At 72.2% G+C, this 56,621-nt stretch carries 50 protein-coding genes and 1 riboswitch (2 of these 51 only partly in view); of the genes, 31 read left to right on the top strand and 19 right to left on the bottom strand.

Annotation, left to right across the window (positions count from 1 at the left end; genetic code table 11):
- The 3 genes from ABZ899_RS17480 to ABZ899_RS17490 form a co-directional block, all read left to right on the top strand.
- Positions 1-2,018, top strand: partial view of a DNA topoisomerase IV subunit B gene (locus tag ABZ899_RS17480; RefSeq protein WP_361346446.1) — the 3' portion only. The gene continues 106 nt to the left of window position 1, outside the view; 2,018 of the gene's 2,124 nt are visible here — the last part of the coding sequence; its start codon lies off the left edge, out of view; its stop codon occupies positions 2,016-2,018.
- A 203-nt stretch (positions 2,019-2,221) separates the two neighbouring features.
- Entirely contained in the window at positions 2,222-2,683 is a 462-nt protein-coding gene (locus tag ABZ899_RS17485) for a DUF485 domain-containing protein (RefSeq protein ID WP_361346447.1), read from the top strand.
- Entirely contained in the window at positions 2,680-4,272 is a 1,593-nt protein-coding gene (locus ABZ899_RS17490) for a cation acetate symporter (RefSeq protein ID WP_361346449.1), read from the top strand. Before ABZ899_RS17485 ends, ABZ899_RS17490 begins: the two co-directional genes overlap by 4 nt.
- Before the next feature lie 93 nt (positions 4,273-4,365).
- Here ABZ899_RS17490 and ABZ899_RS17495 read toward each other — a convergent pair whose 3' ends face one another.
- From ABZ899_RS17495 to ABZ899_RS17510, 4 genes are all read right to left on the bottom strand, one after another.
- A complete protein-coding gene (locus tag ABZ899_RS17495) occupies positions 4,366-5,046 on the bottom strand; it encodes a response regulator (RefSeq protein WP_361346450.1) in 681 nt (226 codons plus the stop codon).
- Positions 5,043-6,713 (bottom strand): sensor histidine kinase, encoded by a 1,671-nt coding sequence (locus ABZ899_RS17500; RefSeq protein ID WP_361346452.1) that lies wholly within the window; start codon positions 6,711-6,713, stop codon positions 5,043-5,045. Before ABZ899_RS17500 ends, ABZ899_RS17495 begins: the two co-directional genes overlap by 4 nt.
- A gap of 82 nt (positions 6,714-6,795) precedes the next feature.
- Positions 6,796-7,743, bottom strand: coding sequence for a sucrase ferredoxin (locus ABZ899_RS17505; RefSeq protein WP_361346454.1), 948 nt, complete (start codon positions 7,741-7,743; stop codon positions 6,796-6,798).
- 76 nt (positions 7,744-7,819) lie between these two features.
- Complete coding sequence (locus ABZ899_RS17510) at positions 7,820-9,070, bottom strand: citrate synthase (RefSeq protein WP_361346456.1); 1,251 nt, start codon at positions 9,068-9,070, stop codon at positions 7,820-7,822.
- A 109-nt stretch (positions 9,071-9,179) separates the two neighbouring features.
- Between ABZ899_RS17510 and ABZ899_RS17515 the strand changes: the two genes are divergently transcribed.
- Positions 9,180-10,346, top strand: a complete 1,167-nt coding sequence (locus ABZ899_RS17515) for a citrate synthase/methylcitrate synthase (protein ID WP_361346457.1) — start codon at positions 9,180-9,182, stop codon at positions 10,344-10,346.
- A gap of 85 nt (positions 10,347-10,431) precedes the next feature.
- Here the strand turns inward: ABZ899_RS17515 and ABZ899_RS17520 are convergent, their stop codons facing one another.
- The 3 genes from ABZ899_RS17520 to ABZ899_RS17530 form a co-directional block, all read right to left on the bottom strand.
- Complete coding sequence (locus ABZ899_RS17520) at positions 10,432-10,659, bottom strand: hypothetical protein (RefSeq protein ID WP_361346459.1); 228 nt, start codon at positions 10,657-10,659, stop codon at positions 10,432-10,434.
- Between the two features lie 305 nt (positions 10,660-10,964).
- Positions 10,965-11,201, bottom strand: a complete 237-nt coding sequence (locus ABZ899_RS17525) for a hypothetical protein (protein WP_361346461.1) — start codon at positions 11,199-11,201, stop codon at positions 10,965-10,967.
- Positions 11,202-11,337: 136 nt separating this feature from the next.
- Positions 11,338-11,892 (bottom strand): DUF6082 family protein, encoded by a 555-nt coding sequence (locus ABZ899_RS17530; RefSeq protein WP_361346463.1) that lies wholly within the window; start codon positions 11,890-11,892, stop codon positions 11,338-11,340.
- A 323-nt stretch (positions 11,893-12,215) separates the two neighbouring features.
- Here ABZ899_RS17530 and ABZ899_RS17535 point away from each other — a divergent pair, with 323 nt between their 5' ends.
- Complete coding sequence (locus ABZ899_RS17535; protein WP_361346465.1) at positions 12,216-13,274, top strand: GTP-binding protein; 1,059 nt, start codon at positions 12,216-12,218, stop codon at positions 13,272-13,274.
- Between the two features lie 31 nt (positions 13,275-13,305).
- Here the strand turns inward: ABZ899_RS17535 and ABZ899_RS17540 are convergent, their stop codons facing one another.
- Entirely contained in the window at positions 13,306-15,762 is a 2,457-nt protein-coding gene (locus tag ABZ899_RS17540; protein WP_361346466.1) for a DNA topoisomerase IV subunit A, read from the bottom strand.
- A gap of 516 nt (positions 15,763-16,278) precedes the next feature.
- Here ABZ899_RS17540 and ABZ899_RS17545 point away from each other — a divergent pair.
- The 4 genes from ABZ899_RS17545 to ABZ899_RS17560 all read left to right on the top strand — a co-directional run bounded on the left by ABZ899_RS17545 (position 16,279) and on the right by ABZ899_RS17560 (position 21,074).
- Positions 16,279-17,634: a pitrilysin family protein gene (locus ABZ899_RS17545; RefSeq protein WP_361346468.1), complete on the top strand. Its 1,356-nt coding sequence runs from the start codon at positions 16,279-16,281 to the stop codon at positions 17,632-17,634.
- Positions 17,631-19,019: a pitrilysin family protein gene (locus ABZ899_RS17550; RefSeq protein WP_361346470.1), complete on the top strand. Its 1,389-nt coding sequence runs from the start codon at positions 17,631-17,633 to the stop codon at positions 19,017-19,019. Before ABZ899_RS17545 ends, ABZ899_RS17550 begins: the two co-directional genes overlap by 4 nt.
- A 213-nt stretch (positions 19,020-19,232) precedes the next feature.
- Positions 19,233-19,396: riboswitch (cyclic di-AMP (ydaO/yuaA leader) on the top strand.
- Between the two features lie 12 nt (positions 19,397-19,408).
- Positions 19,409-20,194, top strand: a complete 786-nt coding sequence (locus tag ABZ899_RS17555) for a M23 family metallopeptidase (RefSeq protein ID WP_361346472.1) — start codon at positions 19,409-19,411, stop codon at positions 20,192-20,194.
- Between the two features lie 184 nt (positions 20,195-20,378).
- Positions 20,379-21,074, top strand: coding sequence for a GntR family transcriptional regulator (locus ABZ899_RS17560; protein WP_361346474.1), 696 nt, complete (start codon positions 20,379-20,381; stop codon positions 21,072-21,074).
- A 189-nt stretch (positions 21,075-21,263) separates the two neighbouring features.
- Here ABZ899_RS17560 and ABZ899_RS17565 read toward each other — a convergent pair whose 3' ends face one another.
- Positions 21,264-21,545, bottom strand: coding sequence for an HPr family phosphocarrier protein (locus ABZ899_RS17565; protein WP_029382363.1), 282 nt, complete (start codon positions 21,543-21,545; stop codon positions 21,264-21,266).
- Between the two features lie 166 nt (positions 21,546-21,711).
- Between ABZ899_RS17565 and ABZ899_RS17570 the strand changes: the two genes are divergently transcribed.
- From ABZ899_RS17570 to ABZ899_RS17590, 5 genes are all read left to right on the top strand, one after another.
- Entirely contained in the window at positions 21,712-24,558 is a 2,847-nt protein-coding gene (locus ABZ899_RS17570) for a GNAT family N-acetyltransferase (protein ID WP_361346476.1), read from the top strand.
- Between the two features lie 51 nt (positions 24,559-24,609).
- Positions 24,610-25,197 carry a DUF5998 family protein gene (locus tag ABZ899_RS17575; RefSeq protein WP_055622092.1) on the top strand — a complete coding sequence of 196 codons (588 nt, stop codon included), beginning with the start codon at positions 24,610-24,612 and terminating at the stop codon, positions 25,195-25,197.
- The gene (locus tag ABZ899_RS17580) at positions 25,197-26,390 is read left to right on the top strand and encodes a nucleotide pyrophosphatase/phosphodiesterase family protein (protein ID WP_361346479.1); all 1,194 of its coding nucleotides are present in this window, start codon (positions 25,197-25,199) and stop codon (positions 26,388-26,390) included. The genes ABZ899_RS17575 and ABZ899_RS17580 overlap by 1 nt, the downstream gene beginning before the upstream one ends.
- Positions 26,391-26,452: 62 nt before the next feature.
- Positions 26,453-27,100, top strand: a complete 648-nt coding sequence (locus ABZ899_RS17585) for a thymidine kinase (protein WP_361346481.1) — start codon at positions 26,453-26,455, stop codon at positions 27,098-27,100.
- A 268-nt stretch (positions 27,101-27,368) separates the two neighbouring features.
- A complete protein-coding gene (locus tag ABZ899_RS17590) occupies positions 27,369-27,824 on the top strand; it encodes a VOC family protein (protein WP_361346484.1) in 456 nt (151 codons plus the stop codon).
- 147 nt (positions 27,825-27,971) lie between these two features.
- Here the strand turns inward: ABZ899_RS17590 and ABZ899_RS17595 are convergent, their stop codons facing one another.
- Positions 27,972-28,775, bottom strand: coding sequence for a VOC family protein (locus tag ABZ899_RS17595; RefSeq protein WP_361346487.1), 804 nt, complete (start codon positions 28,773-28,775; stop codon positions 27,972-27,974).
- 294 nt (positions 28,776-29,069) lie between these two features.
- On the opposite strand from ABZ899_RS17595, the gene ABZ899_RS17600 reads away from it, so the two are divergent.
- Positions 29,070-29,921 (top strand): sulfurtransferase, encoded by an 852-nt coding sequence (locus ABZ899_RS17600; protein WP_361346490.1) that lies wholly within the window; start codon positions 29,070-29,072, stop codon positions 29,919-29,921.
- Positions 29,922-30,009: 88 nt separating this feature from the next.
- On the opposite strand, the gene sepH is transcribed toward ABZ899_RS17600, so the two are convergent.
- The 3 genes from sepH to ABZ899_RS17615 all read right to left on the bottom strand — a co-directional run bounded on the left by sepH (position 30,010) and on the right by ABZ899_RS17615 (position 33,993).
- Positions 30,010-31,050 carry a septation protein SepH gene (gene sepH / locus ABZ899_RS17605; protein WP_361346493.1) on the bottom strand — a complete coding sequence of 347 codons (1,041 nt, stop codon included), beginning with the start codon at positions 31,048-31,050 and terminating at the stop codon, positions 30,010-30,012.
- 425 nt (positions 31,051-31,475) lie between these two features.
- Positions 31,476-32,795, bottom strand: coding sequence for a D-arabinono-1,4-lactone oxidase (locus tag ABZ899_RS17610; RefSeq protein ID WP_361346496.1), 1,320 nt, complete (start codon positions 32,793-32,795; stop codon positions 31,476-31,478).
- On the bottom strand, positions 32,755-33,993 hold the full coding sequence (locus tag ABZ899_RS17615; protein WP_361346499.1) for an MFS transporter: 1,239 nt from the start codon (positions 33,991-33,993) through the stop codon (positions 32,755-32,757). The genes ABZ899_RS17610 and ABZ899_RS17615 overlap by 41 nt, the downstream gene beginning before the upstream one ends.
- 177 nt (positions 33,994-34,170) lie before the next feature.
- On the opposite strand from ABZ899_RS17615, the gene ABZ899_RS17620 reads away from it, so the two are divergent.
- Complete coding sequence (locus tag ABZ899_RS17620) at positions 34,171-35,298, top strand: ferrochelatase (RefSeq protein WP_361346501.1); 1,128 nt, start codon at positions 34,171-34,173, stop codon at positions 35,296-35,298.
- Between the two features lie 8 nt (positions 35,299-35,306).
- Positions 35,307-36,122 carry an inositol monophosphatase family protein gene (locus tag ABZ899_RS17625; RefSeq protein ID WP_361346503.1) on the top strand — a complete coding sequence of 272 codons (816 nt, stop codon included), beginning with the start codon at positions 35,307-35,309 and terminating at the stop codon, positions 36,120-36,122.
- A 70-nt stretch (positions 36,123-36,192) separates the two neighbouring features.
- On the opposite strand, the gene ABZ899_RS17630 is transcribed toward ABZ899_RS17625, so the two are convergent.
- The gene (locus ABZ899_RS17630) at positions 36,193-36,366 is read right to left on the bottom strand and encodes a hypothetical protein (protein WP_164492381.1); all 174 of its coding nucleotides are present in this window, start codon (positions 36,364-36,366) and stop codon (positions 36,193-36,195) included.
- A 436-nt stretch (positions 36,367-36,802) separates the two neighbouring features.
- Here ABZ899_RS17630 and ABZ899_RS17635 point away from each other — a divergent pair, with 436 nt between their 5' ends.
- From ABZ899_RS17635 to ABZ899_RS17650, 4 genes are all read left to right on the top strand, one after another.
- Positions 36,803-37,456, top strand: a complete 654-nt coding sequence (locus tag ABZ899_RS17635; protein ID WP_003993508.1) for a response regulator transcription factor — start codon at positions 36,803-36,805, stop codon at positions 37,454-37,456.
- A gap of 6 nt (positions 37,457-37,462) precedes the next feature.
- Positions 37,463-38,710: a HAMP domain-containing sensor histidine kinase gene (locus ABZ899_RS17640; protein WP_361346508.1), complete on the top strand. Its 1,248-nt coding sequence runs from the start codon at positions 37,463-37,465 to the stop codon at positions 38,708-38,710.
- Positions 38,711-39,123: 413 nt separating this feature from the next.
- Positions 39,124-39,420, top strand: coding sequence for a DUF4193 domain-containing protein (locus ABZ899_RS17645; protein WP_005481602.1), 297 nt, complete (start codon positions 39,124-39,126; stop codon positions 39,418-39,420).
- 13 nt (positions 39,421-39,433) lie between these two features.
- Complete coding sequence (locus ABZ899_RS17650; protein ID WP_361346511.1) at positions 39,434-40,351, top strand: hypothetical protein; 918 nt, start codon at positions 39,434-39,436, stop codon at positions 40,349-40,351.
- Between the two features lie 61 nt (positions 40,352-40,412).
- Here the strand turns inward: ABZ899_RS17650 and ABZ899_RS17655 are convergent, their stop codons facing one another.
- Entirely contained in the window at positions 40,413-40,874 is a 462-nt protein-coding gene (locus ABZ899_RS17655) for a DUF3093 domain-containing protein (protein WP_361346513.1), read from the bottom strand.
- A gap of 58 nt (positions 40,875-40,932) precedes the next feature.
- Between ABZ899_RS17655 and ABZ899_RS17660 the strand changes: the two genes are divergently transcribed.
- From ABZ899_RS17660 to ABZ899_RS17695, 8 genes are all read left to right on the top strand, one after another.
- Positions 40,933-41,517: a PaaI family thioesterase gene (locus ABZ899_RS17660; RefSeq protein ID WP_361346516.1), complete on the top strand. Its 585-nt coding sequence runs from the start codon at positions 40,933-40,935 to the stop codon at positions 41,515-41,517.
- A complete protein-coding gene (dut, locus tag ABZ899_RS17665) occupies positions 41,514-42,074 on the top strand; it encodes a dUTP diphosphatase (RefSeq protein WP_086865838.1) in 561 nt (186 codons plus the stop codon). The genes ABZ899_RS17660 and dut overlap by 4 nt, the downstream gene beginning before the upstream one ends.
- Before the next feature lies 1 nt (position 42,075).
- Positions 42,076-42,834 carry a DUF3710 domain-containing protein gene (locus tag ABZ899_RS17670; protein ID WP_115504844.1) on the top strand — a complete coding sequence of 253 codons (759 nt, stop codon included), beginning with the start codon at positions 42,076-42,078 and terminating at the stop codon, positions 42,832-42,834.
- A gap of 158 nt (positions 42,835-42,992) precedes the next feature.
- The gene (locus ABZ899_RS17675) at positions 42,993-44,159 is read left to right on the top strand and encodes an alginate lyase family protein (RefSeq protein WP_361346520.1); all 1,167 of its coding nucleotides are present in this window, start codon (positions 42,993-42,995) and stop codon (positions 44,157-44,159) included.
- A gap of 137 nt (positions 44,160-44,296) precedes the next feature.
- Positions 44,297-46,849: a sensor histidine kinase KdpD gene (locus ABZ899_RS17680; RefSeq protein WP_361346523.1), complete on the top strand. Its 2,553-nt coding sequence runs from the start codon at positions 44,297-44,299 to the stop codon at positions 46,847-46,849.
- Positions 46,846-47,529 (top strand): response regulator, encoded by a 684-nt coding sequence (locus ABZ899_RS17685; RefSeq protein ID WP_361346525.1) that lies wholly within the window; start codon positions 46,846-46,848, stop codon positions 47,527-47,529. The genes ABZ899_RS17680 and ABZ899_RS17685 overlap by 4 nt, the downstream gene beginning before the upstream one ends.
- Before the next feature lie 20 nt (positions 47,530-47,549).
- Positions 47,550-47,948 carry an OB-fold nucleic acid binding domain-containing protein gene (locus ABZ899_RS17690; protein ID WP_361346528.1) on the top strand — a complete coding sequence of 133 codons (399 nt, stop codon included), beginning with the start codon at positions 47,550-47,552 and terminating at the stop codon, positions 47,946-47,948.
- Positions 47,949-47,951: 3 nt separating this feature from the next.
- Positions 47,952-48,728, top strand: coding sequence for a DUF3159 domain-containing protein (locus tag ABZ899_RS17695; protein ID WP_361346531.1), 777 nt, complete (start codon positions 47,952-47,954; stop codon positions 48,726-48,728).
- Positions 48,729-48,801: 73 nt separating this feature from the next.
- Here ABZ899_RS17695 and ABZ899_RS17700 read toward each other — a convergent pair whose 3' ends face one another.
- Entirely contained in the window at positions 48,802-49,479 is a 678-nt protein-coding gene (locus ABZ899_RS17700; RefSeq protein WP_361346533.1) for a TrkA family potassium uptake protein, read from the bottom strand.
- Positions 49,479-50,150 (bottom strand): TrkA family potassium uptake protein, encoded by a 672-nt coding sequence (locus ABZ899_RS17705; RefSeq protein WP_361346536.1) that lies wholly within the window; start codon positions 50,148-50,150, stop codon positions 49,479-49,481. The genes ABZ899_RS17700 and ABZ899_RS17705 overlap by 1 nt, the downstream gene beginning before the upstream one ends.
- Positions 50,151-50,478: 328 nt before the next feature.
- On the opposite strand from ABZ899_RS17705, the gene ABZ899_RS17710 reads away from it, so the two are divergent.
- Positions 50,479-52,527, top strand: coding sequence for an APC family permease (locus ABZ899_RS17710; protein ID WP_361346538.1), 2,049 nt, complete (start codon positions 50,479-50,481; stop codon positions 52,525-52,527).
- Between the two features lie 111 nt (positions 52,528-52,638).
- Positions 52,639-53,967 (top strand): class I SAM-dependent RNA methyltransferase, encoded by a 1,329-nt coding sequence (locus ABZ899_RS17715; protein WP_361346541.1) that lies wholly within the window; start codon positions 52,639-52,641, stop codon positions 53,965-53,967.
- Here ABZ899_RS17715 and ABZ899_RS17720 read toward each other — a convergent pair whose 3' ends face one another.
- Both ABZ899_RS17720 and ABZ899_RS17725 read right to left on the bottom strand, forming a co-directional pair.
- The gene (locus ABZ899_RS17720) at positions 53,968-56,010 is read right to left on the bottom strand and encodes a cupin domain-containing protein (protein WP_361346544.1); all 2,043 of its coding nucleotides are present in this window, start codon (positions 56,008-56,010) and stop codon (positions 53,968-53,970) included. It abuts the gene before it with no gap.
- A protein-coding gene (locus tag ABZ899_RS17725) for a metallopeptidase TldD-related protein (protein ID WP_361346547.1) crosses the window boundary here: on the bottom strand, positions 56,007-56,621 show its 3' portion. Its footprint extends 345 nt past the window's final position; 615 of the gene's 960 nt are visible here — the last part of the coding sequence; its start codon lies off the right edge, out of view — the gene reads right to left on this strand; it ends in the stop codon at positions 56,007-56,009. Before ABZ899_RS17725 ends, ABZ899_RS17720 begins: the two co-directional genes overlap by 4 nt.

Below are 56,621 nucleotides of genomic sequence, written 5' to 3' on the forward strand. Positions count from 1 at the left end.
CCGTGCGCAAGCGCCCCGGCATGTACATCGGGTCGACCGACAGCCGCGGTCTGATGCACTGCCTCTGGGAGATCATCGACAACTCCGTGGACGAGGCCCTCGGCGGGTACTGCGACCACATCGAGGTGATCCTCCACGACGACGGCTCCGTCGAGGTGCGGGACAACGGCCGGGGCATCCCGGTCGACGTCGAGCCCAAGACCGGCCTCTCCGGCGTCGAGGTCGTCATGACCAAGCTGCACGCCGGCGGGAAGTTCGGCGGCGGCTCCTACGCCGCCTCCGGTGGTCTGCACGGTGTCGGCGCCTCCGTGGTGAACGCCCTGTCCGCCCGCCTGGACGTCGAGGTCGACCGGGGCGGCCACACCCACGCGATCAGCTTCCGGCGCGGTGTGCCCGGTGCCTTCGCCGCGGACGGCCAGACGGCGAAGTTCGAGGCCAAGAGCGGCCTGCGCAGGACGAAGAAGATCCCCAAGACGCGTGAGGGCACGCGCGTGCGGTACTGGGCCGACCGCCAGATCTTCCTCAAGGACGCCAAGCTCGACCTGGAGACGCTGCACCAGCGCGCCCGCCAGACCGCCTTCCTGGTGCCCGGCCTGACCATCGTCGTCCGCGACGAGGTCGGTCTCGGCGCGGGCGGGAGCAAGGGCGAGGAGTCCTTCCGCTTCGACGGCGGCATCAGTGAGTTCTGCGAGTACTTGGCGGCCGACAAGCCGGTCTGCGACGTCCTGCGCTTCACCGGACAGGGCAGCTTCAGGGAGACGGTCCCGGTCCTGGACGAGCACGGCCAGATGACCCCCACCCAGGTCACCCGCGAACTCGGTGTCGACGTCGCCCTGCGCTGGGGCACCGGCTACGACACCACCCTGAAGTCGTTCGTGAACATCATCGCCACCCCCAAGGGCGGCACCCATGTCGCGGGCTTCGAGACCGCCGTGGCCAGCACCATGAACGAGGTGCTGCGCGCCAAGAAGATGCTCCGCGTCGCCGAGGACGACATCGTCAAGGACGATGCCCTGGAGGGCCTGACCGCGGTCGTCACCGTCCGCCTCGCCGAGCCGCAGTTCGAGGGGCAGACCAAGGAGGTCCTCGGCACCTCGGCGGCCCGCCGCATCGTCAACGGCGTGATCGCCAAGGAGCTCAAGGCGTTCCTGACGTCCCCCAAGCGGGACGCGGCGGCACAGGCGCGCGTGGTCCTCGAGAAGGCCCTCGCCGCCGCCCGGACCCGCATCGCGGCCCGCCAGCACAAGGACGCGCAGCGCCGCAAGACGGCCCTGGAGTCCTCCTCGCTGCCCGCGAAGCTCGCGGACTGCCGCAGCGACGACGTCGACCGCAGCGAGCTCTTCATCGTCGAGGGCGACTCCGCGCTGGGCACCGCCAAGCTCGCCCGGAACTCCGAGTTCCAGGCGCTGCTGCCCATCCGGGGCAAGATCCTCAACGTTCAGAAGTCGTCCGTGACCGACATGCTCAAGAACGCCGAGTGCGGGGCGATCATCCAGGTCATAGGGGCGGGGTCGGGCCGGACCTTCGACATCGACGCGGCCCGCTACGGCAAGATCATCATGATGACCGACGCCGATGTCGACGGCTCCCACATCCGCACGCTGCTGCTGACGCTCTTCCAGCGGTACATGCGCCCGATGATCGAGGCGGGCCGGGTGTTCGCCGCGGTGCCCCCGCTGCACCGGATCGAGCTCGTCCAGCCCAAGAAGGGCCAGGACAAGTACGTGTACACCTACTCGGACCGCGAGCTGCGCGACAAGCTCATGGAGTTCGAGAGCAAGGGCGTGCGCTACAAGGACTCCATCCAGCGCTACAAGGGCCTCGGTGAGATGGACGCCGACCAGCTCGCGGAGACGACCATGGACCCGCGCCACCGCACCCTGCGGCGGATCAGCCTCACCGACCTCGAGTCGGCCGAGCGGGTCTTCGACCTGCTGATGGGCAACGACGTGGCGCCGCGCAAGGAGTTCATCTCCAGCTCGGCCGCGACGCTCGACCGGTCGCGCATCGACACGTAGGACCAGCACGCGGGACCAGACCGCCGTACGGACCGGCCGGGGTGCGCGCCCCGGCCGGTTCCGTCGTTCCGGGCCCTCGTGCCGCGCAACGCGCCTCTTGTGGCGCGTGCCTGGTATGCGGCTTTGCCTGCTGAATCACCTGATGGGGTGAAACGCTCCGAGAAGCCCGGTCGGCGCTCTTTCCGTTCTGTCCATGCTTGGGCATGTGCTCAAGCGACGGCCGACCCCGCGACGCCAGAACCCCCCGGTACGACGATCCCTGGTACGACGCCCTCGCCTCCGGATGGGGCGAGTCGGATGTCACGGAGGCCCCTGACGCAGCCCCGCCGGCCGCCGCCGACGTGTACCTCGAGGTGCAGCGCAGCGCCGCCTTCCAGGAAGTGCGCAGCCGCTACCGGAGGTTCGCGCTGCCGGCGGCCGCCGGGTTCCTGTCCTGGTACGTCGCCTACGTCGTGACCGCCACCACCGCGCCCGGCCTGATGGCGCGGCCCGTGGCGGGAGCCGTGAACGTCGCGATGCTCGCGGGGCTCGGGCAGTTCCTCACCACGTTCCTGCTCACCTGGGCCTACACCCGCCACGCGCGTCTGCGCCGCGACCGGGCGGCGCTCGAACTGCGCTGGGACACCCAGGAGCTGACGCGGGGCGCCAAGGGGGGCGTGGCATGACGCAGGATCACCGCACCCTGGCACTGCTGCTGTTCAGCGTGTTCGTCGCGGTCACCCTGGCGATCACGACCTGGGCGGGCCGCAACCGCCGCGGTTCGGCGGAGGAGTTCTACGCCGGCGGCCGGCTCTTCTCGCCCATGGAGAATGGTTTTGCCATCGCGGGTGACTACATGTCGGCCGCGTCCTTCCTCGGCATCTCCGGGCTGATCGCCCTGTTCGGCTACGACGGGATGCTGTACTCGGTGGGCTTCCTCGTGGCCTGGCTGGTCGTGCTCTTCCTGGTCGCTGAACTGGTGCGCAACTGCGGGCGGTTCACCCTCGCCGACGTCGTCGCGGCACGGATGAGGGAACGCCCCGTCCGCATCGCGGTGGGAACCTCCTCGGTCACCGTGTCCGTGCTCTACCTGGTGGCGCAGATGGTCGGCGCGGGCACCCTGGTCGCGCTGCTGCTGGGAGGCGACGGCGGGGCGGCGCAGGCGTGGACCGTCATCGGCGTCGGCGCGCTCATGGTGATCTACGTGTCGTTCGGAGGGATGCGGGCCACCACCTGGATCCAGATCGTCAAGTCGGTCCTGCTGCTCGGCGGCACCATCGCGCTGACGGTGCTCGTCCTGCTGCGCTTCCACGGCGACATCGACCGGCTGCTGCTCGGCGCCGCCGAGCACTCCGGCCACGGGGAGGCGTTCCTGGCGCCGGGACTCCGGTACGGCGGGGACTGGACGTCCCGGTTCGACTTCATCAGCCTCGGCCTCGCCCTGGTGCTCGGCACCGCGGGGCTGCCCCACATCCTGTCCCGCTTCTACACGGTGCCCACCGCCCGCGCCGCACGCCGCTCGGTCGTCTGGGCGATCGGCCTCATCGGCGGTTTCTACCTGATGACCATCGTCCTGGGCTTCGGCGCGGCCGCGATCGTGGGGACCGCGGAGGTGCGCGCCTCGAACGCCGCCGGCAACACGGCGGTGCCGCTGCTCGCCCTCGACCTCGGCGGCGGCGCCGACTCCACCGCGGGCACCGTGCTGTTCGCGGTCGTGGCGGCCGTCGCCTTCGCCACGATCCTGGCCGTCGTCGCCGGCATCACGCTCGCCTCCTCGGCCTCGGTCGCCCACGACCTGTACGCGTCCCTGCGGCGCCGGGGCGGCAAGGCCCGCAGCGAGGTGACCGTGGCGCGCTTCTCCGCCGTCGGTATCGGAGCCGTCGCGATCGGCCTCGGGCTGCTGGCCCGCGATCTGAACGTCGCCTTCCTCGTGGGACTCGCCTTCGCCGTCGCGGCCTCCGCGAACCTGCCCGTGCTGCTCTACTCCTTGTTCTGGCGCGACTTCACCACCCGGGGCGCCGTCTGGTCCGTGTACGGCGGCCTGATCCCGGCCGTGGTCCTCGTCGTCCTGTCGCCCGTGGTGTCGGGCAGTCCGCAGTCGCTGCTCCCCGGCGTCGACTTCCAGTACTTCCCGCTGGACAACCCCGGCATCGTCTCGATCCCGCTGGGCTTCGTCGCCGGCTGGCTGGGCACGGTCACCTCGTCCGAGGCGCCCGACGAGGCCAAGCACGCCGAGACGGAGGTCCGGTCGCTGACCGGAGCGGGTGCCGTCTAGGACATCCCCTGGGGGGTCCGCTGACGTTTCCGGGGCCGGCGTCCGTATGAAAGGGCGGCACGGTTCCTTCCCCCGCCCCCACGGGGCCGTGCCTCAGGCGCGGGTCGCCCACACATACCGGTGTTCAGGGCGGCCCGCGTCCCCGTACCTGAGGGTGAGACGGGCCCGCCCGGTGCGCTCCAGGAGCTTGAGATAGCGCTGGGCGGTCTGACGGCTCACCCCGGTGCGCTCGGCGATCTCCTGGGCCGACAGCGGCCCCGAGGCGTTCATCAGGGCCTGGCGCACCGACTCGGCGGTGGTGGGGGAGTGCCCCTTGGGCAGGTTCGGCTCCGACGGCGAGGACAAGGCGCCGAAGATGCGGTCCACCTCGGCCTGCTCCGCCTCGCCGCCGCCGTCGAGGGTGCGGCGCAGCTCCGCGTACGCCTCCAGCTTGGCGCGCAGCCCCGCGAAGGAGAACGGCTTCACCAGGTACTGGAGCGCCCCGAGCCGCATCGCCGCCTGCACGGTCGCCACGTCCCGGGCCGCCGTCACCATGATCACGTCGGTCTGGTGGCCGCGCCGGCGCATCTCCCGGACCACCGCCAGACCCGTGTCGTCCGGCAGGTAGTGATCCATGAGGACCAGGTCGAGCCGCGGCAGTTCCGTCACCTGCCGCAGCGCCTCGGCGGCCGTGTGCGCCTCGCCGGCCACCTGGAAGCCCGGCACCTTCTCGACGTAGGCGGCGTTCACGCGCGCCACGCGCGTGTCGTCGTCCACGACCAGCACCTCGATCATCGCGACTCCTCCTCGGCGCCGGTGTGTGCGTCAACGGGCGTGCTGAGGGCCGGTTCCGGCCCGGTCAGCGCCTCGGGCAGGACGACCGTGAACTCGGCGCCGCCCCCGGCGGCCTCGCCCACCCGGGCCGTACCGCCCTGCCGTTCCGCCAGGCGCCGCACGAGCGACAGCCCGATCCCGCGCTCACGATGAGCCGGGCGCTGCTTGGTCGACCAACCCTCGGTGAAGATCAACTCGCGCTGTTCCACCGGGATTCCCGGCCCGGTGTCGCGGACCGTCAGGGTCGCCGCGCGGCCCTCGGCGCGCAGTTCGACCTCCACGCGCGCGTGCGGGGTGCCGGCGACCGCGTCCAGGGCGTTGTCCACGAGGTTTCCCACGACGGTCACCAGCCCCTGGGGATCGACCAGCCGGTCCGGGAGCCCGGTGCGCTCCGACAGGCGCAGCGCTACGCCCCGTTCGGCCGCCACGGTCGCCTTGCCGACCAGCAGGGCGGCCAGCAGCGGGTCCTGGATCTTCTCGGCGACCTCCTCCGCGGTGGCCCGGTGATCACCGACGACCTCCCCGACGAACTCCACGGCGTCGTCGTACATCTCCAGCTCCAGCAGCCCGAGGAGCGTGTGCATGCGGTTGGCGTGTTCATGGTCCTGGGCGCGCAGCGCGTCGATCAGGCCGCGCGTTGAGTCGAGCTCCCGGCCGAGCTGTTCCAGCTCGGTGCGGTCGCGCAAGGTCGCGACGGCGCCGCCGTCGTCGGTGGGCATGCGGTTGGCGACCAGGACGCGCTGTCCGCGCACGGTGAGCAGATCGGTGCCGGTGACCCGCCCGGCCAGCACGTCGGCGGTTCGCCCCGTGCCGAGCGCCTCGTCGAGGGAGCGGCCGACGGCCTCGTCCCCGAGGCCGAGCAGCCGCCGCGCCTCGTCGTTGAGGAGGCGGATACGTCCCGTGCGGTCCAGCGCGACGACGCCCTCCCGGATGCCGTGCAGCATCGCCTCACGCTCCGCTAGCAGCGCCGAGATGTCGGAGAAGGCCAGGTCACGGGTCTGCCGCTGGAGCCGGCGGGAGATCAGCCAGGCCGCCAGCGCTCCCACCGCCAGGGCTCCGCCCGCGTACGCGAACAGTCCCGGGATGGCGTGCAGCAGCCTGGCCCGCACATTGTCGTACGCGATGCCGACCGAGACCGCGCCGACGATCCGGCCGGCGCCGTCCCGCAACGGCACCTTGCCCCGCGCGGTGCGGCCCAGTGTGCCGTCGTCGATCTGCATGACTTCGTGGCCCGCCAGGGCCTGGCCCGGGTCGGTCGAGACGAGCCGCCCGATCTCGCGCGCGGTCGGATGGGACCAGCGCACGCCCCGCCGGTCCATCACGACGACGTACTCGGCGCGGGTGGCCGCGCGGATCCGCTCCGCCTCCCGCTGCACCGGGCCGCCGGCCGTCGCCGGGGTCCGGGTCAGGTCCTCGGCGATCTGCGGCTGGGCGGCCGTCGTCTGGGCGATGGACAGCGCACGGCGCATCGCCTGGTCGTCCAGCTGCTCGCTGAGCGGCGCCAGGAACAGCCCGGTCGCCAGCACCGCCACGCCCGCGGCGACCGCCACCTGCATCAGCAGCACCTGCGCGAACATGCGCCGGGGCAGACCCAGGCGCAGGCGGCGGATGAGGGAGGTGGGGCTCATGCTCCTGACCGTACGCGGCGGTGCGGGGCGGGCCGTAGAGGGATGTGGCGGGGATCTCGTGCAGGGTGCCGAGGGCGGTGGGTCAGCCCGCGAGCGCCGTGGCCGCCGCCCTGAGTTCCCGCACGCCGAGGACGTCCATGCGCGCGGGCGAGCCCAGCACCGAGGTGCCGCACTTCTCGGGGCGCGGCGGCTGGGCGGCACCCTGGGCCACCTCGACCCGCCAGCGCCGGCCGTCCACGTGGGCCACGGTCACCGCCCAGCGCGGAGCGACGCCTTCCGTCCGTACGACCCTCAGCGCCTCGGCGGCGGTCTCCCCCGTGGTCCTGCGCACCACGAGCTCGGCGGCCTGGCCGGGCCGTTCCCAGGCCGAGTTCCCCCGGCAGCCCTCGCCGACGATCCGGCCCTCCCGGACCCCGTCCAGGACCCTGCGCACGACCTCCGCCTCGGCCCGCCCGTAGGCGTAGCCGTACGGCAGCACGAGCAGTGTCGGCGAGAAGCGGTGGCCGCCCAGGTGCGTGACCTCCCAGACGCCGTCCACGCCGGAGGCGGCCAGTTCGGCGGCGAGCGGCCGGCCGAGCAGGGCGCAGCAGCGGTCGCGCTTGCCGTTGGTGCACACCAGCGCCAGCGGTTCCCCGGTGTGGGCCGTCCCGCCGAGCGCCGTGTCGAAGGTGCGGTGGTCGCCCCGGCCGAGGGCGGCGAGGTCCAGTTCGAGCAGCTGACGCGGGTCACGGACGGTGGCGGTGCGCAGCCAGACGGCCCCGGGCACCGTGTGGGCGACGAACACCCGGCGCTCGGAGGGGAGCCCGCAGTCGGCGTGCCGGCCGGGCCGGCGGATCAGCGCGATACGCACGCCCGTGCCCTGCGCGGCGGCTTCCAGCGCGCGGCCGAGCGCGGGATCCAGGTGGCTCTGGGTGAGTGCCTTGGCACCCCACGGGCCGGGCTGCTCCAGCAGCAGCCAGGTCGTCGCGGTCGCCGCGGTCCCCGCGACGGGCTCGTCGAGGTCCTGCGAGACGGTCGTGCACGTACTCACAGAGGTGAGCCTAACCTGGGTCGGCCCGAGGCGGCTCTCCCGGGCCCCTCGGACACGGCCGCCGCCCGGCTCCGGCCTACTCGGGCAGCGGTTGCGGCGGCCTGGGACCGGTGTACCGCCCCGTCGGCCGCATGCGGAGCGGGCGTTCGCCGTACTCCTCCAGGGCGTGGGCGATCCAGCCCGCCGTCCGGCCCACCGCGAAGATCGTCTCACCCGCCGTCGCGGGCATCGCGTAGGACGCGGTGAACACGGCGAGCGCCAGATCGACGTTGGCGTGCAGCGAGGTGTGGCGAGCGGCCGTCGCGACGATGTCGTGGGCGGCGGCCAGGGCTGGTTCGCAGCGGGGCAGGTCCGCCAGCAGCGTGAACAGCAGACGCGCGCGGGGGTCCTCGCCGGAGTAGAGCCGGTGCCCGAGCCCCGGGATGCGCCGGCCCGCCCGGAGTTCCTCCGCGATGACGGGACCGGCGTCGCCGCGGTCGAGCACCTCCACGACGAGCCGGTGGGCGAGGCCGCTGGCCGCGCCGTGCAGCGGGCCTTCGAGCACGCCGAGCCCCGCGGAGACGGCCGCGTAGGCGTGCGCGCGGGCCGACGCGGCGACCCGCACGGCCAGGGTCGAGGCGGCCAGGTCGTGATCCACGAGCAGGGCGAGGGCCGTGTCCAGCACACACAGCGTGGCCTCGTCGGCAGGCCGCCCGCTGAGCCGTCCCCACAGCCGGCGGGCGAGTGGGCCCTCATCGCGGTCGGCGGGGTCAGCGGGGCCGAGGGCGGCCACGAGCGTCGGGATGAGGGTGCGCGCGGTGGCGAGCACGGTCTCCTCGGACAGGTCGAAACGCAGCGGGTCGGCGGCCGCGGCGGCGACCGCCGCGACCCGCAGGCGATCGACAGGGCCGGCGTGTTCGGGCAGGGCGCCGGCGGCGCGGCGGGCGGCGGCGACGGAGGCCGCGGGCGCGGTGAAGGTCACGCCGGGGCGCAGCCGGCCCGTCCACAGCCACTCGGCGACCTCCTCGTAGGAGTGCCGTGCGGCGAGCTCGGTCGCGTCCACGCCGCGGAAGTAGTAGCGGTCGGAGTCGATGAGGGTGAGAGCCGTCCGTACCGACAGGTCGGCGCCGGAACCCGAATCGGCCGTGCTCTCCCGTCTGTTGCGCCGGGCGAGCGTCTCGACCTCCGTCGCGTCGAAGGTGCTGCCCCGTCCGCCGGGCACGCGTCGGCTGCTGAGGTGACCGCGGCTGACGTAGGCGTACACGGTCTCGGGCTTCACGCCGAGCAGTTCGGCGGCCTCCTGGGTGGTCAGCCGTCGCCCCTCCGGGCCGGGTTCTTGATCGCGCATGGGCTCACCGTATCCAGGCCGCCGTTCATGGATTCTTGCATTGATCGAATCAATATTGACAGGAAGTCAGTCAAGCATGGACAGTCCAATCAAGTCCAGGGAGGCAACCATGTCCGTCAGCAGGTCAGCAGCCACACTCGTCGACGTACCGCGCGGGCTCGCGGGGGTCGTCGTGACCGACACCGAGGTCGGCGACGTCCGGGGGCGCGAGGGCTTCTACCACTACCGCCAGTACTCCGCCGTCGACCTGGCGCGGACCCGGCCCTTCGAGGACGTCTGGCACCTCCTCGTCCACGGCGAGCTGCCGGACACCGCGCAGGCCGCCGCATTCCGCGCCGAGACGGTCGCGCTGAGACGGCTCCCCGAGGAGGTGCGGGCGGTCCTGCCCGCCATCGCCGCGGGCAGCGCGGTCTCCGGCCCGCTGGCCGGCCTGCGCACCGCGCTGTCCCTGCTGGGCGCGGCGAAGGGCTTCGGACCGGTGTACGACATCGACGCCGGGCAGCGCCGCCGGGACACACTGGTCGCCGCCGCGGCCGTACCGACGCTGCTCGCCGCGCTGCACCGGCTGGGCCACGGGCTCGACCCCGTGGAGCCGCGGGACGAGCTGTCCCACGCGGCGAACTACCTGTACATGGTGACGGGGACGGAGCCCGCGCCGGAGCGTGCGCGGGCCGTCGAGCAATACTTGATCTCCACCATTGACCATGGATTCAATGCGTCAACCTTCACGGCGCGGGTCATCGCCTCCACGGGGGCGGACGTCGCGGCCTGCCTGGTGGGGGCTGTGGGCGCGCTGTCCGGGCCGCTGCACGGTGGTGCTCCGAGCCGCGCGCTGGACACGCTGGACGCGATCGGCACCCCGGACCGCATCGACCCCTGGATCCGTGAACGCGTCCTCGCGGGCGACCGCGTCATGGGCTTCGGCCACCCGGTCTACCGCACGGAGGACCCCCGGTCCCGGATGCTCCGGGAGATCGCCCAGAGCTTCGGCGGCCCGCGCGTCGACTTCGCCGTGGAGGTCGAGCGGCGCGTGGAGGCGATCCTGGCCGAGCTCAAGCCGGGCCGTGAACTGCACACGAACGTCGAGTTCTACGCGGGTGTGGTCATGGAACTGTGCGGCCTGCCCCGAGAGATGTTCACCCCGACGTTCGCGGCGGCCCGCGTGGTGGGCTGGAGCGCCAACCTGCTGGAACAGGCGGAGGACTCGAAAATCATCAGGCCGTCGGCGCGTTATGTGGGGCCGGGGGCGCCGGTGGCGGTACCGGTGGCAGCCTGACGAGCCCGGTGCCGGTCGCAGGTTCCCGGTGGACCGCCTCCGGTTCCCTCGGAGGCGGTCAACCCGAACGGGCACCTACTCCCTCTTACGGACTCTGATAGCCACGTTGGCGGGCGGCATCGGCGAGGAACGCGGCGCTGCCGAACGCGGCCACAGCACCGACCTGCTCGTCATGATCCGTGATGATCAACAGGAGAATGCCGATCGCAGCCAGCAGGGCGACGATGTTGGGCAGCAAGACGAAGATGCGCCTCGCCGGTCGCCGCTCAGGGGGCTGGGCTGCGGTACCGTCGTGCGGCGTCGGATGGGACATACGGGCTCCTCGAACCGTGTGATTCCGGACGTTCTGTCCGGCCGGGGGAGCTCTCTGCGCGGTACTCGTCGCTCGCCAAAGTCATCGAGTGCCGCCACTGAGGAGGGCTCCCCCTCATGAGTGACATGGAAGTGATGCGGGACCGTAAACGGTTGCCGCGAGGACCACAGACCACCAACCGTGTGGGTTGTGGTGGCCCGGTCTGGTGGGCGTCGTCCGTGCCCGGGGATGGGGGGCCGGTGACAAACGCACGTCCACTGCGTGCCCTGTGCCCGCGCGTGAGCGGGTACTGCCAGGGCGTCGTCTCACGCGTCGGGGATGTCGCCCTTGGCGCGGATGAGCGTCTCTCGACTGATGATGACGATGCGCTCGTAGTCAGCGCGGGATGCGTCGGCGGGCAGTTCCCGCTCCAGTGCTTCGGTGGCGTCCGTGCCGATGACGGCAAAGTTTCCGTCACTCAACTCGAAGAGGTCCGGGCAGTTGGCTCCAGAGGCACTGCCGCGGGCGCTGGGTGGCACACCGATACGGCGCACGATGTTCAAGGGCTACCGATCCTTACGAACTGGCGGTGAGTTGGTCGGCAGCACGTTACTGGTGTTGCTGTGGGCATGCGTGACTGCAAGAGGAAAAGTCACTCAGAGCGTGTCGCCGACCGCCGGGGCCTCGGCCCTAACCCGCCTACTCCGACTCCGGCGGCGGATGGCCCACCACCCACCACTCGTCCGTGTCGGCTTCTTCCAGATCCCTGATGAGAGCATCCACCATGCGCCCGATCCGCGCTTCGTCGGACGACGTCTTCAGCGTCGCCCGTTGGGCCTTCGAGGCCTCCCAGTACTCGCGCATCAGAGGGTTCTGGAAGAGTTCACGCGCATGCCCGTACAGCTCCTCCTGGTCCAAAAGCCCCGCTCGGTAGAGGTGATAGAGGTTGATGTACCAGGCATTGGCGTAGAAATACTGCCGCCGCCGCTCCGCCGGGATCGCCGGGTCGTACGTGTCGATCACAGCGGCAAGCGCCGGATTGTCGATCGCCCTGGACAGCAGTTCCCAGTGCATGCGCTGTTGATGGGCCAGAGCCCTGCGCCGGGAGGTCAGTTCCTCCAGTTCCAGGCGCCTCAACTGCAGCTTCTCCGCTTCCAGGCTGCGGCGCGCGGCCAGTGTCATCCCCGCCGTGGCGAGTACGAGACCGGCCGCGACGGAGCCCAACCTCCTCGCGGCACTCTTCTTTGTGGTCATGTCAACCCCCGAATCAGGCGGCGGCCGTCCGCCGGTCGTCGGGATGTGGGTCGACTGGAGGGGACCGGCGAGCGGTGGGCGGCGCTTGCCGTCTCCCAGAGTGCCGAGCGGCTCTGATCGGCGGGGAGGCGGAGAGGCGGCGCACAGAGGGAAGCGAGGGTCGCACACTCCAGCGCCATGCCAGACGTCTGCCCGGCAAGTGCTGCTAACAATCGTTCACTTCGCGGCGATTCTCACCGCTCGTATCCTGGTCCGGCATTCGATTCCCGTACGTGCGCCGGGCCACGAGCCGGTGCACCCGTAGGCGTGAGAGAGGTCGCACGGTGACTCAGCCGAGCCAGGGCCCGCAGCAGATTCCGGTCGTCGTCCTCGCCGGATTCCTAGGTTCCGGCAAGACCACTCTGCTCAATCACCTCCTCCACCACAGCGGAGGCACCCGGATCGGCGCGATCGTCAATGACTTCGGCGCCATCGAGATCGACGCGCTCGCCGTCGCCGGGGCGCTCGGCGACTCCACCGTGTCCCTGGGCAACGGCTGCCTGTGCTGCGCGGTCGACTCCAGCGAGCTCGACGGCTATCTGGAGCGGCTCGCCCGGCCCGGCACCGGGATCGACGTCATCGTCATCGAGGCCAGCGGTCTCGCCGAACCGCAGGAACTCGTCCGGATGCTGCTCGCCAGCGAGCTGCCCGGCATCGTGTACGGCGGGCTCGTCGAGGCCGTCGACGCCGCCGAGTTCGACGCCACCCGCACCAAGCACCCCGAGATCGACCGGCATCTCGCCCTCGCCGACCTCGTCGTCGTCAACAAACTGGACCGGGCCGCGGACCGCGAGCGCGTGCTCGGCCTGGTCCGTGACCTGGCGGAGCACGCCGCCGTCGTCCCCGCCACCTACGGCCGGATCGACCCCGGCTTCCTCTTCGACTGCCGGCCCAGCGAGGAGCGCGTCGGGCAGTTGTCCTTCGACGATCTGCACCACCACGGCGACCGGCCCGGAGAGGATCCCGAAGGGCATCTGCACACCGGCTACGACAGCCTGTCCTTCACCTCCGACGTCCCCCTCGACCCCCGCCGGCTGATCGCCTTCCTCGACCGCAGGTCCGAGGGGCTGTACCGGATCAAGGGATACGTGGACTTCGGGGCCTACGACCCCGCCAACCGCTACGCCGTGCACGCCGTCGGGCCGTTCCTGCGCTTCTATCCGGAGCGCCGGCCCGGCGGGGCGCCCCGCCGTACGCAGCTCGTCCTGATCGGCTCCGGCATCGACGCGGCGGCCCTGGAGAAGGACCTGCGGGCGTGCACGAGCGACGCCCCGCACACCGCCGACGAGCACGGCATGTGGGGCGTCCTGCGCTATGTGCCGGACCCGGAGGAGGCTGCCTGACGCGCGGGGCCCACCTCGCCGCCGGCGCCCCCTAGAACGGTCCCGCGACCACCGCGACCGTCTTCGCAAGGGACACCCCCGAGCCGTCGCGGCGCGGGTCCATCTCGGGCAGCTCGACCGGTGTGCCGTTCTTCTGGGCGGCCCGCGCCGGGGTGGCGCCCGCCCAGGCCAGGGACAGGCAGTCCTCGCCCTTCAGGAACCGCTGGCAGCGCACGCCGCCCGTGGCGCGTCCCTTGCGCGGGTACTGGTCGAACGGGGTCAGCTTGGCCGTCGTCTGGACCGAGTCGTCCAGGGTGCCGCGCGAGCCCGCGACCGTGAACACCACCGCGTCGGACGCGGGGTCCACCGCGGTGAAGGAGATGACCTTCGCGCCCTCCGCGAGCTTGATACCGGTCACACCGCCCGCCGGACGGCCCTGCGGGCGGACCACGGACGCCTGGTAGCGCAGCAGCTGGGCGTCGTCCGTGATGAAGACGAGGTCCTCCTCGCCGGTGCGCAGCTCGACCGCGCCGACGATCCGGTCACCCTCCTTCAGGGTGATGACCTCCAGCTCCTCCTTGTTGGACGGGTAGTCGGGCACCACCCGCTTGACCACGCCCTGCTCCGTGCCCAGCGCCAGGCCGGGGGAGGACTCGTCGAGCGTCGTCAGGCAGACCACCCGCTCGCCGTCCTCCAGGGAGACGAACTCCGCCAGCGGCGCGCCGCCCGCCAGGTTGGGCCGCGACGCGGTCTCCGGGAGCCGCGGCAGATCGACCACGCTGATCCGCAGCAGCCGGCCCGCCGACGTCACCGCGCCCACCTCGCCACGCGCCGTGGCCGGCACCGCCGAGACGATCACGTCGTGCTTGGACCGCTTGGCGTCGTCGTCGTCCGCGAACGGGTCGCCGTTCGCCGTACGGGCCAGCAGACCCGTCGAGGACAGCAGCACCCGGCACGGGTCGTCCGCGACCTGCAGCGGCACGGCGGACACCTGGGTGCCGGACGACTCCAGCAGGACCGTACGCCGCTCGCTGCCGAACTTCTTGGCGACCGCGGCCAGTTCCGCGGAGACCAGCTTGCGCAGCTCCGTGTCCGAGTCCAGGATCCGGGTCAGCTCGGCGATCTCCCGGCCCAGCCGGTCCTTCTCCGCCTCCAGCTCGATGCGGTCGAACTTGGTGAGCCGGCGCAGCGGCGTGTCGAGGATGTACTGCGTCTGCACGTCGGACAGCGAGAAGCGCTCCATCAGGCGCTCCTTCGCCTGCGCGCTGTTCTCGCTGGAGCGGATCAGGCGGATGACCTCGTCGATGTCGATGAGCGCCGTGAGCAGGCCCTCGACCAGGTGCAGCCGGTCACGCCGCTTGCCGCGCCGGAACTCGCTGCGGCGCCGTACGACCTCGAAGCGGTGGTCGAGGTAGACCTCCAGCAGCTCCTTCAGGCCCAGGGTGAGGGGCTGCCCGTCGACCAGCGCGACGTTGTTGATGCCGAAGGACTCCTCCATCGGCGTCAGCTTGTACAGCTGCTCCAGGACCGCCTCCGGCACGAAGCCGTTCTTGATCTCGATGACCAGGCGCAGCCCGTGCTCGCGGTCGGTGAGGTCCTTGACGTCCGCGATGCCCTGGAGCTTCTTCGAGCCGACCAGGTCCTTGATCTTGGCGATCACCTTCTCCGGGCCGACCGCGAAGGGCAGCTCGGTGACGACGAGGCCCTTGCGGCGGGCGGTGACCGTCTCGATCTCCACCGTCGCGCGGATCTTGAAGGTGCCGCGGCCCGTCGCGTAGGCGTCCCGGATGCCGGAGAGGCCCACGATCCGGCCGCCGGTCGGCAGATCGGGGCCGGGGACGTGCTTCATCAGGGTGTCCAGATCCGCGTTCGGGTGGCGGATCAGGTGCCGGGCGGCGGCGATGACCTCGGAGAGGTTGTGCGGCGGCATGTTCGTCGCCATACCGACGGCGATGCCGGACGCGCCGTTGACCAGGAGGTTCGGGAAGGCGGCCGGCAGGGCGACCGGCTCCTGCTCCTGGCCGTCGTAGTTCGGGGCGAAGTCGACCGTGTCCTCGTCGATCGACTCCGTCATCAGGCTCGTCGCCTGTGCCTGCCGGCACTCGGTGTACCGCATGGCGGCCGGCGGGTCGTCGTTGCCCAGGGAGCCGAAGTTGCCGTGGCCGTCCACCAGGGGCACGCGCATCGAGAAGGGCTGGGCCATGCGCACCAGGGCGTCGTAGATCGACGCGTCGCCGTGCGGGTGCAGCTTGCCCATCACCTCGCCGACGACACGGGCGCACTTCACATAGCCGCGGTCGGGACGCAGGCCCATCTCGTTCATCTGGTAGACGATGCGGCGGTGCACCGGCTTCAGGCCGTCGCGGGCGTCCGGCAGGGCACGCGAGTAGATGACCGAGTAGGCGTACTCGAGGAAGGAGCCCTGCATCTCGTCGACGACGTCGATGTCGAGGATCCGCTCCTCGAACGAGTCGTCGGGCGGCGGGGTCTTCGTGCTGCGGCGGGCCATCGCTGCCGGCTCCTTCTGTCTGCTGTGGCGCAAGCGTGTGACGGGTCTGACGCGGACCATTGTGGACCGCGGCACTGACAACCACCGACCAGGACCCGATGTGGGGCTCCCGCCCGGCGGGGTGAAGTGTCGCCGACGCCGGTCTCCTCCCGCGACCGCGGTCGCGCACGGGACACCGGCCGGCCCGCTCGGGACCGCGCGCGGCGCCGGCGGCAAGCCGGTGCCGCGCGACCGTTCACCCTCAGGGGTGATCGACGGGAAGCATGCCAGGTCGAGGCGAGCGGCGTCGGCCCGGGGCCCGGACCGCCCGGCCGTGCCGCGTCCGCGCCGTGATGCACGGCGAAGCGGCTCGGCGGGCCGGAGGGGGCGCCGCCGGGGGCCTCGGCCGGGGCCGGACCGGCACGGCGTGGTGACCGGGAACTTCGCCGAGCCTCCGCACGCTGCATACAGTGGCAGGAGCTGAGCAGGATCCGCTCGACACAACGCAGCGCACGCGACCGGAAGGACATCTTGCCCATGGGTCACACGGCCACACCGGAGGCACAATCCGGCGGCCTCTCCGCGACCGAGCACCGCCTGGCCAACGGCTTGCGCGTGGTGCTCTCCGAGGACCACCTCACGCCGGTCGCCGCGGTCTGCCTCTGGTACGACGTCGGCTCCCGCCACGAGGTCAAGGGCCGTACCGGACTCGCCCACCTCTTCGAGCACCTGATGTTCCAGGGGTCGAACAGCGTGAAGGGCACGGGCCACTTCGAACTCGTCCAGGGCGCGGGCGGCTCGCCGAACGGCACCACCAGCTTCGAACGCACCAACTACTTCGAGACCATGCCCGCCCACCAGCTGGAGCTCGCGCTGTGGCTGGAGGCCGACCGCATGGGCAGCCTCCTGGTGGCGCTCGACGAGGAGGGCCTGGAGAACCAGCGCGACGTCGTGAAGAACGAGCGGCGCCAGCGCTACGACAACGTCCCGTACGGCACCGCCTTCGAGCGCCTGACCGCGATGTCGTACCCCGACGGGCACCCCTACCACCACACGCCGATCGGCTCGATGGCCGACCTCGACGCGGCGAGCCTGGAGGACGCGCGCGCGTTCTTCCGCACCTACTACGCGCCGAACAACGCCGTGCTGTCGATCGTCGGCGACATCGACCCGGAGCAGACGCTTGCCTGGGTCGAGAAGTACTTCGGCTCCATCCCGTCCCACGACGGCAAGCCGGCTCCGCGCGACGGCTCGCTGCCCGACGTCATCGGCGAGGAGCTGCGCGAGGTCGTCGAGGAGAACGTCCCCGCGCGCGCGATGATGGCCGCCTACCGCCTCCCGAGCGACGGCACCCGCGAGGCCGACGCCGCCGACCTGGCGCTGACCGTCCTCGGCGGCGGCGAGTCCTCCCGCCTCTACAACCGGCTCGTGCGGCGCGACCGTACGGCCGTGGCGGCCGGCTTCGGCCTGCTCCGCCTGGCCGGCGCGCCCTCCCTCGGCTGGCTGGACGTGAAGACCTCCGGTGACGTCGAGGTGCCCGTGATCGAGGCGGCCGTCGACGAGGAGCTCGCCCGCTTCGCCGCGGAGGGCCCCACCGCCGAGGAGATGGAGCGCGCGCAGGCGCAGCTGGAGCGCGAGTGGCTGGACCGGCTCGGCACCTGCGCCGGCCGCGCGGACGAACTGTGCCGCTACGCAGTCCTGTTCGGCGACCCACAGCTCGCCTTCACCGCCGTGCGGCGCGTGCTCGACGTCACCGCCGAGGAGGTGCAGGCGGTCGCCCAGGCCCGGCTGCGCCCGGACAACCGCGCGGTGCTGGTGTACGAGCCGGTGGCCGGTGAGGCCGAGGACGCCCAAGCCCCCGCCACCGACGAGAACGAGGAGTCGGCGCAGTGACCGAGCTCGCCAGCATGGAGTTCCACCCGCAGCCCCAGGCCGGCGCGCCCCGGCCCTGGGCGTTCCCGGCCCCCGAGCGCGGCACCCTGGACAACGGCCTGACGGTGCTGTGCTGCCACCGCCCCGGACAGCAGGTCGTCGCCGTCGAGGTCCTCCTCGACACCCCGCTCGACGCCGAGCCCGCGGGCCTGGACGGTATCGCCACGATCATGGCGCGGGCCCTGTCCGAGGGCACCGACAAGCACACGGCCGAGGAGTTCGCCGCCGAGCTGGAGCGCTGTGGCGCAACCCTCGACGCCTACGCCGACCACCCCGGCGTCCGCGTCAGCCTGGAGGTGCCGGTCTCCCGGCTGCCGAAGGCGCTGGACCTGCTCGCCGACGCGCTCCGGGCGCCGCTGTTCGCCGACGCCGAGGTGGAGCGCCTGGTGCGCAACCGCCTGGACGAGATCCCGCACGAGCTGGCCAACCCCTCGCGGCGGGCCGCCAAGGAGCTCGCCCGGCAGCTGTTCCCGGCGTCCTCGCGTATGTCCCGCCCGCGCCAGGGCACCGAGGAGACCGTCGCCGGCATCGACTCCGCGGGCGTACGCGCCTTCTTCGAGCGGCACGTGCGCCCCGCCACCTCCACGGTCGTGGTCGTCGGCGACCTCACCGACGTCGACCTCGACACCCTGCTCGGGGACAGCCTGGGCGCCTGGACCGGTTCGCAGGGCGAGCCGCGGCCCGTCCCGCCGGTCACCGCGGACGACACCGGGCGCGTCGTCATCGTGGACCGTCCCGGCGCCGTCCAGACGCAGCTGCTGATCGGCCGGATCGGCCCGGACCGGCACGACCGCGTGTGGCCGGCGCAGGTCCTCGGCACGTACTGCCTCGGCGGCACCCTCACCTCCCGCCTGGACAAGGTGCTGCGCGAGGAGAAGGGCTACACCTACGGCGTGCGCGCGTTCGGGCAGGTCCTGCGCTCGGCGCCGGACGGCACCGGCGCCTCGATGCTCGCCATCACCGGTTCCGTCGACACGCCCAACACCGGCCCCGCCCTGGACGACCTGTGGACCGTCCTGCGGGGGATCGCGGCCGACGGACTCACCGACGCCGAGCGGGACTTCGCCGTGCAGAACCTCGTCGGGGTGGCGCCGCTGAAGTACGAGACGGCCGCCGCCGTGGCGGGCACCCTGGCCGACCAGGTCGAGCAGTACCTGCCCGACGACTTCCAGGCGAAGCTGTACCAGCAGCTCGCCGCCACCGGAACCGTCGAGGCCACGGCCGCCGTCGTGAGCGCCTTCCCGGCGGACCGCCTCGTCACGGTTCTCGTCGGCGACGCCTCGGCGATCCGGGAGCCCGTCGAGGCCCTCGGCATCGGTGAAGTCACCGTCGTGACGGCCGAGTAGAGCACCCGCCGGCCCCGCGGCGGGCCCGCGCGCGAGGGGAGCCCTGGTGACGGCAAAGTCACCAGGGCTCCCTTATGCCCGAATTGGGGCGGAGGTTGCCTGTCTGCCCTGTGGGATGCGCTACAAAAGCCGCGTTCCGTTTGGGAATTGAACGCGGCCCCGCTTAGCGTCATCCGGGCTGTCCGTCAGGCAGTGCGCCGCGCCCGCGGCACCGGACAGTCATCGCCGAGTCCCCGTATGGCGCGAGCCAGGGGAGCCGGGGACCCATCGCAGTCCCTGGGGTGAATCGGACGCCCGCGCAGCCGCGAGGGGGTCCGTAGGAGACCTTCCTGCTCCGAACCCGTCAGCTAACCCGGTAGGCGAGAGGGAAGGAAAGGACCAGCCACCACATGGCGTTCAGCTGCGCCACGGGGAAGAACCGCCCCTCCGGGAAGCACCGCAAGCCCGGCCGGTTCGAGCGCACCACGGCCCGTGCGGCCGGTGTCGCCGCCATCACCGCCACCGGCGTCGTGGGCACCCTCGCCGCCCCCGCGCTGGCCGCCGAGCCCGCCGCGGAGCAGACCGGCCTCATCCCGGTCGTCGTCGTCGAGGACTCCATCGCCACCCAGATCGACGCGCAGGCCGCCGCCCAGGAGCGGGCCGCCGCCGAGGCCGCCGCCCGCAAGGAGGCCGCCCAGGAGGCCGCGCGGCACAAGGCCGCCGAGAAGGCCAAGCAGGAGCGGGAGGCGAAGGAGCGGGCCGCGCGGGAGGCCGAGCGCAAGCGCCTGCTGTCCTACGTGGCCCCGATAGCCGGTTCGTACGTGTCCACCGCGTACCGGTCCGGCGGCGCGGTCTGGTCCTCCGGCAGCCACACCGGCATCGACTTCCACGCCGCCAGCGGCACCTCCGTGCACGCGGTCGGCGCGGGCACCGTCGTCGAGGCCGGCTGGGGCGGCGCCTACGGCAACAACGTCGTGATCAAGATGAACGACGGCACCTACACCCAGTACGGGCACCTGTCGTCGGTCGGCGTCTCGGTGGGCCAGACGGTCACCCCCGGCCAGCAGATCGGCCTGTCCGGCGCCACCGGCAACGTCACCGGGCCGCATCTGCACTTCGAGGCGCGCACCACCGCCGAGTACGGCTCCGACATCGACCCGATCGCCTACCTGCGCGCGCACGGCGTCGCCCTCTGACGCCTCCGCCCGCCTTACCGCAGCCCCGGCTCCCGAGCCGGGGCTTTCGGTCTTTCTGGACAACGGCTGTCCAAAAAATATCCATGGATTCCGGCCCGCCGTCGGAAATTCACGCTTCTTGCCATAGAGTCGCTGAACACACGTCATTCGTCGACGTTTCACGGGGATTAAGGCGGAGGTCGGCATGCGTATTCCGGCGCACTCGGTGTGCACCGCGATCCGGGACGACATCGTCGCCGGTGTCCTGGAGCGCGGCGGCCGTCTCACGGAGGAAGTCCTCGCCCGCCGCTACGGCGTCTCCCGCGTCCCCGTGCGCGAGGCGCTGCGCACCCTGGAGGCGGAGGGCTTCGTGGTGACCCGCCGGCACGCGGGCGCGTGCGTGGCCGAGCCAACCGAGCAGGAGGCGGCCGACGTGCTGGAGATGCGCACTCTGCTGGAGCCGCTCGGCGCCGCCCGGGCCGCCCAGCGGCGCACGGAGGCCCATCTGAAGGTGCTGCGCGGCCTGGTCAGGCTGGGTCAGGAGCGGGCCAGGCGCGGCAACAGCGAGGATCTGCGCTCGCTGGGCGGCTGGTTCCACGAGACGCTGGCCCAGGCGTCCGGCAGTACCGCGCTGACCTCGACGCTGACCCTGCTGCGCCACAAGATCGCCTGGATGTTCGCCGTGGAGGCGTCCGCCGACCCGGTGGAGTCCTGGGCGGAGCACGGCGCGATCGTCGACGCGGTGGCGCGCGGCGACGGTGAACGCGCCCGCGCGCTCACCGCCCTGCACACCGAGCGCGGGCTGTCCGCGCACCGGCTGCGCTTCGGCTCCGGGAGCGACCGCGCGGAGCGTGTGAGGAATTCGCAACATGCCGTAAACATGCCGAGCCTGCGCGATTAACACAGCCACCGTATACAAAGAAGAGCAATTCCGGGGCGGCGAATTCACGCTGCCCTTTTCCGGCTGTCCGGGGAATTCCGCAGCCTGCCGCCGTGAAATTCCACGCGAGCCGGCCGGGAAAGGCGAAGCCGCGCCCGTCGGAAAGGCGGACGCGGCTTCCGTGCCGTGCGGGAGGCCCGCTCGGGCCGCTCAGACCGTCTCGGGCAGCTCCTCGAGGCCCTCGGCGACCAGCTTGGCGAGACGGTCGAGGGCGGCGTCCGCACCCTCGGCGTCGGAGGCGAGGACGATCTCCTCCCCGCCCTGGGCACCGAGGCCCAGGACCGCCAGCATGGAGGCCGCGTTGACGGGGTTGCCGTCGGCCTTGGCGATGGTCACCGGGACGCCGGTGGCCGTGGCGGCCCGGACGAAGATGGAGGCGGGGCGGGCGTGGAGACCCTCGGCCCAGCCGACGTTGACGCGGCGCTCAGCCATGTGTTGCTGCCCTTCGGTGTTCAGGGTTGTCTAGACCAGTTTCCCACACCAGGGGTGCCCGGCGGAACGGCCCGGGTGCCGCTGCCTCGACGACCGCCGGAGCCGGTGGGACGTCGGGAACAGCCTGCCTCGCGCCGGTGCCGTGCGCGAGCCGTAACCTGGCCCCATGCAGAGCGCCTCGGACCGGCACGTGTACCCCGCCCACTGGGAAGCCGACGTGGTGCTGCGCGACGGCGGCACCGCGCGCATCCGCCCCATCACCGTCGACGACGCCGAGCGCCTGGTCAGCTTCTACGAGCAGGTGTCGGACGAGTCGAAGTACTACCGCTTCTTCGCGCCCTACCCGCGCCTGTCCGCCAAGGACGTCCACCGGTTCACCCACCACGACTTCGTGGACCGGGTGGGACTCGCCGCCACGGTGGGCGGCGAGTTCATCGCCACCGTACGGTACGACCGCATCGGCGCCGACGGGACGCCCGCGTCCGCCCCCGCCGACGAGGCCGAGGTCGCCTTCCTCGTCCAGGACGCCCACCAGGGACGCGGGGTCGCCTCCGCCCTGCTCGAGCACATCGCCGCGGTCGCCCGGGAGCGCGGCATCCGCCGGTTCGCGGCCGAGGTGCTGCCCGCCAACACCAAGATGATCAAGGTGTTCACGGACGCCGGGTACACCCAGAAGCGCAGCTTCGAGGACGGCGTCGTCCACCTGGAGTTCGACCTGGAGCCCACCGACCGCTCGCTCGCCGTGCAGTACGGGCGGGAGCAGCGCGCCGAGGCCCGGTCCGTGCAGCGCCTCCTGGCGCCCGGCTCCGTCGCCGTCATCGGAGTCGGCCGCACCCCCGGCGGCGTCGGCCGCGGCGTCCTCGGCAACATCACGGACGCCCGGTTCACCGGCCGGGTGTACGCGGTGAACAAGGCGTTCCCCAAGGACCTGCAGGAGATCGACGGGGTGCCCGCGCACCGGTCCGTGCGCGAGATAGAGGAGCAGGTCGACCTCGCGGTCGTCGCCGTCCCGGCCGAGCACGTGCCCGAGGTCGTCGCCGAGTGCGGCGCGCACGGCGTCCAGGGGCTGGTCGTCCTCGCCGCCGGATACGCCGAGAGCGGACCCGAAGGGCGCGAGCGGCAGCGCGCCCTCGTACGGCAGGCGCGCAGCTACGGCATGCGCATCATCGGCCCCAACGCCTTCGGTGTCATCAACACCTCCGAGGACGTCAGCCTCAACGCCTCCCTCGCCCCCGAGATGCCCCGCCCGGGCCGGATCGGGCTGTTCGCGCAGTCCGGCGCCATCGGCATCGCGCTGCTGTCCCGGCTGCACCGCCGCGGCGGCGGTGTCACCGGCGTCACCGGCGTGTCCACGTTCGTCTCGTCCGGCAACCGCGCCGACGTCAGCGGCAACGACGTCCTCCAGTACTGGTACGACGACCCCGACACCGACGTCGTCCTCATGTACCTGGAGTCCATCGGCAACCCCCGCAAGTTCACCCGCCTCGCCCGGCGCACGGCGGCGGCGAAACCCCTGGTCGTGGTGCAGGGCGCCCGGCACGGCGGCGCCGCCCCGCAGGGGCACACCGTCCGCGTCACCCGGCTGCCGCACGCCACCGTGTCCGCGCTGCTGCGCCAGGCCGGCGTGATCCGCGTCGACACGATCACCGAGCTGGTCGACGCGGGACTGCTGCTCGCCCGCCAGCCGCTGCCCGCCGGACCCCGCGTGGCGATCCTCGGCAACTCCGAGTCGCTCGGCCTGCTCACCTACGACGCCTGCCTCGCCGAAGGACTGCGGCCCCTGCCGCCGCTCGACCTGACGACCCAGGCGTCGGCCGCCGACTTCCACGCCGCCCTGTCGCACGCGCTCGCCGACGACGCCTGCGACGCCGTCGTCGTCACCGCGATCCCGGCGATCGGCGACGCCTCGACCGGGGACGCCGAGCTCGCCGAGGCGCTGCGGTCGGCCGCGGAGCAGGTGCCGGGCAAGCCGGTCCTGGTGGTCCACGTGGAGCTGGGCGGCCTGGCCGAGGCCCTGTCGGCGGCGGCCAGCACCGCCCCGCGGACCACCACCGCGCCCCGCGGCAGCGTGCCCCGCCCGCACCCCGTCCGCCCCCTCGCCTTCCCGGCGGAACCGCCGACCGGACCGGACGGCGACCCCGCCGGCGCACCCCGCCTGATCCCGGCCTATCCGGCCGCCGAACGGGCCGTCCGCGCGCTCGGCGAGGCCGTCAAGTACGCCCAGTGGCGGCGCGAGGCCGCCGACCCCGGCCGCGTCCCCGAGTACGACGACATCGACGAGAAGGGCGCCGCGCGGCTGATCGGCCGGCTGCTCGCACGCGGCCAGGGACTCACGCTCGGCACCGACGACACCTACGAGCTGCTCGGCACCTACGGCGTCCACGTGCACCGCGCGCCGCACGCCCCCACCGCCGACGCGGCCGTCGAGGCCGCCGAGGCGCTCGGCTACCCCGTCGCCCTCAAGGCCACGGCGCCCCACCTGCGGCACCGCGCCGACCTCGGCGGTGTACGCCTCGACCTCGCGGACGAGGAGCAACTGCGGCGGGCCTACACCGAGTTGGCCGAGCTGTTCGGCAAGCCGGAGGAGATCAGGCCGGTCGTGCAGCGCATGGCGCCGCGTGGCGTGGACACCGTCGTCCGCGCCGTGATCGACCCGGCGGCCGGTGCCGTGCTGTCCTTCGGGCTCGCCGGTGCCGCCTCCCAACTGCTCGGGGACATGGCGCACCGCCTGGTCCCGGTCACCGACCGCGACGCCGCCTCGCTCGTCCGCGCCATCCGGACCGCCCCGCTGCTGTTCGGCTGGCGGGGCTCCGCACCGGTGGACACCCCGGCCCTGGAGGAGCTGTTGCTGCGGGTGTCGCGGCTGGTCCACGACCACCCCGAGGTCGTCGCTATCACCCTGGAACCGGTGGTCGTCGCCGCGCACGGCCTGAGCGTGCTCGGCGCCTCCGTGCGCCTGGCCCCGCCGCCCGCCCGCGACGATCTCGGGCCGCGGACCCTGCCCGCCTACTGAGGCGACGGTGACCGGTGCCTCGCAGTCAGCGCACCCCCGTAGGATGGCGTCATGGCCAAGACCAGTACGACGACCCAGGGGCTGCGTGCGGCGATCGAGCGCAGCGGCTACTACCCGGCCCTCGTGGCCGAGGCGGTGGAGGCCGCCGTGGGCGGCGAGCCCATCCGGTCGTACCTGGTCCACCAGGAGACCACGTTCGACCAGAACGAGGTGCGCCGGCACGTGACCGTGCTGGTCCTCACGCACAACCGCTTCATCGTCAGCCACACCGACGAGCAGGCCGCGGACAGCACCTCCCCGACGCCGTACGCCACGACGTCCACCGAGTCGGTCAAGCTCGGCCGGATCTCGTCGGTCGTCGTCAGCCGCGTCGTCGCCAACCCGGAGCAGTACACCCCGGGCACCCTGCCCCGCGAGATCGTCCTCACCATCGGCTGGGGCGCCGTCTCCCGCATCGACCTCGAGCCCGCCGCCTGCGGCGACCCCAACTGCGAGGCCGACCACGGCTACACGGGCAGCTCGACGGCGGACGACCTCAGCCTGCGCGTCAGCGAGGCCGGTGACGGCCCGGAGACCGTCCGTCAGGCACTCCTCTTCGCGCAGTCCCTCTCCGAGGCGACCGCGGACGTCGCCCGCTGATGGTCCAGACCGCCGACTGGGACGCCCACCCGGAACCCCTCGCCGTCGCCTCCGCCCCCGTCCCCCGGTACGGCGACGGTTCCCTCGCCGACCTGCTGCCCACCCTGGCCGCGGGCATGGGCGTACCGGACATGACGGCCGGGATAACCGAGCTGTCCGCCGCCGACCGCAACTGCGTGTTCCTGATCGACGGCCTCGGCTGGGAGCAGCTCCGGGCGCACCGCGACGAGGCGCCGTTCATGACGTCGCTGCTCGCCGGCTCACGCGGCGGCACCGGGCACCCCATCACCGCGGGTTTCCCGGCCACCACGGCGACCTCGCTCGCCTCCGTCGGCACCGGCCGCCCGCCCGGCGAGCACGGCCTGCCCGGCTACACCGTGCGCAACCCCGACACCGGCGAGCTGATGAACCAGCTCCGCTGGAACCCGTGGACCCCGCCGCATGTCTGGCAGCCGTACCCCACCGTCTTCGAGCTGGCGCACCGCGCGGGCGTGCACGCCGCGCAGGTCTCGTCCCCCGCCTTCCAGAACACCCCGCTCACCAAGGTCGCCCTCAGCGGCGGCAGCTTCCTCGGGCGCCTGGCCGGCGAGGACCGCGTCGACCTGGCCGCCGAACAACTGGCGGCGGGCGACCGCTCCCTCGTCTACACGTACTACGCCGAGCTGGACGGCGCCGGGCACCGCTACGGCGTCGACTCCGACACCTGGCGCGGGCAGCTGATGTACGTCGACCGGCTCGTCCAGCGCCTGGCCGAACAGCTCCCGCCGCGCAGCGCCCTCTACGTCACCGCCGACCACGGCATGATCGACGTGCCCTTCGACGAAGAGCACCGCATCGACTTCGACGAGGACTGGGAGCTGCGCGCCGGCGTCGCTCTGCTGGGCGGCGAGGGCCGGGCCCGGCACGTGTACGCGGTGCCCGGTGCCGCACAGGACGTCCTGACCTGCTGGCGCGAGGTGCTGGGCGAGCAGTTCTGGGTGGCGTCGCGGGACGAGGCGATCGAGGCGGGCTGGTTCGGCCCGCACATCGACGAGCGCGTGTACGGCCGTCTCGGCGACGTGATCGCGGCCGCGCGGGACGACGTCCTGATCATCGCCTCCGAACGGGAACCGAAGGAGTCGGCCATGGTCGGCAACCACGGCTCGATGACCCCCGCCGAGCAACTGGTCCCGTTGCTCGAAGTACGCTCCTGACGCCCCCACCCCCCCACCTCCCCCGTTCCCCCTGACCCTCACCGAAAGGCGCTCGACCCCACATGCCCGAGCTGGTGTTCTTCTCCGGAACCATGGACTGCGGGAAGTCGACGCTGGCTCTCCAGATCGAGCACAACCGTTCGGCGCGTGGCCTGGCCGGCATCATCTTCACGCGCGACGACCGCGCGGGCGAGGGCAAGCTGTCCTCCCGGCTCGGCCTGGTCACCGACGCGGTGGAGGTCGAGGACGGCGCCGACCTGTACGCCTATGTGGTGGACCACCTCTCCCGCGGCGGCCGCGCCGACTACGTCATCGCCGACGAGGCGCAGTTCCTCGCCCCGGAACAGATCGACCAACTCGCCCGCGTCGTCGACGACCTGAGCCTCGACGTCTTCGCCTTCGGCATCACCACCGACTTCCGCTCGAAGCTCTTCCCCGGCTCACAGCGCCTGGTGGAACTGGCCGACCGTGTCGAGGTCCTCCAGGTCGAGGCCCTGTGCTGGTGCGGCGCCCGCGCCACCCACAACGCCCGCACGATAGGCGGCGAGATGGTGGTCGAGGGCGCCCAGGTCGTCGTCGGCGACGTCGACCAGTCCGACACCATCGGCTACGAGGTCCTGTGCCGCCGCCACCACCGCCGCCGTATGACGGCGGCGACGGCCCGGGCGGCAGTGCTGTCACCGGACGTGTTGCCGGTCACGACGACCTGACGACGAGAGCAAGTCGCCCCGCCGCTCGACCTCTTGGACCTCGGCGTCCCCGGATGGGGCTCGCGAGGCGGTGGCGGCATACGTGGCCCGCCACCATCACGCCGCCGCACCGCCGCCGGAGGGAGCACCCGGCACCTGGATGACATCGAGGCCGCCCGCGTCACCTACGCCGGCCGTACCGGGGCGCCCCGGCCTGGGAGCGCCTGACAGGGGCGACGGCCCGTTGTCAGACCTGCCCGTTGTCAGACCTGCCTGGGATGCTCCGGGGATGGAGATGACCGTGCAGCTGACGATCGACTGCGCCGATCCGCAGAGGATGGTGGCCTTCTGGGCCGAGGCTCTGGGCTATGTGCCGGAGCCTCCGCCGGACGGCTACGCGTCCTGGCGTGCCTACTGGGCGGCGATGGGCGTGTCCGAGGCCGAACTGCCGGACGGCGCCGGGGACGTTCCCGAGTCGATCGTCGATCCGGCGGGGCGGGGGCCGAGGGTGTGGTTCCAGCAGGTCCCGGAGCCGAAGGCCGTCAAGAACCGGTGGCATTTCGACCTGAAGGTCGGTGGGGGCCGTGACGTCCCGCCCGATGTCCGCACCCAGCGGGTCAAGGCCACGGTGGAGCGGCTGGCGAAGGCCGGTGCCACCGTGCTGCGGATCAAGGACGAGCCGGACAGCGGGTTCTACGCGGTCGCCATGCAGGACCCCGAGGGCAACGAGTTCGACGTCGTCTGAGGCGGCCCCGGTGCCCACGAGTGCCGTCGCCGCAGGCGCCCGCCACCCGGGCAGCGACCGTGCGGCGGACGATCCGGTCGGCCGGCGGCGTCCGCGGCCCACCGCCTGGACGTCGACTTCACCCGGCTCCGCCCAGAGCCCGGCACGTCAACGCGCCTTTCGCACCAGCGCGAACCGCGCCCCCTCCGGGTCGGCCACCGTGGCGACCCGGCCGTGTGCCGTGTCGTGGGACGCGATCAGCGACTGCCCCCCGAGCGTGACGACCCGGTCCACCGCCGCGTCGGTGTCCGGCACGGTGAAGTACGTCAGCCAGTGGGGGCCCCGGTCCCGGGGGAGCGCGGTGCCGAGGCCGTGGATGTCCGCGACGGGGCGGCCTTCGACGCGCAGGGTGACGTGGTCGAGGCCGTCGGCTCGGGTCACCTCCTCCTCGTAACCGAACACCGTGGCGTAGAACTTGGAGACGTTCTCGGACTCGAAGGTCCGCAGTTCGTTCCAGGCGGGGGCGCCGGGCACGCCGGAGACGGCCGTGCCGAGGTGGGCGGCGGCCTGCCAGATGCCGAAGACGGCGCCGGCGGGGTCGGAGCAGATCGCCAAACGGCCGGCTTCGTCGGCGTCCAGCGGCCCCACCCCGACCGTGCCGCCGCACAGCCGAACCGTCTCCGCGGTCGCGTCGACGTCGGGCGAGGCGAGGTACGGAGTCCAGGCGACGGGGAGATGACGGTCGGGCGGTAACTGGCCGATTCCGGCCACCTCGCGCCCGTCGAGCAACGCGCGCACATAGGGCCCGAGTTGCCGGGGACCGGGCTGGAACTCCCAGCCGAACAACGCTCCGTAGAACTCCTGAGTGGCGTCCAGCGCGTGCACCATCAGGCTCACCCAGCAGGGTGCGCCGGGCGCGTGCCGGGCGTGCCTCGCGCCGTTCGGGCCGGCCGACCCCCGTGCCTCGGTCATCGTCACTCTCTCCCCGGCCGCTGGCGCCGGCCGTGTCGCTTCCGCTGTCCGGACCCCCGAGCCGATGCTCGCACCACCCTGGCCGCGCCTGTCGCGGGCGCGCCGCCGCACGGCGGCCGGCGCTCGAGGGCGCCCGGTGCGCTGGATACCGCCCATTCCCGTGCGAGGGACGACGGATGTCGATCGGCTGTACAGCTTGTGCCCGATCCCGTACGCCTCGTGATCGGGCCTGTCCGGCGGGCAGATTAACCGGCGTGAGCCGTCGCGGCCACCCTGTGCGCGAGGATGGGGACCATGAACGCCATCATCTCCGCATCAGAACTGGCCACGGCCCTGGCGGGCGACGACCCGCCGGTGCTGCTCGACGTCCGCTGGCAGTTGACGCTCCCCACGGCGTCCGGTGAACCGCCGTTCGACGGCCGCGCCGCGCACGCGTCCGGGCACATCCCCGGTGCGGTCTACGTCGACCTGGACCGGGAGTTGGCGTCCGAGCCCGGTCCGCGCGGGCGTCATCCGCTACCGGATCTGGCCGAATTCGGCAGGGCGATGCGGCGGGCGGGTGTGTCCTCGACGCGTCCCGTGGTGGTGTACGACGGCGGGCAGGGCTGGGGAGCGGCCCGCGCCTGGTGGCTCCTGCGCTGGACGGGGCATCCGGACGTGCGGGTCCTGGACGGCGGGCTGCCGGCCTGGCAGGGGCCGCTGGAGACGGCCGTACCGGCTCCGGCGGAGGGCGACTTCGAGCCGGTACCGTCGGCGACGGGGCTGCTCGACGCGGACGGCGCCGCGGCGCTCGCGCGGTCCGGTCTGCTGCTGGACGCGCGGGCGGGGGAGCGGTACCGCGGCGAGGTCGAGCCGATCGACCCGGTCGGCGGGCACATCCCGGGTGCCGTGTCCGCCCCGACGAACGACAACGTCGGCCCGGACGGTCGGTTCCTGCCCGCCGGTGAACTCGCCGCCCGTTTCAAGGAACTGGGCGCCGTCGAAGGCACGGACGTCGGCGTGTACTGCGGCTCGGGCGTGTCGGCGGCCCACGAGGCGCTGGCGCTCGCGGTGGCCGGCGTTCCCGCGGCCCTGTACGTGGGTTCGTGGTCGGAGTGGTCGGCCGACCCGGCGCGACCGGTGGCCGTGGGACCGGACCCGCAGTAGCGGCACGCCGCTCCGGCATGAGCGAGGGCCGCGTCCGTCCGACGCGGCCCTCGCTCAGGGGCGTTCGACGAGCGAACGGGTCCCCTGGCTACTCCTGCTTCTTCCTCCGTGTGCCGAACACGATCTCGTCCCAGCTCGGCACGGCGGCCCGACGGCCCGGGCGGACACCGTCCGCCTCGGCCTGACGGTCCGTGGCGCCGATGAGCCGGTCGCGATGGCTGCCGACCGAACGCGGCATGAGGACGTCCGCGTACGCCGATCCGGCCGACGCGGCGGGCGCCGGGGGCTCCTCGGCGGCCGGCTCGACCGCGGGCTCCTCCAGGTCGGGCTCGGTGGGCCGCTCCGGGACCACCAGGTCGCCGCGGAAACTCGGCACCGCCTCCAGCAGGCTGGTGAGCGAGTCCCGTTCCTCCGTCATCTCCTCGGCCGGCTCGGACGCCTGCGCGGGCAGACTCGGCCGCTCCAGCGCGCGCTCCAGCGAACGCTCCGGACGCTCACGCGGCAGCCGGGCGATCCGCGGCACGAACGGGAAGCTCGGCTCGGGCGCGGCGAGGTCGTCGGACTCGCCGATCAGCGAGCGCGCCTCGTCGTCGACCGCCTGGACGAGCCGCCGGGGCGCGTCGTACGTCCAGCTCGCCGAGTGCGGTTCGCCGGCCACCATGTAGACCAGCAGCACTTCCCAGGTGCCGTCGTCGCGGCGCCAGGAGTCCCACTGCACGGTGTCCTTGTCGGCGCCGCGCAGCAGCAGCCGCTCCTGGACGGCCTCGCCGAGCTGCGGCCCCGCCGCGTTCTCACCGGGGCGGCGGACGGGCGTCTTGCGGGCGCGCTCGGCCATGAAGGCGCGCTCGGCGAGCACGGGGCCCTCGAAGCGCCGCACACGGTCGACGGGGATGCCGGCGAGCTGGGCGACCTCTTCCGCGGTCGCACCGGCTCGTATACGCGCCTGGATGTCGCGGGGGCGGAGATGGCTCTCCACCTCGATCTCGATCTGGCCGAGGCGGGGACGGTCGCCGCGCACGGCGGCGCGCAGGCGTTCGTCGATCGGAAGGGTGTACTCCGTCGCGTCGGCAGCCTTCAGCACCAGCCGTGTGCCGTCATTGGAGACGGCCACGACACGCAGTTCGGGCATGGGGACCTCCCGGGTGGTGCCTGCCGACGTCACGTGCGTCGCTGCTTCCGCTAGTCGAGTGTGGCCTGCCCGGGTGCAGCCTGCCACAACCTTGCCGAGTTGCCCGGCGTGTCGGGCGTGAGCCCTGGATCGCCGTTATGGCACGGTTACCTATTCGCAACGCTAAGTGACCAACTCCGTCACCCTGTGCAACTAGCCCCTCCCGGTGGTCCTTGAAGGCCACGGACGCCCAGGCGGGAGACCGGACCCAGGGTTCGCAACAGTACTCCATTTGGGCCACGTGCGTGGATTGGCACGCCGCCCAAGTTCTGGCAAGAAGCGTGACTCGGCCGTCCGTTGAGCGGTTCGACGATCTTGGACGTGGCGTACTTCACGCAATGCGCAGAAACGGAGCGAATGGTTTCCGGTGGTGAGGTTGCCCCCGGTCAGGCCCCCAAAACCCGTCGCAGGTAGTCGTTCTGGAAGAGGCGGCCGGGGTCCAGCCGGTCCCGCAGCGCGGTGAACTCGCCGAAGCGCGGGTAGACCTTCGCGAAGTACTCGGCGTCCCGCGTGTGCACCTTGCCCCAGTGCGGACGCCCCTCGTGTCCGGTGAAGATGCGCTCGGCGGCGGTGAAGTACCGCTGGTACGGGGTGCCCTTGGCCATGTGGACCGCGATGTACGCGCTGTCGCGGCCGGACGCGGTGGAGAGCGTGATGTCGTCGGCGGGGGCCGTGCGCACCTCGACGGGGAAGCTGATCCGGAGCCCCGACCCGTCGACCATGGCCTTCAGTTCGCGCAGCGTGTCCACGACGGCCGCGCGCGGGACGGCGTACTCCATCTCCACGAAGCGGACCCGGCGCGGCGATGTGAAGACCTTGTAGGGGACGTCCGTGTAGGTCCGCGCCGACAGGGCCGTGCTGGAGATCCGGGCGATCGCCGGGATCGCGGCGGGTGCCGCGCGGCCCGCCCACTGGGCGACCTGGAAGACGCCGTTGGAGAGGAACTCGTCCTCGAACCAGCCCTTCAGCCGGGACACCGGCTGCTCGGGACCCGCGCTGCGGTTGTTGCGCTTGGTGTTGGTGTTCCCGGTGTGGGGGAACCAGTAGAACTCGAAGTGCTCGTTCTCGGCCCAGAGTTGGTCGAACTCGGCGAGCACCCGGCCGAACGGCATCGGTTCCTCGCGGGCCTGGAGCAGGAATATCGGCTCCACCGCGAACGTGATCGCGGTGACGACCCCGAGCGCGCCCAGGCCGATCCGGGCCGCCGCGAAGACCTCCGGGTTCTCCCGCGCGGAGCAGTTGAGGACCGAGCCGTCCGCCGTGACCAGCTCCAGGCCCCTGATCTGGGCCGCGATCGACCCCGACTCGCGGCCGGTGCCGTGGGTTCCGGTGCTGGTGGCGCCGGAGACCGTCTGCTCCATGATGTCGCCCATGTTGGCGAGGGACAGCCCCTCGCGCGCCAGCGCCATGTTGAGCCGCCTCAAGGGGGTGCCGGCCTCCACCGTGACCGTCATGGCCTCCCGGTCGATCCTGCGGATGCCGGTCAGCAGGTGCGGGCGCACCAGCACGCCGTCGGTGGCCGCGATGGACGTGAAGGAGTGGCCGCTGCCGACCGCCTTCACCTTCAGGCCGTCCTCGGCGGCCCGGCGTATCGCCCCGACCAGCTCCTCCACCGACGCCGGAGCGACCTCCCGCGAGGGGCGCGCCGCCACGTTGCCGCCCCAGTTACGCCACGTGCCGTTCTTCGCGCTCGCCGTGCTGCCCAACGGTGCCTCCCCGACGTGGCGCCGGCCTGCTGAGCCGGCGGTACCCCAGGAAACCGACCGCGACCGCGGCGGCCCCGGACACCGCCGGGACCACGTACCCGGCGTCCGCTCCGGCGGCGTCGATCACCCAGCCGGCCACGGACGAGCCGAGCGCGACGCCGACCGCGAGCCCGGTGCTCACCCAGGTCATGCCCTCGGTCAGTTGCGCGCGTGGTACGTGCTGCTCGATCAGCGACATGGTGGTGATCATCGTGGGAGCGACGGCCATGCCGGCGACGAACAGCGCCACGGCCAGAAACGGCAGGTTCCCGACCAGTAGGAGGGGGATCATACTCACGGCCATCGCGCATATGCCCAGCAGCCAGCGAGGTTCGGGCGCCCCCGTGAAGCGCAGCAGCCCGAAGACCAGGCCCGCCGCGCAGGAACCGGCGGCGTACAGCGCGAGCACCACGCTCGCCGCGGCCTTGTGCCCCTGCTCCTCGGCGAAGGCGACGGTGACCACGTCGACGGCGCCGAAGACCGCGCCCGTCGCCACGAACGTGGCCACGAGCACCTGCAGTCCCGGCGCGGCGAGGGCGGTGCGGCCGCCCTGGCGCTCCCGGGGGTGCGGAGCGGGCTCGGTGGCCCGCTGCGCGGTCAGCCAGAAGACGCCGACGGCCAGGAAGCAGGCGGCCAGCAGCGGCCCGGCCTCCGGGAACCACGCCGTGGACAGCCCGATGGAGATGATCGGCCCGAAGATGAAGCACACCTCGTCGATCACCGACTCGAACGAGTACGCGGTGTGCAGCTTCTCCGTCCCCCCGTACAGCGCGGCCCAGCGGGCCCGGACCATCGCCCCGACGCTGGGCACGCAGCCGATGCCGACGCAGGCCGCGAACAGCACCTGGTCCGGCCACGCGAAATGGGCGGCGAGCAGCAGCAGGGCCGCCGCGGCGAGCGAGAGCAGCGTGGCCGGGCGCAGCACCCGCCGCTGCCCGTACCGGTCGACCAGCCGGGAGATCTGGGGGCCGGCCACGGCTGCGGAGAGCGCGATGGTCGCCGACAGGGCGCCGGCCAGGCCGTAGCGCCCGGTGAGCTGCGACACCATCGTGACCACGCCGATGCCCATCATCGACAGCGGCATCCGCCCGAGGAGGCCCGCGGTGGTGAAGCGCTTGCTGCCGGGGGCGGCGAACAGGGCGCGGTAGGGGCTGGGCACGGCGGACTCCGGGAGGGGGAGCGGCGGACAAGGGCGGCTCGGCGGACGGAAAGCCTCGATGAGCTGTGCGAACGGTCGGAGCAGCGTACGAGTCAGGTGACCCTAACGCACCCGTCCGGCACAGCCGGGAACCCGGTCGGCTGCCCGGCTGTCCGTACCGGATGACAGGATCGACCCATGCCAGATCCGCGTGATGCCAGCCCCTACGACGCCCTGCTCCTGCTCTCCTTCGGCGGCCCCGAGGGCCCGGACGACGTGATCCCGTTCCTGGAGAACGTCACCCGCGGCCGGGGTATCCCCAGGGAACGCCTGAAGGAGGTCGGCGAGCACTACTTCGGGTTCGGCGGCGTGAGCCCCATCAACGCCCAGAACCGCGCCCTGCTGACCGCCCTGCGCAAGGACTTCGCCGACCACGGACTGGACCTGCCGGTCTACTGGGGCAACCGCAACTGGGCCCCGTACCTGACGGACACCCTGCGCGAGATGGCTGCCGACGGCCGCCGCCGCGTCCTGGTCCTCACCACCAGCGCCTACGCCTCCTACTCGGGCTGCCGCCAGTACCGCGAGAACCTCGCCGACGCGCTGGCCGCGCTGGAGACGGAGGGCGTGGAGCTCCCGCGGATCGACAAGCTGCGGCACTACTTCAACCACCCCGGCTTCCTGGAGCCCATGATCGACGGCGTGGTCGCGTCCCTCGCCGACCTGCCCGAGGAGGTCCGGGAGGGCGCCCACATCGCCTTCTCGACCCACTCGATCCCGCTCTCCGCGGCGGACACCTCCGGCCCGGTCGAGGCCCACGGCGACGGGGGCGCGTACGTCACCCAGCACCTGGACGCGGCCCGCACGATCGCCGAGGCGGTCCGCGAGCGCACCGGCCGTGACCACCCCTGGCAGCTCGTCTACCAGTCCCGCTCCGGCGCGCCGCACATCCCGTGGCTGGAGCCCGACATCTGCGACCACCTGGAGGAGCGGCACGCGGCCGGCGTCCCCGCGGTCGTGATCGCGCCCATCGGCTTCGTCTCCGACCACATGGAGGTCCTCTACGACCTCGACACCGAGGCCAGGGCCAAGGCGGAGGAGCTGGGACTGCCGATGCGGCGTTCGGCCACCGTCGGCGACGACCCGCGCTTCGCCGCCGCCGTCCGCGACCTCGTCCTGGAGCGGGCCGCCGTCGAGCGGGGCGAGGAGGTCAGGCCCTGCGCCCTCGGCGCCCTCGGCCCGAGCCACCAGGTGTGCCCGGTCGGCTGCTGCCCGGCCCGCGCCCCCAGGCCCGCGGCGGCCGGTGCCGACAGCCCCTACGCATGAGGAGCCCCGTGAGCGACGCCCAGCCCTCGGATCTGCTCGCCCTGGCCCGCGAGGCCGCCCGCCGCGCCGGTGACCTGCTGCGCGACGGGCGCCCGGCCGACCTCGCCGTCGCGGCGACCAAGTCCAGCCCGATCGACGTGGTCACCGAGATGGACATCGCGGCGGAGAAACTGATCACCGACGTGATCTCCGGCCGCCGCCCGCAGGACGGCTTCCTCGGCGAGGAGGGCGCCGCCACCGAGGGCACCAGCGGGATCCGCTGGGTGATCGACCCCCTGGACGGCACGGTCAACTACCTCTACGGCCTGCCGACCTGGTCGGTCTCCATCGCGGCCGAGCAGGACGGCGAGACGGTCGCCGGGGTGGTCGCGGCGCCGATGCGCGGCGAGACCTGTCACGCGGTGCGCGGCGGCGGAGCGTGGGCGACCGGCCCGTGGGAGGGCGAGCGCCGGCTCACCTGCCGTCCCACGGCCCCCCTCGACCAGGCCCTGGTGTCGACCGGCTTCAACTACGTGAGCGAGGTCCGGGCCCACCAGGCCGAGGTGGCCCGGCGGCTGATCCCGCTGCTGCGGGACATCCGGCGCTCGGGCTCGGCCGCGATCGACCTGTGCGACCTCGCCGCGGGCCGCCTGGACGGCTACTACGAGCGCGGGCTGAACGCCTGGGACGTCGCGGCGGGCGACCTCATCGCCCGGGAGGCGGGCGCGGTGACCGGTGGCCGCCCCGGTGAGCGCCCCTCACGCGAGCTGACGGTGGCGGCCACCCCCGGCGTCTTCGAACCCCTCCAGCGACTCCTTGAGGAGTTCGGCGCCTGGCACGACTGATGCGCCGGTCCCCACGCGCACGAGGGCCCCGGTGCTGGATTCACCGGGGCCCTCGTGCCTGCTGAGGCGGTCAGACGGCGGTCGCGCCGACCTCCACGCCATGCTCGGCCGCGAGGCGGCGCAGGTCGTCGAGCTCTCCCTGCTCAACCTCGACGAGGAAGTCGTCGCCCTCGTCGCGAGCCCGCGTCAGGTCGGACTCGGTCGCCTTTATGCGCTGCAGAAGTCCTGCGGTGAAAGCGTCCATGCTGCGCCCCCTCGTCCTGGGTCGTGGGTCGGTGGCACGGGGGTGTGCCGTCGGAAGGGGCGATCACGTCTCCAGTGGATGCCCAGCGCTGCCCGAGCCGGGCGGCGACGGTGCCGGACACCCACCACCACTCTGCGGAAGCGGATCATCCTGTACCGCACGTGGTGCGGCACAAGCAGAGCGTGATCGCGGGGTGTACCTGCCGTCCTCCCCCCACCGTCTTCGTCGGAAACCTCAACCCGCGCGAAATAATCGGCATTCCTGGGCCCGCGGCCCGTCCCCCGGAATTCCCGCCCGTCAGAGGCCCTCTCACCCGTCTTACCGCCGACTTATGGCCGAAAAGGGCAGGATGGAGGCCCACGGACCCGACCACTCACACCCCTGCCCGCGCGCGCCCTGACGCGCTACGCGGGTGGACACAGGAAGGACAAGCGACGTGCGCGTACTCGTCGTCGAGGACGAGCAGCTGCTCGCCGATGCGGTGGCCACCGGACTGCGCCGGGAGGCCATGGCCGTCGACGTCGTGTACGACGGTGCGGCCGCCCTGGAGCGCATCGGCGTCAACGACTACGACGTGGTCGTCCTCGACCGCGACCTCCCCCTGGTGCACGGCGACGACGTCTGCCGCAAGATCGTCGAACTCGGCATGCCCACGCGCGTGCTGATGCTCACGGCCTCCGGCGACGTCAGCGACCGGGTCGAGGGCCTGGAGATCGGCGCCGACGACTACCTTCCCAAGCCCTTCGCCTTCAGCGAGCTGATCGCGCGCGTCCGGGCCCTCGGCCGCCGCACCAGCGTGCCGCTGCCGCCCGTCCTGGAGCGCGCCGGCATCAAGCTGGACCCCAACCGCCGCGAGGTCTTCCGCGACGGCAAGGAGGTGCAGCTCGCCCCGAAGGAGTTCGCCGTCCTGGAGGTGCTGATGCGCAGCGAGGGAGCCGTCGTCTCCGCCGAGCAACTGCTGGAGAAGGCGTGGGACGAGAACACCGACCCGTTCACGAACGTGGTGCGGGTGACCGTCATGACCCTGCGCCGCAAGCTCGGTGAGCCGCCGGTGATCGTCACCGTGCCCGGCTCCGGCTACCGGATCTGACCCGCGATGGCAGCGACACCCGCACCGCCCGCCACGCCGCCCAAACCGACCTGGGACCCGCGCAAGCCGGACCAGCCCTTCCCGTGGCTGCGCCCGACGATCCGCATACGGCTCACCCTGCTGTACGGCGGCATGTTCCTGATCGCCGGCATCCTGCTGCTGTCGATCATCTATCTGCTGGCCGCCCAGGCGCTGCGCTCGGGCAACGAACCGCTGTTCAAGATCGTCCAGTTCCAGAGCCTCAAGGTCACCAGCAACAACTGCCCGGGGATCGCCACCAGCGACCTGTCGCTGGCCGAGTTCAACGACGCGATCAGCGCGTGCATGGACCACGAGCGCAAGGCCGCCCTGGACAACCTCCTCAGCCGCTCGCTGCTGGCCCTGCTCGGCCTCGCCGTGATCGCCTTCGCGTTCGGCTACGCCATGGCCGGCCGTGTGCTCTCGCCGCTCGGCCGGATCACCCGCACCGCGCGCGCGGTGGCCGGCTCGGACCTGTCCCGCCGTATCGAGCTGGACGGACCGGACGACGAGCTCAAGGAGCTGGCCGACACCTTCGACGAGATGCTGGAGAGGCTCCAGCGGGCCTTCACGGCCCAGCAGCGCTTCGTCGGCAACGCCTCGCACGAGCTGCGCACCCCGCTCGCGATCAACCGGACCCTTCTGGAGGTCCACCTCTCCGATCCGGGCGCTCCCGTGGAGCTCCAGCAGCTCGGCAAGACGCTGCTGGCCACCAACGAGCGCAGCGAACAGCTCGTGGAGGGCCTGCTGCTGCTCGCCCGCAGCGACAACCAGATCATCGAGCGCAAGCCGGTGGACCTCGCGGAGGTGGCCGAGCAGGCCGTCGACCAGGTCCGCGCGGAGGCCGAGGCCAAGGGCGTGACGATCCGCGGCGAGCGGAAACCCGCGGTGATACAGGGCAACGGCGTGCTGCTGGAGCGGATCGCGCTGAACCTGGTGCAGAACGCCGTCCGGTACAACGTGCCGGAGGGCGGCTGGGTGGAGGTCACCACCGACGTCCGGCACGGGCAGGCGGTGCTCGTCGTGACGAACACGGGGCCGGTGGTGCCGGCGTACGAGATCGACAACCTCTTCGAGCCCTTCCGGCGGCTGCGCACCGAGCGCACCGGCAGCGACAAGGGCGTGGGTCTCGGACTGTCCATCGTGCGGTCCGTGGCCCGGGCCCACGGCGGGCACATCTCGGCGGAGCCGCGCGAGGGAGGTGGTCTCGTGATGCGGGTGACGTTCCCGGTCTGAGAGCATGTGCACCGACACAGCCCGACACACGGCACTCCGAGGGCTTGTTCGCTTTGCGCGGAATTTTCACACCGCCCCAGAGGGGAACCCGTGTGTGATCGATCACAAGGACGGTTTTCGAGCCATCTACTGTCCGTGATCGCATGACCGGTCGGAAAGCCGGGAAAATCCGGGTTTTCAGGGGTCCTGATCACGGGAAGTACACGGTGAGATGCCTTTGATCTGCGGCATTCGGACCGTGTACGGTCCCGTTCGCCATCCAAGCCGATCACTCTTGAGGAGTCCGGTTGGGTGTCGATTGAGTAACAGACCTTGATGTGAGGCAAAATCTCCGCCTCAGGTCGGGCACAAGTCCGGCCTCTCACGCGTTAGTGCGCTGGAGACACCGCAGACACCCAGAGGGGGAGAGCGACATGGCAACGGATTACGACACCCCACGCAAGACCGACGACGACGTCGATTCGGACAGCCTGGAAGAGCTCAAGGCCAGGCGTAACGACAAGTCGACCTCCGCAGTGGACGTCGACGAGTTCGAGGCCGCAGAAGGCCTGGAGCTGCCCGGCGCGGACCTCTCGAACGAAGAGCTGGCCGTCCGGGTGCTGCCCAAGCAGCAGGACGAGTTCACCTGCATGAGCTGCTTCCTGGTGCACCACCGCAGCCAGCTGGCCCGCGAGAAGAACGGCCAGCCGATCTGCCGCGACTGCGACTGAGGACGGGTCGGGCATGACCGGCTCGACCCCTCCTCGGAAGCGCCGCTTCCTGCGGGGAGCGGACCCCGGGCCGTCCGACGGTCCGCACGGCGCGCGTGACGGCGAGCGGGGCTCACCCGACGAGGGAGCCTCGCTCGATCCGGCATCCGCCGTGGCCGTGCCCGCCCCGGTGCGGGCTCCCGCGACCCGGCGCCGGGCGGCGGTGGTGCGGGAGAGGGCCACGCAAGGCGTCCGCAAGGGCGGCAGCCGCGCCAGAGCCGGCCTCGGCTACCTCGCCGACCGCCTCATCGAGTACGCCCCGCGCATCCCCGTACGCGACCTCGCGACGCTGCGCCGCCAGTTCCCGGACGTCGGGCCGGAGGAGATCGCGGACAAGCTCGTGGCGGGCGCCGCGAACGCCAGTTCCACGGTCGGGGCGGGCGTCGGTGCCGCGGCGATGCTCCCGGTACCGCCCGCGATGCCCACCGAACTGGCCGCCGAGATCACCGGCGTGGCCGCGATCGAGCTGAAGCTGATCGCCGAACTGCACGAGGTGTACGGCGTACGCCCGCCCGGAAACCTCCGCGAGCGCAGCACCGCCTATCTGTCCTCGTGGACCGAGGAACGCGGCATCGACCCCCTCAAGCCCGTCACGATCAACGCGGCGCTGGGCGGGCAGATGAAACGCGAACTGCGTCAGCAGATCATGAAGCGCATGGTGCGCAACCTGCCGAACCTGATGCCCTTCATGGTCGGCGCCGCCGTGGGCGCGGTCATGAACCGCCGGGACACCAGGAGACTCGCGGCGCGCGTCCGCGCCGACCTGCGCAAGGTGCAGGTGCCCTGGGAGGACCTGCCGCAGCTGCCGCCGCTGGAGCGCCCGGCGGAGCCCCTGGACCTGGACGAGATCCTGCCCGGGCACGGCCACAAGGGGCTGGGCGGCGAGGGCTGAGGCCCCGCCGCGGCCGGGCCGTCACCGGCCGGTCAAAGTTCCGCCCTGCCGGAGGCAAAATCTAGGCCGCGGCCCGGGCCGCCCGGATCGCGTCCGCCAGCCGCTCCGGCTCCCGCGTCGACAGGTACAGGTACGGCGTCGGGTCCTCGGGGTCGGTGACCTCCACGCGCAGGGCCGTCGGGATGTAGGCCCGCAGCAGCAGGAAGGCGCGGGTGTCGGCCTTGTACGTCCGCCAGGCGCGCGCCTCCTCGCGGTCCAGGATCTGCGCCTCGCCCAGCGCCCGCACCGGGATCCGTGCGTCGCCCGCGATCAGCGAGTCGCCCACCACACGGATGCGGGCCGAGCCGTAGGAACTGGCGACGACCGCCGCCGCGGCGGTGCCGCCGACCAGGCCGACCAGCATCGGCAGGGTGCCGAACGGCAGCAGGATCAGGGCCAGCGAGAGCCCCACCAGGAACGAGACCAGCCACCAGGAGCGCGGGGCGGTGAGACGTTCTTCGTACGGGGTGGCGGAGAGCTGCATGGATCCAAGCTTGGCACGGTGTCGGGACTCGGCCGACGCGCGGGTAAGGTCTGCGCTCGTGAGAGGTACTTCCCCAGCTCTTCAGCCTCCGGCCGACGCCGTGAAACCCGTCCGGCACCCGGAGGCTCCCGCGCCCGGCGAGCTCCTGGGCTCGCACTACGGCGAGTGTTTCGGCTGCGGCGCCGAGCAGCCCCACGGGCTGCACCTGGAGGCACGGGCCGGGGACGGCGTCAGCATCACCGCCGAGTTCACCGTGCAGCCCGCCCACCAGGGCGCCCCCGGCCTCGCGCACGGCGGCGTGCTCGCCACCGCCCTCGACGAGACCCTCGGCTCGCTGAACTGGCTGCTGCGCACGATCGCGGTGACCGGACGCCTGGAGACCGACTTCGTGCGGCCCGTCCCGGTCGGCACCGTCCTGCATCTGGAGGCGGAGGTGACGGCGGTCGCCGGCCGCAAGATCTACTCCACCGCCACCGGGCGGATCGGCGGGCCCGACGGCCCCGTGGCGGTCCGCGCCGACGCCCTCTTCGTCGAGGTGAAGGTCGACCACTTCATCGACAACGGGCGCCCGGAGGAGATCCGGGCCGCGATGAACGACCCGGACCAGGTGCGCCGGGCCCGCGCCTTCGAGGTGAACCCGTGAGCCGCGCTCCCCTGGACGTCCTCATTCGGCGCGTCGATCCGGACGTGCCGCTTCCGGCGTATGCGCACCCCGGGGACGCCGGCGCCGACCTGCGGACCACGGAGAGCCGCGAGCTGAAGCCGGGGGAGCGGGCCGTGCTGCCCACCGGGGTGTCCATCGCCCTGCCCGAGGGGTACGCGGCGTTCGTGCACCCCCGCTCCGGGCTCGCCGCCCGCCTCGGTGTCGCCCTCGTGAATGCCCCGGGGACGGTTGATGCCGGGTACCGTGGGGAGATCAAGGTGATCGTGGTGAATCTCGACCCGCGCGAGTCCGTGCGGTTCGAGCGCTTCGACCGGATTGCCCAACTGGTTGTCCAGCAGGTCGAGAGGGTTCGCTTCCAGGAGGTGGCGGAGCTTCCCGATTCGGCACGGGCCGAGGGGGGCTTCGGGTCCACCGGCGGTCATGCCGAGGTGGGCGGCGAAAGCGCCACAAGCGATACAGGCGATGGGGCCGCCGTTGGCGGCGCTACGGGTGGGAATCGATACGCTTCGGTCGTATCCGACCGGGAAGGACAGTGACGTGTTCGGACGTCGCAAGAAGAAGGGTGCCGCCGAGGACGCGGCCGGCGAGCCCGAGCAGGTCGTCGACATCGACACTGAGGCGGACGACGACGGCACGCGCGAGCGCGTACGGCTCGAGCCGGGACCGCGTCCCGACGGGCCGTGGGACAGCTCCGAGGTGCGGGACCCCGGCGAGGGCCGGGTGGACCTGGGCGGCCTGTTCGTACCGGGTGTCGACGGCATGGAGCTGCGGGTGGAGGTCGCGGGCGACGCCATCGTCGCGGCGACCGTCGTGCTGCGCGACAGCGCCATCCAGCTGCAGGCCTTCGCCGCCCCCAAGCGCGAGGGCATCTGGGGCGAGGTGCGCGAGGAGATCGGCTCGGGCATCACCCAGCAGGGTGGCATCGTCGACGAGGTCGAGGGTCCGCTCGGCTGGGAGCTGCGGGCCCAGGTGCCGGTGCAGCTGCCGGACGGCACGGGTGGTTTCCAGGTCGTGCGGTTCGTCGGTGTGGACGGCCCCCGCTGGTTCCTGCGCGGGGTGATCTCGGGGCAGGGCGCGGTGCAGCCGCAGGCGGCCGGCCTGCTCGAGCAGATCTTCCGGGACACGGTCGTGGTCCGTGGTGAGGGCCCGATGGCCCCGCGCGACCCGATCGTCCTCAAGCTGCCCGACGACGCGCAGATGGTCCCCGAAGGGGTCCAGCAGGAGGAGGCGGGTTCACGTTTCTCCGGCGGCATGGGCCAGCTCCAGCGCGGACCGGAGATCACCGAGGTCCGCTGAGTCGTGGATCGATCCAGGGCCGTACCCCGCCGAGGTGCGGCCCTTTCTCATGCGTGAACCCTTGACGCCTCATTGGTCTGTACCTACCGTCTCGGCTCAACGCGCCTGTTCATAAAGGCGCTTCGCGTTCACATACGAGAACGGAAGGCCCCCCACGCATGCGCAGAACCGCTCTCCTCGCCGTCGCCGCCGCCCTGCTCGCCGCCGCCCTCGTCCGACCCGCCGGCGCCGCCCCCACGACCTTCGCCCACCCCGGAGTCACCGTCTCCCGGGCCCAGTTGGACTTCGCCCGCTCCCAGGTCCAGGCCGGCGCCCAGCCCTGGAAGGGCGCCTTCGACCGGATGATGGCGAGCAGGTACGCGGACCTGAACCGCGCCCCCAAGCCCCGTGCCGTCGTCGAGTGCGGCTCGTACTCGAACCCCAACAACGGCTGCACCGACGAGCGCGAGGACGCCATCGCCGCCTACACCCAGGCCCTCGCCTGGTACATCACCCGCGACGAACGGCACGCCCGCAAGGCCATCGAGCTCATGGACGCCTGGTCCGCGGTGATCAGGGACCACACGAACAGCAACGCGCCCCTCCAGACCGGATGGGCCGGTTCCTCCTGGCCCAGGGCCGCCGAGATCATCAAGTACACCTACGGCGGGGGCTGGGCGAACTCCGGCCGCTTCGCCACGATGCTGCGCACCGTCTACCTGCCCGAGATCATCAACGGCTCGAACTCCAACGGGAACTGGGAGCTGTCGATGATGGAGGCCGCCGTCGGCATCTCCGTCTTCCTGGAGGACAAGGCCTCGTACGACAAGGCCATGGCGAAGTTCCGCACCCGCACCGCCGCGTACGTCTACCTGGCCTCCGACGGTGATCTGCCGAAGACGGTGCCCAGCCAGAACCTGGACACCCGCCAGAAGATCGTCGACTACTGGCAGGGGCAGGGCACCTTCGTCACCGGTCTCACCCAGGAGACCTGCCGCGACCTCACCCACACCGGATACGGCATCTCCGCGATCTCCCACGTCGCCGAGACCAGCCGCATCCAGGGCCAGGACCTCTACGGCACCGACGTCGGCGAGCGGCTGCGGCACGCGCTCGGCTTCCAGGCCAAGTACGAGCTCGGCACCGCCGTGCCGAGCTGGCTGTGCGGTGGATCGCTCCACCTCGGGCTCGGCCCCGTCACCGAGGTCGGGCACAACGCCCTGGCCAACCGCCTCGGCCACGCCATGACCAACACCGAGACGCTGAACCAGCGCAACCGCCCCTCCGGCACCAACAACCTCTTCGTCGCCTGGGAGACCCTCACCCACGGAGACAACCCGGCCTGACCCCCCACGGGGGGCGGCGGTGGCGTCAGGGTTGCGTCAAAGACGCCGCCGCCGCTTCACCCGGTCCCATTTGTCGCGCTTGCGGGTCGTAGGGTCGACGCTGCGCAGGGACCTTCGACCGGAACACAATGAGGACCATGGGACGCGGCAGGCTTCGGATCCACCTCGGTGCGGCACCTGGCGTCGGCAAGACCTACGCCATGCTCGCCGAGGCGCACCGCCGCGTCGAGCGGGGCACGGACTGCGTCGTCGCCGTCGTGGAGCACCACGGCCGGCCCCGCACCGAGGTCCTGCTGCACGGCCTGGAGCAGGTGGAGCGCCGGCGGCTGGAGTACCGGGGCGGCACCTTCACGGAGATGGACGTCGACGCCGTCCTCGCCCGCCGCCCCCAGGTGGCCCTCGTGGACGAACTGGCCCACACCAACATCCCCGGCTCCCGCAACAGCAAGCGCTGGCAGGACGTCGAGGAACTCCTCGCGGCCGGCATCGACGTCATCTCGACGGTCAACATCCAGCACCTGGAGTCCCTGGGCGACGTCGTGGAGTCCATCACCGGGGTACGGCAGCAGGAGACCGTGCCGGACGAGGTGGTGCGCCGCGCCGACCAGATCGAACTCGTCGACATGTCGCCCGAGGCGCTGCGGCGGCGCATGGCGCACGGCAACATCTACCGGCCCGACAAGGTCGACGCGGCCCTGTCCAACTACTTCCGCCCCGGCAACCTCACCGCGCTGCGCGAGCTCGCCCTGCTGTGGGTGGCCGACCGGGTCGACGCCCATCTGCAGCAGTACCGCGCCGAGCACCACGTGTCGGCGATCTGGGGGTCCCGGGAGCGGATCGTCGTCGGACTCACCGGCGGCCCCGAGGGGCGCACCCTGATCCGGCGCGCGGTGCGGCTGGCGGAGAAGGGCGCCGGCGGCGAGGTGCTGGCGGTCTACGTCGCCCGCAGCGACGGCCTCACCTCCGGCTCGCCGAAGGAGCTGGCGCTCCAGCGGACCCTCGTGGAGGATCTCGGCGGCACCTTCCACCACGTCGTCGGCGACGACGTCCCCGCTGCGCTCCTGGCCTTCGCGCGCGGCGCCAACGCCACGCAGATAGTCCTCGGCTCGTCCCGCCGCAAGACCTGGCAGTACGTCCTCGGGCCCGGCGTGGGCGCCACGGTCGCCCGGGAGTCAGGGCCCGACCTCGACGTGCACATCGTCACGCACGACGAGGTCGCCAAGGGCCGCGGGCTGCCCGTCGCCCGGGGCGCCCGCCTGGGCCGGTGGCGGACCGTGTGGGGCTGGCTCGCCGCGATCGGCGGACCCGTGCTGCTCACCGCGCTGCTGTCGAACGTCGACGTCGAGCTCGGCCTCGCCAACGACATGCTGCTGTTCCTGACCCTGACGGTCGCGGCGGCCCTGATCGGCGGGCTCTGTCCGGCGCTCGCCTCCGCCGCCGTCGGCTCCCTGCTGCTCAACTGGTTCTTCACCCCGCCGCTGCACCGCATCTCGATCGCCGACCCCAAGAACCTGCTCGCCCTGCTGATCTTCGTGTGCGTGGCGGTCGCGGTCGCCTCCGTGGTCGACCTCGCGGCCCGCCGCACCCACCAGGCGGCCCGGCTGCGGGCCGAGTCGGAGATCCTGTCGTTCCTCGCCGGCAGCGTGCTGCGCGGCGAGACCGGCCTCGAGGAACTGCTGGAACGGGTCCGGGAGACCTTCGGCATGGAGTCCGCGGCGCTGCTCGAACGGGAGGACGACGTGGCCCCCTGGACCTGTGCGGGCCGCGCCGGCGCGGGACCGGCCCTGAGCCGGCCCGAGGACGCCGACGTCGACGTCCCCGTCGGCGACCACATGGCGCTCGCGCTGACCGGCCGGGTGCTGCCCGCCGAGGACCGGCGCGTCCTGGCCGCCTTCGCCGCGCAGTCCGCGGTCGTCCTGGACCGCCAGCGGCTCCAGCGTGAGGCCGACCAGGCCAAGGAGCTCGCCGAGGGCAACCGCATCCGCACGGCGCTCCTGGCGGCCGTCAGCCACGATCTGCGCACCCCGCTCGCCGGCATCAAGGCGGCGGTGTCCTCGCTGCGCTCCGACGACGTGGCCTGGTCGCCCGAGGACGAGGCCGAGCTGCTGGCCGGCATCGAGGAGGGCGCCGACCGGCTGGACCACCTCGTCGGGAACCTGCTGGACATGTCCCGGCTCCAGACCGGCACGGTCACCCCGCTGATCAGGGAGATCGACCTCGACGAAGTGGTGCCGATGGCACTCGGCGGGGTGCCCGAGGGCAGCGTCGACCTGGATGTGCCGGAGACCCTCCCGATGGTCGCCGTCGACCCCGGCCTGCTGGAGCGCTCGGTGGCCAACCTCGTCGAGAACGCCGTCAAGTACAGCCCCCGCGACAGCAGGGTCCTGGTGGCCGCGAGCGCCCTGGCGGACCGGGTCGAGGTCCGGGTGGTCGACCGCGGGCCCGGAGTCCCGGACACGGCCAAGGAGCGCATCTTCGAGCCCTTCCAGCGGTACGGCGACGCCCCGCGCGGCGCCGGGGTCGGTCTGGGCCTCGCGGTCGCCCGGGGTTTCGCCGAGGCCATGAACGGCACCCTGGGGGTGGAGGACACCCCCGGCGGCGGTCTCACCATGGTCCTCACCCTGCGGGCCGCCGGAGCGGGGCCCGGCCCCGTCCGCCCCGACGTACGACCCGAAAGGCAGACCGCATGACCCGGGTACTCGTGGTGGACGACGAGCCGCAGATCGTGCGCGCCCTCGTGATCAACCTCAAGGCCCGCCACTACGAGGTCGACGCGGCCCACGACGGGGCCACCGCCCTCGCCCTCGCCGCCGCCCGTCACCCCGACGTCGTCGTCCTCGACCTCGGGCTGCCCGACATGGACGGCGTCGAGGTCATCCGCGGTCTGCGCGGCTGGACCCGGGTGCCGATCCTGGTGCTGTCCGCCCGGCACTCCTCCGACGAGAAGGTCGAGGCGCTGGACGCGGGCGCCGACGACTACGTCACCAAGCCCTTCGGCATGGACGAGCTGCTGGCCCGGCTGCGGGCCGCCGTCCGCCGGGCCGAGCCCACCGGGGGTGGCGAGGACGACGTGATCGTGGAGACCGACGAGTTCACCGTCGACCTCGCCGCGAAGAAGGTCAACCGCGGCGGGCGGGACGTACGCCTCACGCCCACCGAATGGCATCTCCTCGAAGTGCTGGTCCGCAGCACCGGCCGGCTCGTCAGCCAGAAGCAGCTGCTCCAGGAGGTCTGGGGCCCGTCCTACGGGACGGAGACCAACTATCTGCGGGTGTACATGGCCCAGCTGCGCAGAAAGCTCGAGGCGGACCCCTCCCACCCGAAGCACTTCGTCACCGAGCCGGGGATGGGCTATCGGTTCGAGAAGTGAGGCCCGGTACGCTTCAAGACATGACTGCTGTTCCTCGTTCGGAAAAGGCGGTGGGCCGGTTCCGGCGCATGCTCGACCGGCTCTCCTCGTCGCAGGAGGACCTGGAGTCCGAGGAGCTGCGTGAGGACGCCGAGACCGCCGGCTGCACCAAGATCGGTGACTGCCGGGACCGCCAGATCGTGACGGTTACTGGTACCTTGCGCACGGTCACCCTGCGGCCGCGCGCCGGAGTCCCGGCCTTGGAGGCCGAGCTGTTCGACGGCACGGCCGCGCTGGACGTGGTGTGGCTCGGCAGGCGCTCCATAGTCGGCATAGAGCCCGGGCGCCGGCTGATCGCATCCGGCAGGATCGCCATGAGCCGGGGCCGCCGGGTGCTGTTCAACCCGAAATACGAACTGAGACCCCTCGGACGGGAGTAGCCGGTGACGTCGCTCGACAAGCCGACCGAAGACACCACCGCAGACGCCGGGCACGACTCCCGCGCGGTGACGGAGGCCGCGCTGTTCGAGGCCTTCGGCGGCATGCGCGGCATGATCGAGACGGTCCTGCCGGGCCTGCTCTTCGTCACGATCTACACGATCGACAAGAACCTGCACATGTCGGCCCTCGCGGCCCTCGCGGTGTCCGTCGTGCTGGTCGTGGTGCGCCTGGTGACCCGGGACACGGTCAAGCACGCGTTCAGCGGTGTCTTCGGTGTGGCCTTCGGTGTCGTCTTCGCGATGATGACGGGCAACGCCAAGGACTTCTACCTGCCCGGCATGCTCTACACGCTGGGCCTCGCCCTCGCCTACATCATCACGACGCTGTGCGGCGTGCCCCTGATCGGGCTGATCCTCGGGCCGGTGTTCAAGGAGAACCTCTCCTGGCGCACCCGCAACCCCGGCCGCAAGAAGGCGTACTCCAAGGCCAGCTACGCCTGGGGCCTGATCCTGCTCGCCAAGTGCGCGATCCTCTTCCCGCTGTACTGGTGGGCCGACACCACCCAGCTGGGCTGGGTGCTGGTCGCCCTGAAGATCCCGCCGTTCCTGCTCGCCGTCTGGCTGACCTGGGTGTTCCTGGCGAAGGCCCCCGCGCCGATCGACGTCTTCGCGGAGATGGAGGCGGCGGAGAAGGCCGAGGAGGAGCGCCGGACCGCGGCCGCCGCCGAGACCGCCGAGACCGGGGAGACCACCGGCGGACGGCACCGCCGCGACGTGTGAGCTCCCTCGGACCGAGACGACGGAGGGCGCTCCGCATCCGCGGGGCTCCCTCCGTCGTCGTAGGAGAAGCCGGTCAGCCCGCCGTGTCCTCCCGGCGGACCGACAGCAGGTCCTCCAACTGCTCCTCGCGGGCCTGCGCGGCCACGAACAGAAGCTCGTCGCCCGCCTCCAGGGAGTCCTCCCGGGACGGGGTCAGCACCCGGGTGCCGCGGATGATCGTGACCAGGGACGTGTCCTGCGGCCACTCCACGTCACCGACCTGGGTGCCGGCCAGGGCCGACTCCTCCGGCAGGGTCAGCTCCACGAGGTTGGCGTCGCCGTGGCTGAAGCGCAGCAGGCGGACCAGGTCGCCGACGCTCACCGCCTCCTCGACCAGGGCCGACATCAGACGCGGCGTGGAGACCGCCACGTCCACGCCCCAGGCCTCGTTGAACAGCCACTCGTTCTTGGGGTTGTTCACCCGGGCGACGACGCGCGGGACGCCGTACTCCGTCTTCGCCAGCAGGGAGACGACCAGGTTGACCTTGTCGTCGCCCGTCGCGGCGATCACCACGTTGCAGCGCTGCAGCGCCGCCTCGTCCAGCGACGTGATCTCGCAGGCGTCGGCCAGCAGCCACTCCGCCTGCGGGACGCGCTCGACCGAGATGGCGGTCGGCGCCTTGTCGATGAGCAGGACCTCGTGCCCGTTCTCCAGCAGTTCGGCCGCGATGGAGCGGCCCACCGCGCCGGCACCGGCAATGGCGACCCTCATCAGTGACCGCCCTCCTCTTCGGGACCCTTGGCGAACGCCGCCTCGACCTTGTCGACCTCGTCGGTGCGCATCATCACGTGCACCAGGTCGCCGTCCTGCAGCACCGTCTGCGAGGTGGGCAGGATCGCCTCACCGAGGCGGGTCAGGAACGCCACCCGCACGCCGGTCTCCTCCTGGAGCCGGCTGATCTTGTGGCCCACCCACTCCGCGGAGGCGTGCACCTCGGCGAGCTGCACGCCGCCGGTGGGATCCCGCCACAGCGGCTCGGCGCCCGAGGGCAGCAGCCGGCGCAGCATCTGGTCGGCCGTCCAGCGGACGGTCGCCACGGTCGGGATGCCGAGGCGCTGGTAGACCTCGGCGCGGCGCGGGTCGTAGATCCGGGCCGCGACGTTCTCCACGCCGAACATCTCGCGGGCCACGCGCGCGGAGATGATGTTGGAGTTGTCCCCGCTGGAGACGGCCGCGAAGGCACCCGCCTCCTCGATGCCCGCCTCGCGCAGCGTGTCCTGGTCGAAGCCGACGCCGGTGACGCGGCGGCCTCCGAAGCCCGGGCCCAGCCGGCGGAACGCGGTGGGGTCCTGGTCGATCACTGCGACCGTGTGCCCTTGCTGCTCCAGGGTCTGGGCCAGAGCGGAGCCCACCCTTCCGCAACCCATGATGACGATGTGCACGGTCCTACCCCGCACTCCTCGATAGGCGTCCGACTTGCGTGAACGTGGCGCTCATGTCTCTTCTCTCGAATCGCCGGGCAACAGGCGCGGTCCGGTCGCAGACCGCAGGGCAACATCATGCCGGGCTTTCCCGCCGATGATCCCCCGCGGTTCGCATCGTGGGCTCGGCGGCACCCGTGCCGGACTCCCGCCCGCACCCACGCTCCAAGGTAACGTCCGGATCCCGTCGCCCCGGGCGATGGCGCGAACCCAGGTCACAGCGGTGCGCCGGGTGTGATGTTCCCCCGGATGTGCTCCGCACCTGGCGGGGGGCATACGATTCTCTGTTGTGTCCAAACTGACCGACGTGCCCAAGCGGATCCTCATCGGGCGCGCCCTGCGCAGCGACCGGCTGGCGGAAACGCTCCTGCCGAAGCGCATCGCCCTGCCCGTGTTCGCTTCCGACCCGCTGTCCTCCGTGGCGTACGCGCCCGGCGAGGTGCTGCTGGTCCTCTCCATCGCGGGTGTGTCGGCCTACCACTTCAGCCCCTGGATCGCCGCCGCGGTCGTCGTGCTGATGTTCACGGTCGTCGCCTCCTACCGGCAGAACGTCCACGCCTACCCGAGCGGCGGCGGCGACTACGAGGTGGCCACCACCAACCTCGGCCCGAAGGCCGGGCTCACGGTCGCGAGCGCCCTGCTCGTCGACTACGTCCTCACCGTGGCCGTGTCCATCTCCTCCGGCATCGAGAACCTCGGCTCCGCGGTCCCGTTCGTCGTCGAGCACAAGGTCGAGTGCGCCGTCGCCGTGATCCTGCTGCTGACCGTCATGAACCTGCGCGGCGTCAAGGAGTCCGGCGGCCTGTTCGCCATCCCGACGTACGTGTTCGTCGCGGGCGTCTTCATCATGATCGCGTGGGGCGCGTTCCGCGGGATCGTCCTCGGCGACACCATGCGGGCACCCACCTCGACGTTCCAGATCAAACCCGAGCACCAGGGACTCGCGGGCTTCGCGCTCGTCTTCCTGCTGCTGCGCGCCTTCTCCTCCGGCTGTGCCGCGCTCACCGGCGTCGAGGCGATCTCCAACGGCGTCCCGGCCTTCCGCAAGCCCAAGTCGAAGAACGCCGCGACCACGCTCGCGCTGATGGGCCTGCTCGCCGTCACCATGTTCTGCGGCATCATCGGGCTCGCCATGGCCACCAAGGTCCGCATGGCCGAGAACCCGGCCGTCGACCTGATCAAGGACGGCGCCGCGGTCGGCTCCGGCTACGTCCAGAACCCGGTCATCACCCAGGTCGCCGAGGCCGTCTTCGGCAAGGGCACCTTCCTCTTCGTGGTGCTCGCCGCCGCCACCGCCCTCGTGCTGTTCCTGGCCGCCAACACCGCCTACAACGGCTTCCCGGTGCTCGGCTCGATCCTCGCCCAGGACCGGTACCTGCCGCGCCAGCTGCACACCCGCGGCGACCGGCTCGCCTTCTCCAACGGCATCGTGCTCCTCGCCGGCGCCGCCGCCCTCCTGGTGTGGATCTACGGGGCCGACTCCACCCGGCTGATCCAGCTGTACATCGTCGGCGTCTTCGTGTCGTTCACGCTCAGCCAGATCGGCATGGTCCGGCACTGGAACCGGCTGCTCGCCACCGAGAAGGACCAGACCAAGCGGCGCCACATGGTCCGCTCCCGCGCGATCAACACCTTCGGCGCCTTCTTCACCGGCCTGGTTCTGATCGTCGTCCTCGTCACCAAGTTCACCCACGGCGCCTGGGTGGCCCTGCTCGGCATGGTCATCTTCTACGGCACGATGACCGCGATCCGCCGCCACTACGACCGCGTCTCCGCGGAACTCGCGGCCCCCGAGGGCCCCAGCGACGACAGCGCACGGCCGTCCCGGGTGCACTCGGTCGTCCTGGTCTCCAAGCTCCACCGTCCCGCGCTGCGCGCCCTGGCCTACGCCAAGCTGCTGCGCTCGGACAGCCTGGAGGCGCTCAGCGTCAACGTCGACCCGGCCGAGACCAAGGCGCTGCGCGAGGAGTGGGAGCGTCGCGGCATCGACGTACCGCTGAAGGTCCTCGACTCGCCCTACCGCGAGATCACGCGGCCGATCATCGAGTACGTGAAGGGGCTGCGCAGGGAGTCGCCGCGCGACGCCGTGTCCGTGATCATCCCCGAGTACGTCGTCGGCCACTGGTACGAGCACCTGCTGCACAACCAGAGCGCGCTGCGCCTGAAGGGGCGGCTGCTGTTCACCCCGGGCGTCATGGTCACGTCGGTGCCCTACCAGCTCCAGTCCTCCGAGGCGGCCAAGGTGCGCGCCCGCAGGCGCGGCGAGTGGAACGCCCCGGGTTCGGTGCGGCGCGGACCGGCGCAGGATCGGCCGAAGGAGCCCGAGACCCGGAAGTGACCGGCCGGGACGGAGGGCCCGCGGACGCACGTAGACTGGTGGGCTGTTGTCAGGCCCACCGCAGCCGCGCGCCCGGGCCGTAACCCCCACTCGATCTGGAGTCACCCCACCATGCAGGCAGAAGAGAAGAAGTCGCTGGTGGGGGAGGAGTACGAGGTCGAGATCGGCCCCGTCGCCCACGGCGGGCACTGCGTCGCCCGCACCGACGCCGGCCAGGTGCTGTTCGTCCGGCACACCCTGCCCGGCGAGCGCGTCGTGGCCCGGGTGACCGAGGGCGAGGAGGGCGACCGCTTCCTGCGCGCGGACGCCGTGGAGATCCTGTCCCCGTCCAAGGACCGCATCGAGGCGCCCTGCCCGTTCGCCGGCCCCGGCCGCTGCGGCGGCTGCGACTGGCAGCACGCCAAGCCCGGAGCCCAGCGCCGGTTCAAGGGCGAGGTCGTCGCCGAGCAGCTCCAGCGGCTCGCCGGGCTCTCCCCGGAGGACGTCGGCTGGGACGGCACGGTGATGCCGGCCGAGGGCGACAAGCTGCCCGCCGGCCAGGTGCCGCAGTGGCGCACCCGCGTGCAGTACGCCGTCGATGCCGACGGGCACGCCGGACTGCGCCGGCACCGCTCGCACGAGGTGGAGCGGATCGACCACTGCATGATCGCCGCCGAGGGCGTCAGCGAGCTGGGCATCGAGAAGCGGGACTGGACCGGCATGGCGTCCGTGGAGGCCATCGCGGCGACCGGCTCCCAGGACCGGCAGGTCATCCTGACGCCCCGGCCGGGAGCGCGCCTCCCGATCGTCGAGCTCGACCGCCCGGTCTCGGTGATGCGCGTCGACGAGAAGGACGGCGGCACGCACCGGGTGCACGGCCGGCCCTTCGTCCGCGAGCGTGCCGACGGCCGTACGTACCGCGTCGGCAGCGGCGGCTTCTGGCAGGTCCACCCGAAGGCCGCGGACACCCTGGTGACGGCCGTCATGCAGGGCCTCATGCCCCGCAAGGGCGAGATGGCCCTGGACCTGTACTGCGGCGTGGGCCTCTTCGCGGGCGCCCTCGCCGACCGCCTCGGCGACAACGGCGCGGTCCTCGGCATCGAGTCCGGCAAGCGCGCGGTGGAGGACGCCCGGCACAACCTGGCCGACTTCGACCGGGTCCGCATCGAGCAGGGCAAGGTCGAATCGGTCCTGCCGCGCACCGGCATCACCGAGGTCGACCTCATCGTCCTGGACCCGCCGCGCGCCGGCGCCGGCCGGAAGACCGTCGAGCACCTGGCGTCCCTGGGCGCCCGCCGCATCGCCTACGTCGCCTGCGACCCGGCCGCCCTCGCCCGGGACCTGGGGTACTTCCGGGACGGGGGGTACCGGGTGCGGACGCTGCGGGCGTTCGACCTGTTCCCGATGACGCATCACGTGGAGTGCGTGGCGATTCTGGAGCCGGCCAAGAAGCCCGCCTGATCACACCCCCTCGTCCTCCAGCTCCCGCAGCCCGGTCCACAGTGCACGGCCCTGTGACGTCAGGCGTCCGTCGTGGCGCAGGGCGGTCAGGGAGTCGCGGATGCGCCGGGACAGGGCCGGGACGGAGTGGGGGGCGTCGTCGTGGCGGCGCAGGAACTCTCGTTCGGTCACGGCCGTGTACGTGTCCCGGAGCAGTGCGGCGACCGGCAGGCCGGTCTCGGCGTACGGCGGGCGTACGACGGTCGCCGGCTCCCCGCTCAGCGCGTACAGGTCGCTGATCGCGTCGTAGCGCGTCTGGGCGGCGGCCCGGCACAGCTGCCGGGCGGTCTCCAGAGGGCCCGTGCCGGCGAGGACGGCCGCGCCAGGGAACCCGGGCACGGTCTCCGGCACGGGCGGCGCCTGCGCCGGGATGAGCCGGCTCAGGGAGGCGCGGATGTCGTCCGCGGCCGGGGACCACACCTTCTCGATCAGGGTCAGGGCCTGCGCCACCGTCTCCAGGAACTCCTCCGCCCGCGTCCCGTCCGGCGGCTGCGGGAGACGGCGGCCCGCCGGGTGGAAGGCGGTGTACCAGGAATGCGGCGGCAGGAGGCGGGGACCGTTCTCCGCGAGGGACGGGAGCACGGTCACGTGCGGGCCGGCCGTCTCTCCGGTCAGGTCCGTCGACGGCAGTCGTACGCCGCCCAGGTCCACGTGCGACCCGTGCACCTCGATGGTCACCGTCTCGCCTGCCGTGTCCGGCAGTCCGATCACTCGGCCCGCCGACAGCAGTGCCAGTTCCGTGGGGGCGCTGAGGGCGGCCACCAGGGGGACTCCCGGTGTGAGCACCTCGTGGCGGAGCAGTTCCGGCAGGCAGAACGATGTGAGGTGGGTCAGCAAGGTGTCCGGCGCGCGTCGGTAGCCGGCCTCGCGCTCGCGCTCCGCCTGCCGTACCCAGGACGTCACCTCGGGGGTGCGGCACCACGCCAGCAAGGCGGGGTGCGGCAGTCGTGTCAGTCCGTTCACCACCTCCTGGACCGAGGCGGCCAGACGCGGGTCGCCGCAGGCTCCGGCCCGGTCCCTGGCCAGTACCAGGAGCCGCTTGAGGCAGCGTTTGGCCGTCAGGTCTTCGAGCAGGGCGGTCGTCCCGCCGGGCAGGACGGCATTCGCGAGGTCGACCGGGGGTGCCGTGCCCGTGAACAGCGGCTTGATCGGGGTGACGTCGACCGTGACCGGGGCGACCTCGACGGGCTCCGGCCGCGGCGGGTCCAGTTCGGGGCGGTGCCGGGCCACGGTGGAGCGGCGGGACTCCTGCCAGCGGGCCAGGACGCGCCGCCGCAACGCGGGGTCCGCGAGCAGGTCGAGCAGGTCGTCGAGGGCCTGCTCGTCGGGAGCGGCCGGCAGCGGCGAGGGGTGCCACCACGCGCGGAGCCCGGACAACTCCTCGTGGAGCAGCGGCCAGAGCTCGGTGAGCGGGGTGACCAGATTGCAGGTCATGGTGAGGGAGAGGGAGCGGCCGGTGGACGTGCCCCAGTGGGGGTGGAACAGCGGGATGTACAGCAGGTCGCCCGCCTCGACCACGAACTCCTCGTAGTCGTCGGTGAGATAGAACTGACCCGAGAGGGACGGATCCTCCAGGACACGCCGGCGCCGGTCCGTCTCCGGTACGGCCGCGGGGGAGCCGATGCGCCAGACCTTGCTGCCGTCCTGCTGGAGGGTGAAGTTGTCGTCGTAGTCGAAGTGGCAGCCGATGCTGCCGGGCGCGTGGGTGCGCGACACGTCGAAGGTCACGCGCGGCCATCCCAGCTTCTGCTGGAGTTCCCCGGCGCGCCGCGCCAGCCGGGGGCTCACCGCGTCCGCGCCCTTGACGAACTCGATGCGTCCCGGGTCGCGGGCGAGCCGGTCGGGTGCCTGCTCACGGACCCGCTCGACGATCGCGTCCGCCTCCCCGTAGCTCAGGGTGAGCCCCAGGAGGTCGTGCGCGCCGCCCTTGACGAACAGCGGCTTCCGGCGCCAGTACTCGGCCAGGAAGCGCTCGTAGGACAGGCCCCTCACGAACTCCGTCATGGTGTTCCTCCGTCCGGATACAGCAGCAGGTCGTCGAAGAGCAGGTACGGGGCTTCCAGGGAGACGGAGACCTCCTGGCCCTTCTTGCCGCAGCGGTGGTAGGGGTCGTTCATCACCACGTGGTCGCCGGCGCCGCGCAGCCTCCTCATGAGCTGGACCTTGTGGCCGCGCAGCACCAGGTCGCCGTACACCTCGTCGGTGAGCCGGCCGTGGCGGATCCGCCGGGCCCAGGCCGGCTTGAGCAGCACGTACTCCCGTACGGAGCCGCCCTCGCGCGGCGCGCCGAGCAGGAAGCCGTCCGCGACCTGCCCGATGAGGTCCTCGGCGCGGTGCTCGCCCGGTGCCACGCTCAGCACGCCCATCCGGGGGAGCGCCTCGCGGGCGGTGGGGGCACGGCGACCGTGGCCGTTGCTGCCGGTGGGGCCCGGGTGGGACCGGCTGGTCAGCAGTCCGGTCCAGCGGCCGTCCTCGACCAGCCGGACGGGGGCCGCCGCCGTGCCCTCGTCGTCGTGGACGTAGGACCCGCAGTGGCCGGGCCGGGTCGGGTCGTCGGTCACCGTCAGGGGGACGCGGGTCCAGCGGTCCCCGAGGCCGATGCCCAACCGGTGCCC

Source organism: Streptomyces sp. NPDC046859 (assembly GCF_040645135.1).
Taxonomy (GTDB): domain Bacteria; phylum Actinomycetota; class Actinomycetes; order Streptomycetales; family Streptomycetaceae; genus Streptomyces.

Coding starts and splice junctions, on each gene's coding strand:
- ABZ899_RS17595 (WP_361346487.1), bottom strand. CDS start 28,775: ATGACCGAGGCACGGGGGTCGGCCGGCCCGAACGGCGCGAGGCACGCC.
- ABZ899_RS17720 (WP_361346544.1), bottom strand. CDS start 56,010: ATGACGGAGTTCGTGAGGGGCCTGTCCTACGAGCGCTTCCTGGCCGAG.
- ABZ899_RS17575 (WP_055622092.1), top strand. CDS start 24,610: ATGGCCAAGACCAGTACGACGACCCAGGGGCTGCGTGCGGCGATCGAG.
- ABZ899_RS17650 (WP_361346511.1), top strand. CDS start 39,434: ATGACCGGCTCGACCCCTCCTCGGAAGCGCCGCTTCCTGCGGGGAGCG.
- ABZ899_RS17540 (WP_361346466.1), bottom strand. CDS start 15,762: ATGGCCCGCCGCAGCACGAAGACCCCGCCGCCCGACGACTCGTTCGAG.
- ABZ899_RS17570 (WP_361346476.1), top strand. CDS start 21,712: ATGCAGAGCGCCTCGGACCGGCACGTGTACCCCGCCCACTGGGAAGCC.
- ABZ899_RS17565 (WP_029382363.1), bottom strand. CDS start 21,545: ATGGCTGAGCGCCGCGTCAACGTCGGCTGGGCCGAGGGTCTCCACGCC.
- sepH (WP_361346493.1), bottom strand. CDS start 31,050: ATGCCCGAACTGCGTGTCGTGGCCGTCTCCAATGACGGCACACGGCTG.
- ABZ899_RS17685 (WP_361346525.1), top strand. CDS start 46,846: ATGACCCGGGTACTCGTGGTGGACGACGAGCCGCAGATCGTGCGCGCC.
- ABZ899_RS17590 (WP_361346484.1), top strand. CDS start 27,369: ATGGAGATGACCGTGCAGCTGACGATCGACTGCGCCGATCCGCAGAGG.
- ABZ899_RS17530 (WP_361346463.1), bottom strand. CDS start 11,892: ATGACCACAAAGAAGAGTGCCGCGAGGAGGTTGGGCTCCGTCGCGGCC.
- ABZ899_RS17500 (WP_361346452.1), bottom strand. CDS start 6,713: ATGAGCCCCACCTCCCTCATCCGCCGCCTGCGCCTGGGTCTGCCCCGG.
- ABZ899_RS17675 (WP_361346520.1), top strand. CDS start 42,993: ATGCGCAGAACCGCTCTCCTCGCCGTCGCCGCCGCCCTGCTCGCCGCC.
- ABZ899_RS17585 (WP_361346481.1), top strand. CDS start 26,453: ATGCCCGAGCTGGTGTTCTTCTCCGGAACCATGGACTGCGGGAAGTCG.
- ABZ899_RS17560 (WP_361346474.1), top strand. CDS start 20,379: ATGCGTATTCCGGCGCACTCGGTGTGCACCGCGATCCGGGACGACATC.
- ABZ899_RS17495 (WP_361346450.1), bottom strand. CDS start 5,046: ATGATCGAGGTGCTGGTCGTGGACGACGACACGCGCGTGGCGCGCGTG.
- ABZ899_RS17510 (WP_361346456.1), bottom strand. CDS start 9,070: ATGCGCGATCAAGAACCCGGCCCGGAGGGGCGACGGCTGACCACCCAG.
- ABZ899_RS17690 (WP_361346528.1), top strand. CDS start 47,550: ATGACTGCTGTTCCTCGTTCGGAAAAGGCGGTGGGCCGGTTCCGGCGC.
- ABZ899_RS17655 (WP_361346513.1), bottom strand. CDS start 40,874: ATGCAGCTCTCCGCCACCCCGTACGAAGAACGTCTCACCGCCCCGCGC.
- ABZ899_RS17715 (WP_361346541.1), top strand. CDS start 52,639: ATGCAGGCAGAAGAGAAGAAGTCGCTGGTGGGGGAGGAGTACGAGGTC.
- ABZ899_RS17485 (WP_361346447.1), top strand. CDS start 2,222: ATGTGCTCAAGCGACGGCCGACCCCGCGACGCCAGAACCCCCCGGTAC.
- ABZ899_RS17515 (WP_361346457.1), top strand. CDS start 9,180: ATGTCCGTCAGCAGGTCAGCAGCCACACTCGTCGACGTACCGCGCGGG.
- ABZ899_RS17630 (WP_164492381.1), bottom strand. CDS start 36,366: ATGGACGCTTTCACCGCAGGACTTCTGCAGCGCATAAAGGCGACCGAG.
- ABZ899_RS17545 (WP_361346468.1), top strand. CDS start 16,279: ATGGGTCACACGGCCACACCGGAGGCACAATCCGGCGGCCTCTCCGCG.
- ABZ899_RS17580 (WP_361346479.1), top strand. CDS start 25,197: ATGGTCCAGACCGCCGACTGGGACGCCCACCCGGAACCCCTCGCCGTC.
- ABZ899_RS17555 (WP_361346472.1), top strand. CDS start 19,409: ATGGCGTTCAGCTGCGCCACGGGGAAGAACCGCCCCTCCGGGAAGCAC.
- ABZ899_RS17620 (WP_361346501.1), top strand. CDS start 34,171: ATGCCAGATCCGCGTGATGCCAGCCCCTACGACGCCCTGCTCCTGCTC.
- ABZ899_RS17645 (WP_005481602.1), top strand. CDS start 39,124: ATGGCAACGGATTACGACACCCCACGCAAGACCGACGACGACGTCGAT.
- ABZ899_RS17680 (WP_361346523.1), top strand. CDS start 44,297: ATGGGACGCGGCAGGCTTCGGATCCACCTCGGTGCGGCACCTGGCGTC.
- ABZ899_RS17600 (WP_361346490.1), top strand. CDS start 29,070: ATGAACGCCATCATCTCCGCATCAGAACTGGCCACGGCCCTGGCGGGC.
- ABZ899_RS17490 (WP_361346449.1), top strand. CDS start 2,680: ATGACGCAGGATCACCGCACCCTGGCACTGCTGCTGTTCAGCGTGTTC.
- ABZ899_RS17520 (WP_361346459.1), bottom strand. CDS start 10,659: ATGTCCCATCCGACGCCGCACGACGGTACCGCAGCCCAGCCCCCTGAG.
- ABZ899_RS17700 (WP_361346533.1), bottom strand. CDS start 49,479: ATGAGGGTCGCCATTGCCGGTGCCGGCGCGGTGGGCCGCTCCATCGCG.
- ABZ899_RS17640 (WP_361346508.1), top strand. CDS start 37,463: ATGGCAGCGACACCCGCACCGCCCGCCACGCCGCCCAAACCGACCTGG.